A 56020-nucleotide genomic window follows, 5' to 3' on the forward strand; every position below is an offset into this window, starting at 1 on the left:
CAGCCACCCATCCCCATCACTGGGCTACAGCCCCACAGGGAAGAGCCATATTGACCACCCCCTCCTCCATCTGGACATCAATGGTAAAGCCGAGTCGTTTGGCGAGGGTCACCATGCCGCGATTGCTCGGCATGGTCATGCTGGATTATTCTGCGTAGAGGAAACAAAGAGGCCTTCCCGTTGGGAAGGCCTCTTTTCTTTATCTATCAAGTGATTGTGACCACTTTGTCGACTAATCAGGGTTTCTCTTTCTTGCCGATGCTTAGACCCAGTTTGATGGATAGTACCGCCAGCAGCAGCAGCATCATGATCAGAGAGAAGAAGTTGCTGCCGAGTTCCGGGTATTGCACCTTGAGCAGGGCCGAGTGGCCGAAGGCGCCGATAAAGAAGCAGAGCAGGGTACAGATGGGGGTATTGCCCACCATGGGTTCATGGCGATAGTGCTGGAACAGCTGATAGGCAGCCAGCCAGAGAGCGATCAGCGGGAAGAAGGAGAAGGGTACGACCGCGTTGGTCAGCACCGCCAGAGACGCATCGCCACAGATGCCGATCAGCATTGCCATGGCGAGCGGTTTTTTGGGGATCACAAGCTGTTCAGTCATATCGTTCTCCGTCCTGTGGTCATGGATGGGGCTCACGGCGCTTCTGGTTCTGTACCTCGGCGCCCATGGCAATCATCCGCAGTTGGCGAATAGTGCGATCGGAGAGTGCCCGGCACTCTTCACTGGTCATGTCGAGCGCATCGGCACCGGCGCTGAATACGATGGTAACCATGGCCTCGGCCTGGATATAGGCATCTTCCCGTGGTGCCTGGGTGGTGGCCTCCAGATAATCGGTCAGCTCGGCAATAAAGTGCTGGATCTCGCGAGCGACAGCCTGACGAAATGCGGCCGAGGTGCCGGAGCGCTCTCGCAGCAACAGCCGGAAGACATTGGGGTTGTTCTCGACGAACTCCATGAAGGTCTGCACCGAGGTGCTGATGACGCTGCCGCCACCGGCAATGCGCTGGCGTGCCTGGCGCATCAGCTGACGCAGAGTCAGACCGCCCTCATCGACCAGGGTCAGGCCCAACTCTTCCATATCGCGAAAATGGCGATAGAAGGAGGTGGGGGCGATACCCGCTTCACGAGCCACTTCCCGCAGGCTGAGATTGGAGAAACTCCGGTTGGCGCACAGTTGGCTGAATGCAGCATCGATCAATGTACGCCGGGTTTTTTCTTTTTGTTGAGCGCGAATACCCACGAAATCAGTCACCTTCAGCTTAACGAGGACAAATGATAACCCGAAGGCGCCTCAGGATCAGGTTTGTATCCTACTTTTTTACCATTGACCCTGGTGAAGTCGCCATGGAAAATGGCTAACAGCTGTTCGCTGAAAGGATGCAAGAAGATGGCTAGACCCCCGATTATTCTCACCAATACCCTGTTGTTCTCTCTCTCCGGACTGGTGGCGCTGGTTGCCGTGCCCTGGTATGGGATGAGCCACGGTTACGATCTCTGGCAGTGGGCCACGTTCCTGCTGCTGTTCTGTTTGAGCGGGCTCTCGATCACGGCGGGCTATCACCGCCTCTGGTCACACAAGGCTTACAAGGCTCATCCGGCGTTGCAGTGGCTGTTTGCCATCGGTGGTGCGCTGGCGTTGCAGAACTCGGCGCTGCATTGGTCGGCGGATCATCGCCGCCATCATCGTCATGTGGATGACAACGACAAGGATCCCTATAGCGCGGGGCGTGGCTTCTGGTACTCCCATATCGGCTGGATGCTGCGGGAGTATCAGGGGGAACAATATGGTGATTACAGCAATGTGCGGGATTTGCAGAACAACCCTGTGGTCAGGTTTCAGCATCGCCACTATCTGGCGCTGGTGCTGGCGACCAATCTGGGCCTGCCGCTGCTGTTTGGTCTGATCCACGGAGATCTGCTCGGCATGTTGTTGCTGGCGGGCGTCTTGCGGATGGTGATGACGCACCACACCACTTTCTTTATCAACTCGCTGGCCCATATCTGGGGCAGCCAGCCCTATACGGATCGCAATACTGCCCGCGACAACAGCATCCTGGCCTTTTTCACCTTTGGCGAGGGGTATCACAATTTCCACCATCTGTTCGAGAACGATTACCGCAACGGTATCCAGTGGTGGCAGTTTGATCCGACCAAGTGGCTGATCAGGTTTGCCTCATGGTGCGGGCTGGCGAGAGATCTGCGCTCATCGCCGGAGGAGCGCATCGAGCAGGCCAGGCTGGAGATGCAGCTCAAACGGGCGCAGGCAAGGCTCGTCAAACAGGATGATCGCGAGCTGTGGCAAGCACTGCTGCAGGAGGAGTACGCCAAGCTGAGTCAGCAGTTGCAGCACTACTATGCCAGTCGCAAGCGGCTGCTTGAGCTGCGCAAGCGCAAGGCGCTGGCGCGCTATGACCGCCTCAAGGTGCAGCTGGAATATCGCGCCTTGCGGGATGGTTTCATCGCCAGCAAACGCAACTGGAGTCGCCTGCTGGCAGGTATTGCCAGAGCCCCTGTCTGAACAAGCAGAAAAGAGAAGACCGCCACTTGGCGGTCTTCTCTTTGGTTGAGCCTGCGCGCCGGTTTGGCGCCAGCATCTCTACTTATTCGGGGTGATCCTGCTCTTGCAGCTGGCTCAGGGTCTGTTGTTCCAGCGGGCTGAGCCCCAGTTGCTCACACGCCTGCTCAAAGCTGATCCCCGGATGGCACATCGTGATATCCAATAACGGGAGGGCTAGTTGGCTTGGCTCTGTTGTTGCTGCAACTGATCCAGAGCCTGCTGCTCCTGCTGGCTGAGCCCCAGTTGCTCACACGCCTGCTCAAAGCTGATCCCCGGATGGCACATCATGATATCCAATAACGGGAGGGCTAGTTGGCTTGGCTCTGCTGTTGCTGCAACTGATCCAGAGCCTGCTGCTCCTGCTGGCTGAGCCCCAGTTGCTCACACGCCTGCTCAAAGCTGATCCCCAGATGGCACATCATAATATCGATGGCGGGCAGATAGTTTTTCATAGCTTCTTCCATGGTGATCCTCCAGACCCGTCTCTTATGCCCTGAATGGTATGGCGCGGCAATTAGACTTTAGGCTTAGTCTCACCCTTTGATCCGCCCCCTGCCACTCGGTGGGGGAATTTGTTACCCTGCACCCAGATATAAAAACGGTTGCCGTATGACAGCGAGCAACGGGTGAGGAGCAGGGCATGTTATTGAGTTTCTTGATCATCGCTTCCGGTTGGTGGCACATCCGCGCCGCCTATGGTTCAGACAGCCGCCAGTTCTATATCAGCAAGCCGCTGACCATGCTGCTCATCATCGCGCTGGCGTTTGGCTATCAGGGCTATGACCACGATGGTTCCCACGCCTGGATCCTGCTCGGTCTCTGCCTCTCGCTGGCGGGCGATGTGCTGTTGATGCTGCCAAGCGACCGCTTTATTCAGGGCTTGGCGGCATTTCTTGTCGCGCACCTCTGCTACATAGTCGGCTTTGCCCAGGGGCCGCTGGTGCTCAATCTGGTGGATGGCTTGCTGCTCCTGCTCATCGCCGCGCTGGTGTTTGGCCTGTTGTGGGGCAAGCTGGGGGAGATGCGGATCCCGGTCTTCTGCTACATGTTGGTGATTATTGGCATGGCTTGGGTGGCTGCCGGTGCCTGGCACGCTTCGCTCACCGCGGGCAGTGCGGCGGCGTTGGCTGGTGCCCTGATGTTCCTCTTCTCCGACAGCATGTTGGCGCTCGATCGTTTCCGCCGCCCCTTCCCACATGCCAGAGCTTGGGTGATGAGCAGCTACTTTGCCGCCCAGTTCCTGATTGCGGGGTCGCTGGCGGGATGACGCCATGCAGTTGAATGCAGGCAACAGATAAAGAAAAACGGGCGTTGGCCCGTTTTTCTTTTTATTTCCCGGCTGCTTTTCACGCCTCTATCGGCTCGGCATCAGCTTCCCGCGGGGCGGGGGATTTGAGCAGCAGCATCAGACCGCTGGCAACCAGCAGGAAGATCCCCATGATGTAGAAGACCTGGTTGTAGGCCATGATGGCTGCTTCCCGGTTGATGGTGTTGGCGAGTATGGCGTGCGCCTGCTGCTCGGCCAGCTCGGGGCCAGACCCCTGTGCCATCATGCTCTGGGCCAGCTGCAGCAGATAGGTTTGTCCCTCGATACTGCTGGCGGGCAGGGTACTGCCGATCTGGAGCATATGGGTACGGGTGTCGTTGTCGAGCATGGTCGCGATGATGGCGATACCAAAGGCACCACCCAGGTTGCGCAGCACGTTGAGCAGGGTGGAGGAGGAGGGAACCTCGTCATGGCTCAGGCTGGCGGTGGCGACCAAAGAGAGCGGCACCATGATGAAGGGCTGCCCCAGCGCCCGCACGATGAGCGCCTGAATGAGCTGCGGCCCGGCATAGTCGGCACTCATGTTGACGTTCATAAAGCAGCTGACGGCGAAGATGAGAAAGCCGAAGCTCACCAGATAGCGCGGATCGACCTTGTGGGTCAGTTTGGGCACCAGCGGCAGCACCAGCAGCTGGGGCAGCCCCATCCACATCAGCACTTCGCCAATCTCCAGCGCGTTGTAGTTGTGGATCTGGGTCATGTAGAGCGGCAGTACATAGATAGAGCCCATCAAGGCCATCCCGAGGATCAGGTAGGCAAAACAGGCGAGGGCAAAGCGCGGGTTGTGCAGCAGCCGCAGGTTGACCAGCGGGTGGCGGCGCAGCAGTTGGCTGATGACGAAGAAGACCAGCGAGACGACCGAGATGATGGTCAGGCGCACGATGAAGGTCGAGCCGAACCAGTCCTCCCGGTTACCCTCCTCCAGCACCACCTCCAGCACGCCCAGACCAAGCGCCATGGTGACGATGCCGATAAGGTCGACCCGCTTGATCACCTCCCAGTCCACCGCCTTCTTGTCCAGCCCGTGCGCCAGCATGGCCATCACCAGCAGTCCCGGCGGGACGTTGAGATAGAAGATGTAGTGCCACGACATCTGCTCGGTGAGCCAGCCGCCGAGGGTTGGGCCGATGGCCGGGGCGAAGGTGGCACAGAGACCGAACAGCGCCATGCCGGTAGCCCGCTTCTGCAGCGGCAGCAGGGTGACGATGAGGGAGAAGGCCATCGGGATAAGTGCCCCGCCGGTGAAGCCCTGCATTGCCCGGAAGACGATCATGCTGGTGAGGTTCCAGCTGAAGGAGCAGAGCACGGAGGAGACGATAAAGGCGCCCGTGGTCCACAGCAGGTAGCGGCGCACGCTCAGCCCCCGGCTCAGCCAGCCACTAAGGGGGATGGCGATCATCTCCGCCACCAGATAGGAGGTGGAGATCCAGGAGCTTTCGCTCAGGGTGGCAGAGAGCGCCCCCTGAATGTCCTTCAGGGAGGCGTTGGTTATCTGGATATCGAGGATGGCCATGAAGGCGCCGATAAGGCCGCCGATGACCGCGATCCAGTGGCGACGTGGAATGGGTTCCATCAGTTGGCGGCCGTCATGGCATCAGGAGTACGGGTATCTACCGTCACTTCGCTGGAGAGACCCGGCAGCAGCTTGCCGGCGAGCTGACCCGGCTCGGGGATACGGATTTTGACTGGTACCCGCTGCACAATCTTGGTGAAGTTGCCGGTGGCATTCTCCGGTGGCAGCAGGGCGAACTTGGCACCGGTGGCTGGCGCCAGACTGTCGATGACCCCCTCGACTGGCTGATCCGGATAGGCATCAAGCACCACTTCGACCTTCTGGCCGGGCTGCATATGGGCGAGCTGGGTCTCCTTGAAGTTCGCCTCGACCCACACCTGTTGCAGCGGCACCAGACTGGCGACCTGCATGCCGGACTGGACGTAGAGCCCCTCCCGCAGGCTGCGCTTGCCGATGATGCCATCGGCTGGTGCCCGCAGCTCGGTGTAGCCGAGCTCCAGCCTGGCCTGATCCAGCTGTGCTTCACTCAGGGCCAACTTGGCCTGATTCTGCTTGGCTTCGGCATCAAGTACCAGCAGCCGTTCGCGGGCGGCCTGCAGGGCGGCCTTGGCCTCTTGTGCCTGTGCCTGATTGACCTGCAGACCAGCCCGCACTTCATCCAGACTGTCTTGCGAGCTGTAGTGGCGCTGGTTGAGCTGGCTGATCCGGTTTACCTGCTGGCTGGCGCGCAGCTGCTCGGCCTTGGCGGAGGCAACCTTGGCTTCGGCCTGCTGGATCAGGCTCAGCTGCTGGATGCGGGTCGCGGCCAGATTCTCGGCGGTTGCCTGATTGAGGCGCAGATCGGCCTCGGCCTCCGCGACCTTGGTCTTGTATTCGCGATCATCGAGGCGGGCGATGAGCTGGCCTGCTTTGACCGGCTGGTTGTCGGTCACCAGCACTTCGCTGATATAGCCGGGCAGCTTGGAGCTGATCCCGGTTACCTCGCTCTGGAGATAGGCGTTATCGGTGCTCTCGAAATAGCGGCCATGGAGATACCAGTAGGCGGAGAAGAGGAGAGCGAGCAGGGCCAGGATCATGGCGGCCAGGAGAGGGATTTTCTTGTGTTGACTCATTTTGGAGATTCCTGAACGTAAGGGGCGCAGGCTAACACTGCTCGACTGTTTCGATTAGTATTGGTTCACGAGATATACAGTTTCACAGGTGCAACAATGGACCTAAATGCTGCGTTAATTCTGGTACGAATTGTCGACAAGGGCTCGTTTACTGCCGCAGCCCAGGAGCTGGGCATGACCAAGGCGATGGTCAGCCGGCGGATTGCCGAGCTGGAACAGCGGCTCGGGGTGCGGCTGCTCTATCGCTCCACCCGTCAGCTCACCCTGACCGAGGAGGGGGAGAAGTACTATCGGCACTGCAGCAAGGCGGTGGAGGCATTGACGGAAGCGGAGCTGATGTTGAGCGCCAGCCAGCAAGAGGTGACCGGCACTCTCAAGATGGCCGTGCCCATAGAGACGGGTCAGTTGGTGGTCGGGCGCCTGGTCGCCAAGTTTTTACAGGCCTATCCCGGCCTGCAGGTGGAGCTGGAGCTGACCAACCGGGTGGTTGACCCCATCAGCGAAGGGCTGGATGCGGTGGTGCGGATCGGCGATATGAGCGATTCCAATCTGGCCGCACGCCGCCTATGGAGCACCGGGAAGCTGCTCTGTGCCAGTCCGGCCTATCTGGCGCGCAGCCCGGCGATCAAGCGGCCGGAGGATCTGGCCAACCATGAGCGGGTGACGGTGAGCAACGGCTTTCTCGCTTCCCACTGGTGCTTCGAGCTGGATGGCAAAGAGGTGCTGGTTGACCCTCCCTCCCGTTTTCGGGTCAATAATATTACCTGTGCCCGCGAGGCGGCCAAGGCGGGTCTCGGACTGGCCTCGATCCCGGCCATGCTCTGTCAGGAGGAGCTGGCCAGCGGCGAGCTGGTCGCGGTGCTGCCAGAGTGGCAGCAACCCAAGGTGTCGATCTACCTGCTGTTTCCGGAGCGACAACTTATGCCGCGTAAATTGCGGGCGTTCATCGATTTCATGGTGGAGAACGGGGCCGAGTTCGGCATCGACAAGCTGCTGTAAGGGGGAGCTATGGATAACTGGATCAATCTCTATCGCGCCTCTCACACTCTGGAGGCTCATGCTCTCAAAGGGGCGCTGGAGGCGGAAGGGGTGCCGGTACGCCTCAATGGCGACGGTCTGTCAGGGGCTTTTGGCGAGCTGGCGGCGGATCTGCTGCAGGTGACCCTGATGGTACGCGCCGAGGATCGCAGCAAGGCAGGGCGGGTGATCGAACGCTATCAGCAGCGCCAGGGTAACGGCTGGCTGTGCGGTCAGTGCGGGGAGGAGAACGGCGCCAACTTCGAAGTGTGCTGGCGCTGCCATCACGATCCCCACGACAACTGATCCTCCCTAGCGCAGGGGGACGTCGATATCTTCCCCGGCGTGTTCATCGTGATAGGTCGCCAGATCCAGCTCATTTTCGCTGCGGGCGATCAGTACGGAAACCAGAATATCCCCCGAGACGTTGACCGCGGTGCGCGCCATGTCGAGCACCCGGTCAATCCCCGCAATCAGTGCAACCCCTTCCAGCGGCAGTCCGACCGCAGTCAGCGTAAGCGTCAGCAGCATCAACCCGGTGCCAGGAGTGCCTGCGGTGCCGATACTGGCCAGGGTGGCGATGCTGATGATGGTCAGGTAGTCCACCAGATGCAGATCCACGCCGAATGCCTGTGCCACAAACAGGGCCGTGACCCCCTGATAGAGCGCCGTGCCATCCATGTTGATGGTGGCGCCGATGGGCAGCACCTTGGCGGTGATGGCGGGTGAGACCCCGAGCCGCTTCTCGGCGCAGGCGAGGCTGATGGGCAGGGTGCTGCTGCTGGAGCTGCTGGTGAAGGCCACCGCCTGGGCATCGACGATGCTCTTGAAGTAGTGGATCGGGTTGAGCCGTGCCAACAGGAGCAGCAGGGTGCTGTAGACCCCGAGTACATGGAGCAGACAACCGAGATAGACGGCGCCGATTACCTTGAGCAGGGGCAGCAGCAGGTCGATGCCATATTTGCTGGTCATCCAGGCCATCAGGGCACAGACCCCGTACGGGGCCAGCGCCATCACCATCTGGGTCAGCTTGAACATCCCCTCCGCCAGCGAGGTGAAGAAGAGGATCGCGGGGCGACCGCGGCGGCCACAGGCATTGAGTGCCACCGCCAGCGCCACGGCAAAGACGATCACCTGCAGGATCTTGCTGTCCACCATCGCCTCGACCGGATTGCTCGGTACCAGATGGCTCAGCACGCTGGCCAGAGTCGGTGGTGTGGTCATGCCGGGTCGTTGGTAAGGGCCCATGTCGGCACCCATGCCGGGTTCCAGCAGCCAGCCCATCATCAGGCCGATGCAGATGGCGATGGCGGTGGAGCAGAGGTAGAGGCAGCTCGCCTTGATACCTATACGATCGAGCGCCTTGCCCTTGAGCAGTGAGGTGAGACCGGCGATAACCGAGCAGAAGATCAGGGGCACCATCAGCATCTGGATGGTGTTGACGAAGAGCACGCCGATGGGTTTGAGCAGCTGAGCCTGCTCCTCGAAGCCGACGCCAAGGGCAACCCCGGTCAGCATGCCGATCAGGGTCTTGAGCCAGAGCGGGCGACGGGTCCAGATCTGCCAGGGTTTGCTTGCCTCTCCATGGAACAGCATGGCGCCAATATCCTTATCAAATGTCTGCGGTGACCAAAAATGGGGCGCTAGTGTAGCGAGCCCTGCAGTGGGTTGCCACATTATCGACAAAGCGGCGTCGCTGGCCACTCTCGCAGCAGGGTAATCCGTTATTTATTGGCCTATATCAAGATCCCTCCGGGCGGGAGAGGATTTAATTGACATTAAATATGTTCATTATTGAGGTGCAAGATGTCGCAATCGGTACATGGTCACGAAGTGATGGAGATGATGCTGGAACAGGATGGTCAATTTACCCGTGCCAGCCTCAAGCAGGCGATGGCGCAGCGGTTTGGTGCCGATGCCCGTTTTCATACCTGCAGCGCCCGCGAGATGGATGCCGAAGAGCTGATCGACTTCCTGGCCGCTCGCGGCAAGTTCATCGAAGCAGGTGAGGGTTTCCAGACCCGAGCCGACAAGATCTGCAATCACGGCTAACCCCCTGGCGAGCGCGTGATGGCGCTCGCTCAACTTCTCGCCCTTTGCTATATTTCGCCCCCTCCCATTTCCCAATTCAAGGCGTAGCCCGGGCGTTGTATGGATACTTTTTCTGCCGCAGTCATGCTGTTTCTGATCATGGACCCGCTGGGCAACCTGCCGGTCTTCCTCTCCATCCTGCGCCATATCGATCCCAAGCGGCGGCGCAAGGTGATGATCCGCGAGCTGCTCTTCTCGCTGGCCATCATGATGCTCTTCCTCTTTGTCGGTCAGCAGATCCTCGGCTTCCTCAACCTGCGACAGGAAGCGGTCAGCATTGCCGGCGGTATCATCCTGTTCCTGATCGCCATCAAGATGATCTTCCCGAGTGAAGGGGGGGTGACCGGACTGGCGGCGGGCGAGGAGCCTTTCCTGGTGCCGATGGCGATCCCGATGATCGCCGGCCCCTCGATCCTCGCCTCGTTGATGCTGCTGGCCAATCAGGAGCCCACCCGCATGGTGGACTGGTCGCTGGCGCTCTTCATGGCATGGGCCGCCAGCGCAGTGATCCTGATGTTCTACGAGGTATTCAACAAGCTGCTGGGTGAGCGTGGACTCACTGCGGTGGAGCGGCTGATGGGGATGCTGCTGGTGATGATCTCCGTGCAGATGCTGCTGGACGGGGTTCACCACTACTTGCAGGTAACGGGCACCCCTTGATCGGCGCGTGACTCCAGCTGACTCAGGATCAGGGTCAGCAGGGTTTCCCGCAGCCAGCGATGGCCGGGATCTTCCTCATGACGCTGATGCCAAATGAGCAGGTGCGAGATGCTGTCCAGCTCGATGGGTAGCGGCAGTTGCAACAGTGGGTAGACCTGGGTCGCGTGACGGGCATAGAGCTTGGATAGGGTGACGATCATATCGGAGTGCATGCCCATCCGCAGCGCTGCTTCGAATGAGGGAACACTCGCCTCGATACGCCGGTAGAGATCGTGCTCTGCCAGCTTGTGATCCAGCATCCAGCGATCCCGCCCTTCGCAGTAGGTCTGGACATGGGGATAGCTGAGGTAGTGGTCGAGATCCCAGCGTGGCTCCTGCAGGGCGGGGTGGTGCTGCTGCACCAGACAGGTGAGGCCATCGATGGCGAGCAGTCGCTGGCAGATGCTGCCGGGCAGGGTATCGAGGCGGTAGTCGGAGTCGATACAGTTCTCCCGTACCGTGAAGGCGATATCCACCTGCCCCTGGCTCATCTCGGTCAGGCTGTTCTCGGTCCACTCCTCATAGCGCAGCCGCAATCTCGGGGCCTGTCGCTTCAGTTCGCTCAGGTAGAGCGGGGCAAACAGGGTGAAGGCGCTGTCCATGCTGGCGATGACGAACTCCCGATCCGAGTTGGCCGGGTCGAACTCCGGCGGCTGGATCAGGTTGTCCAGCGACAGCAGGATGGGTTGCAGCTGCTGTTGCAGCACCAGTGCACGGGGGGTCGGTTCCAGCCCGTAGGCGGAGCGGATAAAGAGGGGATCGTCGAAGGTTTCCCGCAGCCGGCCGAGCGCCTTGCTAACGGCGGATTGACTCAAGTGCAGTCGTCTGGCGGCCTTGCTGCCGTTGCGCTCCTCCAGCAGAACCTGCAGGATAATCAGCAAATTGAGGTCGATGCGACCCAGTTGTTCCAGCAGCATGATATGAATCCCCTTCAATTCTAAGATGAATTTATACCATTTGTTTTCATATCTTGGCGATCTTATCCTCGAATGGTCTCAGGTTCGCATGAACCACTGGTACAGGATGTAGCGGTTGAGGGGACACGTAGCACAATCAATATGGCGACCTTCGGGTCGCCCTATTTTTTGTAGTGATTTATTTGCTCACTTGCACCCGCCTTGATTTTGCCCAACAATTCTTGCGCTCTGTTTTGATACAACTGATAGATATCTCTCTTTGAGGAGCATCCCTATGGGACTCGGTGGAATTCATATCTGGCACATGTTGATCCTCTTGTTGGTGGTTGTGCTGGTGTTTGGTAGCAAGCGTCTGGCCAGTGCGGGTGAGGATCTGGGAACCGCCATCAGGGATTTTCGTAAAGCCATGCGTGACGATGAGAGTCATCCGAAATAAGCAGTAGGAGTAAAAGTATGTCTGTTGACGAGAAAGTTGAACTGAACGAAACCTGCGACAGCTGTGGCTGTTTTGCCGAGATCGGCACCATCATCGGTGAAGGCGATGATGTGATGGAACTGGTGATCGAAGCCGCTGCCGAGGCTGATGCCCGTGCCAAGCTGGCTGCCTATGAAGCGCTGGCCAAGCAGGTGACTGCCGAAGCCAAGAGCAGCAGTGAACTGACCCAGGGCGCCAACGGCGTGATCCTGAAAGCCCGCCTGCAATTTACCTGCACCGCCGAAAAACTGATCTTCGAAATGCGGGCCCGCTCTATCTGAGCCCTCTGATGACGCGGCAGGCTGGTCCTGCCGTGTTGACCCTTCTGCTGTGGGTCTGCGTTCTATAGTTACTCTATCCCACAGACGGTTTTGCCCGGCGCGAGTCGGCCAACAGAAGGCGACAACATCATGATGCGGCACTGGATCTGGGGCCTGCTGGCTCTCTGGTCTCTCCCCTTGCTGGCGGCCGATCTCAAGCCTCAGCGTCTTCCCCAACCCGGGGATCTCGAATCCATTTTGCAAAAGCGCGAGCTCAGGGCTCTGGTGGTCTATGAGCGCGGTTTCTATTTCCTCGACAAGGGTGCCCAGTACGGCATTCTGGTCAATCAGCTGCAAGGGTTCGAGCGCTGGCTGAACAAGACCTATCTTGCCAGGGAGAAGGTGCCGCTCAAGGTGGTCTATATCCCGGTTCGGCAGGACAAGCTGCTCGATTATCTGGCGGAGGGGCGCGGCGATCTGGTGGCTGCAAACATGACTGTGACTCCCACCCGGCGCGAACAGGTGACCTTCTCCCGGCCGCTGATCTCCTCCATCGAGGAGTGGGTGGTCAGCCAGAACACGCTGCCCGCCTTCAACCGCATTACCCAGCTCTCCGGCCGGCGGGTTTGGGTGCGCGCTAGCTCCAGCTATTGCGAGAGTCTGCGCCAGCTCAACTGGTTGTTTCGCGAGTTGGGGCTGCCTCCTGTCTATATCGAGACGGTGCCCGAGTATCTGCAGGATGGCGATCTGCTGGAGATGGTGGCGGCCGGCATCATTCCGCTGACGGTGACCGACAGCTACAAGGGGCGGATCTGGCTGGGGGGGATGATCTCCGGCCTCAAGGCGCACAAGCTGATCCCCCTGCGCAGCAAGGGCACCAGTGCCTGGGCGCTGCGCAAGAACAGCCCGGACCTGCTCAAAGCGGTCAACCGCTATCTGGCGGGGGCCAGTCGCAACAGTCTCTATAGCGACATGACCCTGCGCCGCCTGCTGGCGCGCAGCGACCAGATGAGCAACATACTGGCACCTGACCCCATGGGACGGCTGGCAACCATTCGCAAGGTACTGGAGAAGTATGCCAAGCAGTATGAGCTGGACTGGCTGATGCTGGCTGCGCTGGCATACAAGGAGTCCGGTCTCAACCCCGCTATCCGCTCCGAGAAGGGGGCTGTCGGTATCATGCAGCTGCTGCCCAGCACCGGTCGCGAGGTCAATATCACGGGGGCCAGACTGACGACGCTGGATGGCAACGTCGAGGCGGCCTGCCGTTATCTGCGCCTGATCCTCGATACCTACTTCAACGATCCAAATCTGGATCTGCTCAACCGTCACCTCTTTGCGCTCGCGGCCTACAATGCCGGGCCGAACCGGGTTCAGGCCTTGCGGGACAAGGCGGGCAAGCTGGGGCTGGATCCCAATGTCTGGTTCGGCAACGTGGATCAGCTGGTGGCCAACGAGGTGGGGCAGGGGCCGATCAACTATGTCGGTACCATCTACAAGTACTATGTTGGCTATCGCTTCAGCCTGCCCCAGATCGAGGGCAAGGCTGCGGCTATCGAAGCGGCTCAGCCATGAGCCGATTGACCGGTTGAGCCTCCGGCGTGGTCGGTAGCGGCCAGCCACCATCCCTGTGCAGCAAGAACCAGTGGGCCGACTCGGTGCCGGGTGTTTGATCCGGCTGGTGGAGCTGGCCCAGATAGCGCAGCATAGGGGTATCGTGCAGTTCCATAGCAACTCCCTGTTTCGAGATACGAAAAGTGTCGATATACGAAGAGGCTTGCTGCGTTATGACACCTGGCCATGACAGCAGGATGACAAGATGATCCCCGGATCCTTTGCCCTGATCGACGACCCGGCCCTGGCGCTCAAGGTGCGCAGCCAGTGGATCCGCTCCGCCCGCGAGCAGATCCAGGCGCAGTATTACAGCTGGGAGGAGGACAGCAGCGGCAAGCTGCTGCTGGGCGAGCTGCTCCATGCCGCCCGGCGCGGAGTCAGGGTGCAGCTGCTGGTAGATGACCTCTATGCCGGGGACAACCGCTTTCTGGAGATGGTGGCTCACTATCCCGGTATCGAGGTGCGGCTGTTCAACCCCTTCTGGTTAAGGGGCTGGCGGCCGCTGGCCCTGCTGCTGGAGGGGCTCTTCACCTTTCGCCGCATCAATCACCGGATGCACAACAAGCTGCTGCTGGTGGATGGCAAGCTGGCGCTTATCGGTGGCCGCAATATTGGTGATCGATATTTCGGGCTGGACCCGGAAGCTCCTTTCGTGGATCTCGATCTTGCCTGTCAGGGGGCCATTTGCGAGCAGATGGCGGCGGGGTTTGCCCAGTTCTGGCAGAGCCGCTGGAGCCACCCTATCCGCCATCTCTTGCGCCGCAGATTGCAGCCCGCCGAAATTCGTGTGGTCAACGATTTCCTCCTCACCATGGCGGATCCCGCGGTCGCTGCCGTTTATGATCTGCCTGTCTCCCTGTTTGACGGCAACGAGCCTGCGCTTGTGTGGCATAACGGTCGGGCCGAGGTCTGGTTTGACCGGCCCGGCAAAGGGTTGGTTTCCCGCCCGGTGACCGCTCGCCAGCTCTGGCGGCAGTTGGCGGATGCTCCCTCCACGCTCCGCATGGTGACTCCCTATCTGATCCTAACGGGCGGTTTTCGGCGCCGTTTGCAGCGGTTGCGTCGGCAGGGTGTGGTGATTGAGATCCTCACCAACTCGCTGGCCAGCACGGATGTGCCGCTGGTGCACGGGGCCTACCAGCGTCACAGGGGCTGGTTGCTGCGTCAGGGGATCCGGTTGTACGAGTTTGATCAGGGGCAAAGCAGCCTGCACGCCAAACTGATCCTGTTGGGAGAGGATCGCGCCCTGTTTGGCAGCCTCAACCTCGATCCCCGCTCGCTCTTTCTCAATACCGAACTGATGCTGCAGCTGGAGTGTGCGCCCATCTGCAAGCAGTTGCAGGCGTGGTTGTTGCAGTGGCAAGGACAGGGTGAACCACGCAAAGCGGAAGGGTGGTCACGGCGTCTGGTTGCCAGGCTCAGCGACTGGTTGCCACTACATCGCTGGTTGTGAACTGGCCATTTTTTGTGCGAGATCTCGCAAAGGTGTGTAGGTCTTTGCCGATGCACATCGCGGGTGAATAGCCATAAGAGAGTCTATCTAACTGTTTTATAACCAGTTCATGGTGGTGATAAGGCTGTTTTTTGTACCGGCATGTGAATGGATTGGGCATAAAATCGTTTTTTATTTTGTTTTTCTGCGTAATATTTCAGTTGCAAGGACAAACACGGTGGCTTGCTGCCGTGTGGAAGAGGGTTGTAACGGGTTGCTGGTCACTTGTATCACTGCAACTGGCGCTGACTTCTGATGGGTAGCGAACTTTCGGGAGGTTCGGAGAGGCGCCCGCGACGACCGGATTCCAATATGGAACATGCTTATTTGCGAGGGGGTGACATGGATATGTCACCCCACTTTTTTTCTGGCTGAAGGCGGGGGTTATCCCCTGGTATCAGCGCTTCAAAAAAGAGGGCCGCTGTCGCGGCCCTCTCTCATTTCTCATGCAGATGCGGGAATCCATCAGCTTGCGCTGACCGCCACGCGGCGGCGCTGCAACCAGACGATGGCGCCAAACAGCAGGAAGCCCGGGATCCACATCAGCTCTTTGCGCCAGCGGTCGGTTGGCGCCTTGACCGCCAGGATCTCCTGATCGAACTCCAACCCCATGGCGGCGGCCGGGCTGCCGAAGGCGACGCTGTCGATCAGCGTCTTGCCATCCTGCTCATAGAGGGTGAGCCCCAGATTGGCCAGCCGCTCTTCACCCGTGGCCCCTTCCGGTACGGGCACCAGCAGGGTGAACTGACGCGGCTTGCCGACCGCATCCTCTCCCATGAGCCGGACGCGCAGGGGGCTCTCCGCTTCCACCTCACCCATGGTCTGGGCCAGCTGGGCAGGCGGTGTCTGGCGATAGGGATCGTGGGCCAGATCCATCCAGAAGCCGGGGCGGAACAGGGTAAAGGCGACCAGCAGCAGCAGGATGCTCTCGTACCAGCGGCTCTTCACCAGAAAATAACCTTGAGTCGCCGCGGCGAAGATCAGCATGGCAATGGTGGCCACGATGAAGATCAGCACCCCGTGGGCGAAGTCCACGTTGATGAGCAGCAGGTCGGTATTGAAGATGAAGAGGAATGGCAGCGCTGCGGTGCGCAGGCTGTAATAAAAGGCGGTGAGACCGGTACGGATGGGATCCCCTTTTGACACGGCCGCTGCCGCAAAGGAGGCCAGACCCACCGGTGGCGTCACATCGGCCATGATGCCGAAGTAGAAGACGAACAGATGCACCGCGATCAGCGGCACGATCAGCCCGTTCTGCTGCCCGAGGGTCACCACTACCGGTGCCAGCAGGCTGGAGACCACTATGTAGTTGGCGGTGGTCGGCAGCCCCATACCGAGGATCAGGCTGAGCAGGGCGGTCAGCAGCAGCATCAGCAGCAGATTGCCCATGGAGAGCATCTCCACCAGATCTGCCAGTACCAACCCGACGCCGGTCTGGGAGACGGCACCGACTATGATCCCCGCCGTAGCGGTCGCAATACCGATGCCGATCATGTTGCGGGCACCGGCAACCAGTCCCTCGCGCAGATCGACCATGCCGTCGTTGAAGGTGCCATAGTCGTGCTTGCCGTCGCGGCGCAGCCAGTTAAGCAGCGGTCGCTGGGTCAGCAGGATAATCACCAGCATCACCGTGCCCCAGAAGGCGGAGAGGCCGGGCGAGAGGCGTTCCACCATCAGGCACCACACCAGCACCACCACCGGCAGCAGGAAGTGAAGGCCGGAGAGCAGCACGGTACGGGTGTTGGGCAACTCTTCAAGGGGCTTGTCCGGATCTTCCGCCGGCAGGGGGTCATTGCTGGCTGCGATCTTCAGCAGACCCAGATAGGCGATGGCCAGCAGCAGGCCGATACCGGGCAGGGCATAGTCGCCCAGCGCCGGTTTGAGCCAGCCCAAGCCATAGTAGACCGCCATCGACAGTCCGCTGATGAGGGCCGCGCCAAAGGCAAAGCCGGTCAGACGGTGCAGCCAGGGTTTCGGCTGATGGTTGCCGATGGGCTGCATGCCGAGCTTGAGCGCCTCCAGATGGACGATGTAGAGCAGCGCTATGTAGGAGATGGCCGCAGGCAGAAAGGCGTGCTTGATGATCTCCACATAGGGGATGCCCACGTATTCAACCATCAGGAAAGCCGCGGCCCCCATCACTGGCGGCATGATCTGGCCGTTGACCGATGAGGCCACTTCAACCGCGCCCGCCTTCTCTTTCGAGAACCCCACCCGTTTCATCATGGGAATGGTGAAGGTGCCGGTAGTGACTACGTTGGCGATGGAGGAGCCGGAGATGAGGCCGGTGAGGCCGGAGGCAACTACCGCCGCCTTGGCCGGGCCGCCGCGCAGGTGACCCAGCAGGCTGAAGGCGAGCTGGATGAAGTAGTGGCCGGCACCAGCCCGCTCCAGCAAGGCGCCGAACAGCACGAACAGGAAGACGAAGCTGGTGGAGACGCCGAGGGCGATGCCAAAAACCCCCTCGGTGGTGATCCACTGGTGGTTGGCCAGCGCAGTGAAGCTCACTCCGCGGTGGGCCAGCAGCCCCGGCATCCAGGAGCCCGCCAGACTGTAGGTGAGAAAGACGATGGCGATGACCGCCAGCGCCGGCCCCAGCGCACGACGCGCCGCTTCGAGCAGCAAAGGTATGCCGATACAGGCCGTCACCAGATCGGCGGTGGTGAGGTTGCCCGGTCGCTGGGCCAGTGCCTGATACATCACGAAGAGGTAGGAGGCCGCGCCGGCCGCGATCAGGGCGAGGGCGATATCGCTAAAGGGGACCCGATCTCGCGGTGAGGTGCGAAACGCCGGAAACACCAGAAATGCCAGCAGCAGGGCAAAGGTGAGGTGAATGGAGCGGGTTTCGGTGTCATTGAGCACGCCAAAGCCGAGCATGAAGGGGAGCGGCGAGGCGATCCAGAGCTGGAACAGTGACCAGGCCAGCGCCAGCAGGGTGATGATGCCACCCATGGCACCAGCAGGGAGCCGTGCGCCCACATCCTGGGCGATCAGCTCCTCGGTAGAGAGTTGTTTGTCTTGCATAGGGTTAATTTGTGCCCACCAGTACAACAAGAGCGACACCCGCCCCCGCAATCAGGGGTGCGGCAGACGGGGGTCGGTGAGAGTGACAGCGGCCCGGGGTCCGCGCTTAGATCCAGCCGCGCTCTTTGTAGTAGCGGGCAGCCCCTTCATGGAGCGGTGCTGAGAGCCCCACCTTGATCATGTCGGCCTCTTGGAGGTCGGCGAAGGCCGGGTGCAGGCGCTTGAAGCGATCCAGATTGTCGAACACCGACTTCACCAGCTGGTAAACCACTTCGGGGTCGGTCTTGGCGCTGGTGGAGAGTACCGCCTTGCCACCAATGGAGGGGGTCGGCTGGTCACTGCCCTTGTAGATGCCACCCGGAATTTCAGCCTTGGTGTAGTAGCTCTTCTCGGCCAGCAGCTTGTCGATCTCGGCGCCGGTGACCGGCACCAGCACTGCGTCAGTGGTGGTGGTGGCTTCCTGAATGGCGCCATTGGGGTGGCCGACGAAGTAGCTCATGGCGTCGATGTTGTTGTCACCGAGGGCGGAGGCCTGTTCGGCCGGCTTGAGTTCGGAAACCAGACCGAAGTCGCCCTTCTGCCAGCCCTTGACCGCCATGATCTCTTCCATGGTGTCGCGCTGGCCTGAGCCCGGGTTGCCGATATTGACCCGCTTGCCCTTGAGATCATCGAAGCCGGCGACCTTGGCATCCTTGCGAGCCAGGATGGTGAACACCTCGCTCTGCAGGGAGAAGACGGCGCGCATGTCATCCATGGCTCCTTCCGCCTGGAAGGGGGGCAGCCCTTTCATCGCCTTGAACTGGTGATCGGATTGCATGATGCCGAAGTTGAATTCGCCGCTGCGAATGCCGTTGACGTTGGCCACACCGCCGCCGCTGGCCGGGGCATTGCACTTGATCTGGTGATCGGACGCGCCGCGATTGAGGAAGCGGCAGATCGACTGGCCCGCGACATAGTAGACGCCGGTCTGGCCGCCGGTGCCTATGGTCACGAAGCGCTCCTGCGCCTGTACCGGGCCACCAAACGATACGCCGACCAGAGCAGCCGACAGGGCGCATGCCAGGGATAATCCTTTCATGTTTTCCATCCTTTTCATTGAGTTATCTCACCCGTTCCACGAGTGAATTTATGGCGAGCCTGCGGCGGGAGCCGGGCTGACCGATAGGGCCTCGTACGAGGAAAAGGTCGGGCTGTTACCCCCTCCCAAAAAAGCCACCATCATCCTGCGGTGAGATAACCGGCGTCCTGCCGGCAGAAGATAATTTGGCCCCTGAGGGGCCAAAGAAAAAGTTGTAACGGCTTCGATTAAGCACATCTCGCCAACAACAATCAAACAAAAGGGCAAAAAAGCAGCGTTTAATATCGAAAAGTTTGATGCCGATCATTAATTTGTTGATCGGGGATTAATTGTGCGGGAGTCGGGTGGGGAGTTGCGGAAGGTTTCTTTTGTAGCCCTTGCGTGGCAAGGGCTAGCGTCATATGAGATCAGTTTGCCGGGGCAGCCAGATCCAGGATAAAGGCGTACTCCAGCGCGATATCTTCGTAGGCTTTGAAGCGGCCCGACTTGCCACCGTGGCCGGCATCCATGTCGGTATTCAGTAACAACTTGTTATCATCCGTCTTCAGCTCGCGCAGCTTGGCGACCCACTTGGCGGGCTCCCAATATTGCACCTGGGAGTCGTGCAGCCCGGTGGTGACCAGCAGGTTGGGGTAGGCTTGCGCCTTGACCTGATCGTAGGGGCTGTAGCTCTTCATGTAGTCGTAGTAGCGCTTCTGGTTCGGGTTGCCCCACTCGTCATACTCCCCGGTGGTGAGGGGGATCGACTCGTCCAGCATGGTGGTGACCACATCGACGAAGGGCACCTGCGCCACCACGCCGCGATAGAGTTCGGGCGCCTGATTGATGACGGCACCCATCAACAGACCGCCGGCGCTGCCGCCCATGGCGTAGACCTGATCCCTGGCACCGTAGCCTTGCTCGACCAGTGCCTTGGTAACATCGATGAAGTCATTGAAGGTGTTCTGTTTTTTCAGCAGTTTGCCATCTTCGTACCAGGGGCGACCCAGCTCCTCGCCACCGCGGATATGGGCGATGGCGTAGACGAAGCCGCGATCCAACAGGCTCAGGCGTGAACTGCTGAAGTCGGGATCCATGCTGGCGCCGTAGGAGCCGTAGCCATAGACCAGCAGCGGATTCTTGGCCGAATCGGCGAGACCTTTCTTGAACTTGTCCTTGCGATAGACCAGCGATACCGGCACCGATACGCCGTCGCGGGCGGTGACCCAGAGCCGTTCGCTGGCATATTGATCAGCCTTGAAGCCTGCCACCGGCTGTTGCTTGAGCAGGGTGCGCTGGCCGGTTGCCATGTCCAGCTCATAGGTAGAGGAGGGGGTGGTCATGGAGGAGTAGCCATAACGCAGGGCGCTGGTATCCGGCTCCGGGTTGTAGGCGAGCCAGGTGACGTAGGCAGGGTCGTCGAAGGCGATCTCCTTCTGCTCACCGCTCTGCCAGTTGACCTGACGCAAGCGGGTCAGCCCCTTGCTGCGCTCTTCCAGCACCAGCCAATCCTTGAACAGGGCATAGCTCTCCAGCAGCACCTCGGGGCTCGGGGCAATCACCGGCTTCCAGCGATCGACCGGGCTCTCCTTGGTTTCGTAGAGGCCGAAGTTCTTGCCATCCTTGTTGGAGCGCACATAGAAGCGGCCGCGGTAGTGATCCAGGCTGTATTCGTGATCTACCTTGCGCGGCAGGAACAGGCGCGGTGCGTGTTCCGGCAGGTTGGCATCGATCAGCCGCGCTTCGCCGGTGGTAGTGCTGGAGAGGGCGATGACGATGAAATCTTCCGAGGTGGTGGCGTAGAGGCTGACGTAGAAGGAGTCATCCTTCTCCTCGTAGACCAGCTTGTCCGTGGCCGGATCCGTACCGAGCGTGTGGCGGTAGACCTGATAGGGGAGCAGGGTCTGCGGGTGCTTGCGCACATAGAAGACGGTCTTGTTGTCGTTGGCCCACACCAGATTGCCGGAGGTGTTCTCCAGCGTGTCGGCGGCCCACTTGCCGCTCTCCAGATCGAGGAACTGGATCTTGTATTGGCGGCGGGAGAGATAATCCTCCGCCACCGCCAGCCAGCGGTTGTTGCGACTCACCTCAAGGGCGCCGAGGGCATAGAACTCGTGCCCCTCGGCCCGCAGGTTGCTGTCGAGCAGCAGGTGTGCCTGCTCCTCTCCCAGCCTGGTGCGGGAGTAGATGGCGTACTCCTTGCCCGGTTCATAACGGGTCTGGTAGCGGTAGCCGTTCTTCACATAGGGAACCGACTCATCCTGCTGGGGTATGCGGGCCACCATCTCCTTGTAGAGTTGCTCGCGCAGCGGCTTGGTCGGCTTGAGCATGGCTTCGGTGTAGGCGTTTTCGGCCTCGAGGTATTGCAGCACTTCCGGCGCCTGACGCTGGTCGTCACGCAGCCAGTAGTAGTTGTCGATCCGGGTGTCCCCGTGCTTTTTCAGCGTGCGGGGATGTTTGGCGGCCACGGGCGGCTGGATTGAGGTGTCAGGTGTCGTCATGGCAGGCTCTTCATTGGCATAAGTAGGGGGGAGAACTGTCAGAAAGGCTAGCAGCAGAACTCCTCGGGAAAAGGTAAACATGTCGCATCCTTGGCGCTGGAAAGGGTTGGCAGACCTGAGCATCGGCTCCATGAATTGGGGTTAAATCTGCCCCTTGTTGCCGATTGTTGCAAGCAATCCCTTGTTATTGAAGGAAAAGCAAACAAAAAAGGCCGCCATCTCGCGATAGCGGCCCCTTCTCTGGCCATGAGCGACAAGAGTCCGCTCAGGTGTGCCTCACATGATAGTGGAGTGCCGGTTCATGGCCAGTTGTCGTCAGCCCGGGTAGCGCGACCAGCTGCTGGTCGTGCCCTCGTTGCTGATGCTCAATACCTCGTAGGGCTGGCCGGGAATATCCATGCCCGGCGCACTCTGGGGCATGCCCGGAATGGTCAGACCGCGGATGGCAGGCCGCTCCTTGAGGAGTTTCTTCACGTCGGCGGCCGGTACATGCCCCTCGATCACATAGCCATTTACGATGCCGGTATGACAAGAGGCCAGTTCCGGCGCGATACCGTATTGCTGTTTCACTGCACCGAGCTGCTCGGTCTCGATGACTTCCAGTTCGAAGCCATTCTGCTCCATGTGCTCGTTCCAGCTTTGGCAGCAGCCACAATATTTGGATTTGTAGACGGTCATCTTCTCGGCCGCGAGGGCGGAAAAGCTGACGGTACCGGCCAGCATGGCCAGTAACAGGGGTTTGTACATAACTCACCTCAGATGAAAGAAAAGATGCCCGATACGGGATGACTTTCAGGCCTGAGTGCGAGGGGGGCGTTCGAGCCGCTCCAGCGGCGCTTCCGGCATATAGAGAGAGGGGGAGGAGAAGTCGGGACTATCCGGTTCCAGCACCGCCACCGTCAGGCTGTCACTGGCCAGCAGCGTCATCGAGAGCGCCGTGGTGAAGCTGCCGCAGGGCATCGCTTTTTCCAGCGAGCGTTCGCTCTGGCTGCAGTGGGTGGTCAGGGTACAGAGGTCGGTTGCGGCCCAGCTGCCAAACGACATCAACACCAGCACCAGACTCCACAGGGGGAGCCAGCGACGGGCGTGAGCGAGTTGGCGACGGGTGAGAACCATGGAGTGACTCGGAAATAACAAGGGGCACATGGTAACCCTGTGCCCCCGGGGAGGGTCAAGCCCTCCCCATAGTACCAGTCAGCGCAGATTAAGGTTGCTGACGGGTGGCCGCCAGCACGATCTCGCGCACGCAGACATTTGCCGGCTGGTTCCAGGCATAGAGCACCGCCTCGGCGATCACTTCCGGCGTGATGACGCCGCCCATCTGATCTTTCCAGTCGTGGTAACCGGCCTTGATGCTCTCGTCAGTGGTGTGGCTGAGCAGCTCGGTCTCGACTGCGCCCGGAGCTATGGTCACCATCCGCACGCCGACATCGGCCACCTCTTCGCGGATGTTCTCGGTCAGGGCGTGGACGGCGAACTTGGTCGCGCAGTAGGCGGCATGGTTCGGGAAGGTCTTGCGACCGGCGATGGAGCTGATGTTGATGATGGTGCCGCTGCGGCGCTCCTTCATCCCGGCCAGTACCGCATGGACGCCGTTCAGCACACCCATGACGTTGATGTTGAGCATCTGCTGCCACTCGGCCGGATCCTGCACGTCAGCCTGACCCAGCAGCATGACGCCGGCGTTGTTGACCATGCAGCCGACCGGGCCAAATTTGGCTTCCGCCTGCTGGACGGCGGCCTTCATGGCGGCGGTGTCGGTCACATCGACCCCGATGCAGAGGGTATTGGGCAGACCGAGTGCCTGCATCGGCTCGACCCGACGGGCCAGCAGCAGCAGCGGATGACCGGCAGCAGAGAAGGCTCGGGCGATGGCGGCACCGATCCCGGCAGAGGCACCGGTGATAACGACGAGAGCTTTGGACATGATTTTTTCCTTCAGATTCGATAGTCGGTTTGAGCCAACAAGCTGCTGGCCAGCGCGGAACAGGGTCACTATAGTCACTGCATCTATAAGTGATAAATATTGTTTTCCGCTGGTTATCATCTGAAAAAACTATGGTTGGACTTATGCTGGATTTGCGACTGCTGCGTTTCTTCATCGCTATCTATGAAGAGAAGAACATCACGGCGGCGGCCGAACGCTGCCACGTCAGCCAGCCTTCTCTCTCGGCTGGGCTGCGTCAGTTGGAAGAGGCGCTCGGTGACAGCCTCTTCATCCGTGGCAAGAAGGGGGTGGAGGCGCGCGATCCTGCCCACTATCTCTATCCCCATGCGGTCAAGCTGGTGGAGGAGGCGCGTCGTCTGCCGGAGCTGTTTCGCCAGAAAGCGACGCGTGCGAGGCTCAATATCGCCATCATGCCCGACCTGAGCCGGCGTCGGGTGGCGGGGTTGCTGCAACGGGTACAGACGGTACTGCCCGAGCTGGATCTCACTCTCTCCGATTACGGCACGCCAGCCGACTGTCGGCTGACGCTGGACGCCCTGCGCCGGGAGGACGAGATCTTTCTGCCGCTCTGGGAAGAGGATTACGTGCTCTGCGTGCCGGTCGACCATCCCTTGGCCAGTCGCGAGAGGATCGAGCTGGCCGAGCTGCAACATTATGATTTTATTGAGTGCCCGCCCTGTGAAGCCCATCAACAGACCATAGGTCTGCTGGCCTGTGACCGACTTACCCTCAATCTGGTGGCCAAGGCCGAGAGCAAGGGGTTGGTGATGGCGCTGGTGCTGGCCGGGGTCGGCATCAGCTTTCTGCCGGACGGGCTGGTGGAGGATGAGGCGGGGCTCTGTACCTTGCCGGTGAGCGGGCCGCGGATGTTTCGCCGGATCGGGCTTTGTTACCCCGCTCATCAGACCCTCAATCCGGCGCTGCGGGAGCTGATCCCCGAGTTGGCAGGCCACGGTGCTTCCTGATAAGGTCGCTTTCCTGTGCATCTTTACGATGCGTCTGTCACACCCCTTTTCTCTTTTATCGCGCCAGCTCTGGCGCTTGTTCGGGTGATGTTGTCATGAAACGCATTCTGGTTATTTTTTCCCATCCCGCCTTGCAGGGCTCGCGGGCCAACAAGCAGCTGTTGCAGGCGATTGAGGGATTGGAGGGGGTCACGGTTCACGATCTCTACCACCACTATCCCGACATGTTCATCGATGTTAAGCGGGAGCAAGCGCTGCTGTCGGAGCACGACATCATCGTCTTTCAGCACCCGTTTTACTGGTACTCCTGCCCGGCCATCATGAAGGAGTGGATGGATCTGGTGCTGGAGTATGGCTACGCCTACGGCCCCGAGGCTCATGCCCTCAAGGGCAAGCAGTGGCTGAGCGCCATTACCACCGGCGGAGCGCCGGAGTCTTACTGCAGCGAGGGGTACAACAGCCGGCCGCTGCTCGATTTTCTGCTGCCCTTTCAGCAGGCGGCCAGATTGTGCGGCATGAACTGGTTGCCGCCCTTTGTGCTCCACTCGTTCCACAAGATCAAGGATCCCGCCGCCCTGCGCCGCTGCGGTCAGGATTATCGCCAGCTGCTGACGGCGTTGCGTGACGAGCAACTCACGCCGGAGCTGCTGGCCAGCCGCCCCTATCTGCGCGATCTGCTGGAGGTGCTCTGATGAAATACGGGCTGCATTTTGGCCGAGCTTATGAGCCGGCTCAGACGTTGAAACGGAGGGCTGACTGATGGGCCACGGGATCCTGTTTGATGCCTTTATCTATCTCTCGGCAGCGGTTATTGCGGTGCCGCTGGCCAAGCGCTGGGGGCTGGGTTCGGTGCTCGGCTATCTGCTGGCGGGGATCATCATAGGCCCCTTTCTGCTGGGGCTGGTGGGGGAGCAGAAGGATGTGATGCACTTCGCCGAGTTTGGCGTGGTGCTGATGCTGTTTCTGGTCGGTCTTGAGTTGCGTCCGGCCCTCTTGTGGCAACTGAAGGGGCCTATCCTCGGCACCGGTGGCCTGCAGGTGCTGCTTACCACGGCAGCGCTGACCGGCGTGGCGCACCTGATCGGTCTGCCGCTGCAACAGGGGCTGGCCATCGGCCTCATTCTGGCGCTCTCCTCCACCGCCATCGTGTTGCAGAGCCTGCAGGAGCGCAAGTTGATGCAGAGCGAGAGCGGTCGCTCCGCCTTTGCCGTGCTGCTGTTTCAGGATATCGCCGTCATTCCGATCCTGGCGATCCTGCCACTGCTGGCCATGGCGCCGGTGAGCAACAATGGCAGCTCCGAGCTGGCGGGCTGGCAGCACGGCCTGCTGGTGGTAGCTGCCATCTCCGGCATCGTGCTGGGTGGCCATTACCTGATGCGGCCGGTGTTCCGGGCCATTGCCCAGTCCCACATGCGGGAGATCTTCGTCGCCGCCGCCCTGCTGCTGGTGATCGCCATCGCCGTGCTGATGGAGTCGGTCGGCCTCTCGCCCGCTCTAGGCTCTTTCCTCGCTGGCGTGGTATTGGCCGACAGCGAATACCGTCACGAGCTGGAAGCGGACATAGAGCCGTTCAAGGGGCTGCTGCTCGGCCTCTTCTTCATGTCGGTGGGGGCGGGCATCAACTTCGGCCTGTTTGCCGAACACCCTTTTCTCATCCCGACGCTGGTGGTGGGGCTGATGATGCTCAAATGGCTGGTGTTGATGGCGCTTGGCTTTGTCTTGCGCATCTCGCCGAGTCAACGCTGGACCTTCGGGCTGGCGCTCGCCCAGGGCGGTGAGTTTGCTTTCGTGCTCTTTTCGTTTGCCGCGCAAAACCGGGTGCTGCCCGGCGAGACCATCTCCCTGTTGACGCTGGTGGTGGCGCTCTCCATGGCGCTGACGCCGCTGCTGCTGATCCTCAACGATCGGGTGATCCAGCCCTGGTTCGATTACCGTAACCAGAGCGAGGTGCCGCAGCATGAGCAGCCCGAATTGGTGGAGCATCCGGTGATCATCGCGGGCTTCGGCCGTTTCGGTCAGATCGTGGGACGTCTGCTGCACGGGCACGGCATCGGCACCACCATCCTTGAGCAGGATGCCAGCCAGATAGAGACGCTGCGCAAATATGGCTATCAGGTCTTCTATGGCGATGCCAGTCGTCTTGATCTGCTGCATGCTGCCGGCGCTCACAAGGCCAAGTTGCTGGTGCTCTCCATCAACGACAGCGCTACTTCGCTGGCGGTGATCGAGATGGTGCAGAAGCACTTCCCCCATCTGAAGATCCTGGCACGGGCGCAGGATCGTCCCCATGCCCACGAGATCCTGCGCCACGGTGTCGACAGCGTATATCGGGAGACGCTGGGATCAGCCGTGGATCTGGGGGTGGAGGCCCTGACCCAACTCGGTTTTCGCGCCAACCAGGCCTGGCGGGCGGGCCAGACCTTCAAACAGCACGACAACTGGTTGCTGCGCGAGCAGGTCAACTATCTCGACGACGAACACACCTATATCAACAAGAGCCTGCAATACCGGGAGATCCTCTCCGATCTGCTGCAAGACGACGAGGAGGGGCAGGAGCGTATTCATGCCCACAACTGGAACAGCGGGCTACCCGACGACGACAAGGAAGCAAAATGATTGCCTATTATCCCATGCTCAAACACCTGCACATGACGCTGGCGCTGGTCAGCCTGCTGCTGTTTGCCTACCGCTGGAGTCTGGCACTGTCCGGCAGCGCGCGGTTGCAACAGAAGTGGCTGAAGATCCTGCCCCATATCAACGACACCTTCCTGCTGCTGCTCGGTGTTCTGCTGGCGGTGGCCTTGCAGCTGAGCCCGGGTCAGCAACCCTGGCTGTTGGCCAAGCTGATTGCTCTGGTGCTTTATATCGGTCTGGGTGTCATGGCGCTCAAACGTCCGGCTCGTGGCCAGAAGCTGTTGGCCGGCTTGGCTGCACTGGCAGTGTTTGGCTATATGGTTGGCGCCGCAGTAACCAAGTCGCCCTGGTCATGGCTGATGTAAATCCGGTGAGGAGGAGAGCTTTCCCCTCCTCTTTTTATACGATTGGCTGTTAATCATTGATTGAATGGTTTTTTATGCTGCCTTATTCATTTGGCACAGAGCTTTAATTTGATGTTTTTTCTGCAAATCTTTTCAGTTTTTAGCCTTCCTTACTGATTGTTTTTATTTATAAATCAATCGCATAGTGCATTTTGTATGAAAATGGCGACAGTTGTCGCGGCAAAACTTGCGACATAGACTGTCGCAAGATGCCCTTAGCATACAGTCAACGCTAAACCAGTGAAGGCATGCACCATGAGTAAGAAGCTGTTACGACAACTGACCTTGGCGCGTTGCATCCCGCACCGCCCTTACAAGCTGACCGCCAGCCAACTTCAGGTAAAACTGGAAGAGGAAGGTATCCACGTCAGTCTGCGTACCGTGCAACGGGACCTGGAAGAGATGTCCGGCATGGGACTGTTCGACCTCACCTCGGACGAGCGCAGCAAACCCCATGGCTGGTGCTTCGAGCGCCACGGCCTCAATGACTTTGCCAACATCATGCCGCTCTCGCTGGCCGTTGCGCTGAAAACCTGGAGCGACCAGGCCAGCCAGCTGTTGCCCGCGAGTGTGCTGACCGAATTGAACCCGCTGGTCGACAAGGCCAGTCAGGTGATCCGCGACAGCCAGAGTGAACTGGCCGAACGCTGGCTGGAGAGCGTACACCAGTCGCCGCGCCCGTTTGCCGGCAACCCGGAGATCCGCCGCAGCACCCTGATCCGCGATGCCTTGTGGCGTGGCCGCAAGTTCAGCGCCGAGATCCAGCGGGTGATCAAAGAGCGCACAGTGTGGCTCTGCTACGACCGTATCAATCCGCTCGGCATTCTCAATCAGCCGGATGGTCCGATCCTGCTCTGTACCCTGTCCGAGCTGGATCCCAAGGTCTACGGCATCCCGTTCGACCATATCAAGAATGTGGAGCTGACCAACTTCAGCGCCACCCAGCCGAAGGATTTCAATATCCAGAAGCTGATCCGCGATCAGGGCTATCAGGATGTGAGCGGCCCGATCCGCTTTGTCGGCCGGATCGATGCCAACAGCCAGTCGCTGGTGGATAACCAGATCCCGGGCAACAACCCGCGGATGACCCGCTACGACAAGCGCAGCGTGGTGGTGGAGACCGAAGTACAGGACACCCCGGAGTTTCGCAGTTGGTTGAACAATATCGGTGGCGAGCTGGAGGTGCTGGCACCCGAGTCGCTGCGCAGAGCCTATCTCAACCCGGGCAATCGGGTGAGCTGAACGGTACGTTTGGCACCATAGTGAAAATCGCAAATAGTCGGCCCCAGTGCCGGCTTTTTTTTGCGGTTTTTTTGAGCATATTTATTCAACTTATTTTTAAGCTTTTACGGCGAAATTGAACCGTTTTCCCTGGCCATTCCGGTGCAGGATTGCCGTGTAAGAGATCTGCCATAGTTGCTGTAGGAGGCTGGCGCTTTAACCCGTGCGCGAAGCTAGTCAGGGTGGAGTCCACTTTCCATTGAAACTAAATAAGTTGTTGATTTTAATGAATTATGTTTACAGTCCACTTTGTCTGATAAACGGTTGGCAGGATCTTTCTCCAGAAATCCCCCTTGTTCTGATCCGGCAACGCTTTACTATGGGTCTCACAGGGACGGAGCTGGTTCTGCAGGACGCAGAGCAGCGCATAAAGATGGAATAGTTCGCAGGATGCGAACAGGGACACCTCAGGATGAGTTCGATGGTCTGGATGACTGTCGTCACGGATGAACGAGGGAACACCGCGGGATGCGGCAGGGATACTCTCAGGACGAGAGCAGGACGAACAGGACATCGTTCTTCAGGATGAGCAGGAACTCGCTGGATGCGGGCAGGATTCTTCAGGATGAAGCGAGATAACCCGGATGGTTATCGGTCAGGAAGACGCAGGGAACCCCACAGGACGTGGTAATGGACACCTCCAGGACGGAGACAGTGAAGCAGTTCGGGATGAATTGCCAAGCCAGGAAGGCTGAGGACACGCCAACGGATTGGAAAGGGGATATTCCAAGGGATTAGGATAACGTCAGGGATTGCAGGGAGCATTGCAGTTCTACGGACAGGACGACACGACTATAGGGGACGGCGAAAGCCGTCCCCTTTTCTTTTATACCTGATCCTGATTTTTGGGTCGCTGGGCAGCACTGACAATCTCCTGCAGGCGATGGCGAATATCCACCATGCCGAATACGCCGAAGACCAGCACGCCGACAAACTCGGCCTTGGTCACTTCGAAGTAGCGTTTGCAGGCAGCCTTGATCATGCTGGCCTGTAGCCAGTGGAACAGGGCGACAATCACGCCGCAGACCGGCAAAAAGCCGTTCAGTTTGCCGGGCAGGGGGGCGATCAGGCTCATCAGCACGCCAAACCAGAAGAACAGCACCAGCCCCATCGCCAGCAGATTAAATACCCGCTTCATTGTTTACCTCCCTTACATAGAGTTGATAGCAGACCTGACCGGCCTGTTTGTCCTTGAGTCGTTGCCAGCTGGCGGGCAGCGCCAGATCGGCCATCTCCTTCTCCCGCTCCAGATAGATGAGTGCATCGGGGGCCAGCCAGCCGCGCTGTTCCAGCAGTTCACAAACTTGCGGCAGCAGATCCCGACGAAATGGCGGATCGAGGAACACCAGATCAAACGGTGTCGCCGGGCCTTGCAGCCAGCTCACTGCATCGGTCTGGAATACCTGACCCTGCGTGCTGCCGAGAGTGGCCAGATTCTTTTTGATCTGCTCTGCCGCCCCTCTGTCCATCTCGATCAGGGTGACCTGCTCGGCATAGCGCGACAGCGCCTCCAGACCCAGGCCGCCGCTGCCGGCAAACAGGTCGAGGCAGCGGGTGCCGCGGATGTGGGGAGCCAGCCAGTTGAAGATGGTCTCTTTGACGCGATCCGTGGTGGGTCTGAGCCCTTCCACATCCTTGACCGGCAATTTGCGGCCTCGCCACTGGCCGCTGATGATTCTTACAAAGCCTGATTTTCCTTGCGGGGCAGGGCTTTTGCTCGGGTTGCTACGGCTGGATTTCACTCTGGGCATCGCGTTTCATCGTCAGAAAATAAAGTGGTAGTATAAGGCGGTTCATTTTTATGCCGACCCGCCAAGGGACGGCTATCTTAGCAGTCAGCCAACGAAGTGAGTATTTTTTAGATGGCAAAAGGTTTGTTTTCCTGGCTGGGTTTCGGCCGCAAGAAAGAAGAGGCTGAGGCTGTCCAACCACAGACACCCCAAGCCACCCCGATTACCGCTGAGCCTGAGGTCACTGCTACCCCCGCTCCCGTTTCCGATGTGATTGTTTCCGATAGTACGCCGGCCGTTGTACCCGAAGTGCCCGCCAGCGCACAGAATCCCGTTTTGCACGACGATTGCTGCCCGCCAACCGAGCTGGATGATCATGGTCCGCTGGTGGTAGAGGAGTGCGCCTCCGATCTGGAGCCGGTGATCGTCAACGAATCCCTGATGGCAGAAGAGGAGCGTGCCGCCGCAGAGGCGCAAGCTGCCGAAGCTGCCCGTGTTGCCGCCGAGGTTAACGCCGCAGAAGAGGCTCGCATTGCCGCTGAAGCCCGCGCAGCAGAAGAGGCTCGCATTGCTGCTGAAGCTCACGCTGCGGAAAAGGCTCGTATTGCCGCTGAAGCCCGTGTGGCGGAAGAGGCGCGTATTGCTGCTGAAGCCCATGCGGCGGAAGAAGCTCGTATTGCCGCCGAAGCCCGCGCAGCGGAAGAGGCGCGTATTGCTGCCGAAGCCCATGCTGCAGAAGAGGCTCGCATTGCTGCCGAAGCCCGCGCAGCGGAAGACGCTCGTATTGCTGCTGAAGCTCGCGCTGCGGAAGAGGCGCGTATTGCTGCCGAAGCTCGCGCTGCGGAAGATGCTCGTATCGCCGCCGAGGCCCGAGCCGCAGAAGAGGCTCACATTGCTGCTGAAGCTCGAGCTGCGGAAGAGGCTCGTATTGCTGCTGAAGCCCGCGCTGCAGAAGAGGCTCGTATTGCCGCTGAAGCTCAGGCTGCGGAAGAAGCCCGTATCGCCAAAGAGGCCCAGCGAGCGGAAGATATGCGCCTGGTCGCTGCGATGGAGGCTGAGGCCGCCGCCTTGGCTGCTCTGCCGCTGGCCGCCAAGGTGGACGACGACACTCAGGACAAGCCGCAGCGGGAGGGCTTCTTTGCTCGCCTCAAGCGCAGTCTGGTGCGCACCAAGGAGAATATCGGCTCCGGTTTCTTCGGCCTGTTCCGTGGCAAGAAGATCGACGATGAGCTGTTCGAAGAGCTGGAGACCCAGCTGCTGACCGCCGATCTTGGCGTCGACACCACCACCCGCATCATCGAGGGGCTGGTGCAGCACGCGGATCGCAAGCAGCTCAAGGATGCCGAGGCACTCTACGGTCTGCTCAAGCAGGACATGGGCGAGATGCTGGCCAAGGTGGAGCAGCCGCTGGTGATCGACACCAGCAAAAAGCCTTACGTGATCCTGATGGTCGGTGTGAACGGCGTCGGCAAGACCACCACCATCGGCAAGCTAGCCAAGCAGTTCCAGGCCGAGGGCAAGAGCGTGATGCTGGCCGCGGGCGACACCTTCCGAGCCGCTGCTGTCGAGCAGCTGCAGGTATGGGGTCAGCGCAACAATATTCCGGTGATTGCCCAGCACACCGGCGCCGACTCCGCTTCCGTCATTTATGACGCCATCGAGGCTGCCCGCTCCCGCGGGGCCGACGTGCTGATCGCCGATACTGCCGGCCGCCTGCAGAACAAGAGCAACCTGATGGAGGAGCTCAAGAAGGTGGTGCGGGTGATGAAGAAGCTGGATGAAGAGGCGCCCCACGAGATCATGCTGACTCTGGATGCCGGCACCGGCCAGAACGCCCTGAGCCAGGCCAAGCTGTTCAGCGAGGCGGTCGGCCTGACCGGTATTACCCTCACCAAGCTGGATGGTACTGCCAAAGGCGGCGTCATCTTTGCGGTAGCCGACAAGTTCCAGATCCCGATCCGCTATATCGGGGTAGGCGAGGGGATCGACGATCTGCGTCCCTTTGTCGCCAACGACTTTATCGAGGCCCTGTTTAGTCGCGATGAGTAAACATCCCATGCCCCGACTTCGGTCGGGGTTTGTCAATGTCAGGGAACCGTTATGATTCGTTTTGACAAGGTCAGCAAGGTATACAGCGGTGGCCATCAGGCGCTGCAGAAGGTCAGCTTTCACCTGCGCAAGGGGGAGATGGCCTTCCTGACGGGACACTCGGGGGCGGGCAAGAGTACCCTCCTCAAACTGATCAGCGTGATGGAGCGACCGACCGATGGTCGCGTTTTCTTTCATGGCGACGATGTCAGCCATATCCAGCGCAGCCAGATCCCCTATGTGCGCCGCCAGATCGGAATGATCTTTCAGGATCACCGGTTGCTGATGGACCGCACCGTGTTCGACAACGTGGCGTTGCCGCTGGTGATCGATGGCTATAGCCATGCGGACATCAACAAGCGGGTCGCCGCGGCGCTCGACAAGGTGGGGCTGCTCGGCAAGGAGCGCTACCAGCCGCGCATGCTCTCCGGTGGTGAACAGCAGCGGGTCGGCATCGCCCGCGCCATCGTCAACAAGCCGCCGTTGCTGCTCGCTGACGAACCGACCGGTAACCTGGATCCCCAGCTCTCCATGGATATCATGCGGTTGTTCGAGGAGTTCAACCGCTTCGGCGTCTCCGTGCTGATCGCCACTCACGATCTGGGGCTCATCGCCCGCATGCGCTATCGCACCCTGACCCTCAAGGCGGGGCGGATGTATTCGGCAGGGGAGGAGCTCTGATGGCTATCGTTCGTCACAAGCAGCCGCCGCTGCGCCGTTTGATGATGTACGGGGTTGACCACGTGCGTCAGGCGTTTGCCAGTCTGGGTGAGCTGTGGCGCAACCCGCTCGCCTCCCTGATGACGCTGGCGGTGCTTGGCGTCAGTCTGGCGCTGCCCTCCTGCTTCCACGTGTTGCTGAAAAATGCCGAGGTGGTGGAGGGGAGCTGGCAGACCAGCTCCCAGATCTCCCTCTATCTGCGCAAGGATCTGCCGGAGCAGAGCATTCTCGACCTGCAGCACAGGATCCTGCTCTACCCCGAGGTGGATTCGGTGACCTATATGAGTCGCGACGATGCGCTGCGGGAGTTTCGCGAGATCTCCGGTTTCGGTGATGCGCTCGATTATCTGGACAGCAACCCGTTACCACCGGTGCTGAGCGTTATTCCGGATCCGCGCTGGCAGAATCCGGAAGGGGCCGCCGAGCTGCTCGGCAAGCTCAACAACGAAGATGGCGTGGAACAGGGCAAGCTGGATCTGCAGTGGTTGACCCGGTTGCAGGGGATCATGAACCTGCTGCGCCACACCATTACCGGTATCGCTGTGCTGCTGCTCTCCGCCGTGCTGCTGATAGTCGGCAATACCCTGCGCCTCAACATCCTCAACCAGCGCTCCGAGATCGAGGTGCTGAAACTGGTGGGGGCGACCGATGCCTTTATTCACCGTCCTTTCCTCTATACCGGCATCTGGTTCGGGGTCATTGGTGGCATGCTGGCCTGGTGGCTGACCGAGGTGATGGTGATCTGGAGCGAGGGGGTGGTGAAAGAGCTGGCGGGCTTGTATAACAGTAACTTCCAGCTGGTTGGCATGGGTCTGGTGGACGGGGTGAACCTGATCCTGCTGGGCGCTCTGCTGGGGCTGATCGCCTCCTGGTTCTCGGTTCACCGCCACATTCGCGACATCGAGCCTTCCTGATTAACTTATCAACATTGTGAATTGCTGGATTTTGCGAAGCGGATCAAGTAAAAGAGTGGCCGTTTCTGGCTTGGCCACTCTTCTCGGAGTATTCTGAATAACGGCGATCTTCAGGATCTTTGCTGGATCCTGTGAACCTTCTGCTTTATAAGCAGTCAAATAGCTGAACGAATTTATACGAGTGTGGCCCCTATGCCTTGCTCGTCAGACTTGGCAAGCATGTGAAGGTTGCGAGCTCCGCAACAATGGACTTAGCATGCTACTTTTCGGGGGTCCTTCATTGTGACCCCCTTTTTTTGACTGTTCATTCATGATTCATCCTGCGGGCATAAGATAAGCCAGTCTAAAGCTGGGCTTGTGATCTATGATGTAAGCCGCAGAATGAGACCCGGTCAGTAGACAGTCCCTCTTGGGGTGTTAGACTGGTTCGATTGAAAAGTAAGAGGTAACAGATGGGAACTTCATTGCAGCGCACTATGGCTTTGATTCCGCAAGGTAGTCTGGAAGGCTATATCCAGGCAGTAAACTCTATTCCGGTGCTGAGCGCAGAGGAAGAGCGTGAGCTGGCTGAGCGTTTGCAGCAGGATGGCGATCTCGAGGCTGCCCGTCAGCTGGTTATGTCGCACCTGCGCTTTGTCGTTCATGTCGCCAAGAGTTATGCCGGTTACGGTCTGCCGCAGGCCGATCTGGTACAGGAAGGCAACATCGGTCTGATGAAGGCGGTCAAGCGCTTCGACCCGAGCGTCGGCGTGCGCCTGGTCTCCTTCGCCGTGCACTGGATCAAGGCCGAAATTCACGAATATGTTCTGCGCAACTGGCGCATGGTCAAGGTGGCAACCACCAAGGCCCAGCGCAAGCTCTTCTTCAATCTGCGCAAATCCAAGAAGCGTCTGGGCTGGCTGAACCACGAAGAGGTGAAAGCCGTGGCTGCCGATCTCGGTGTTTCCGAGAGTGACGTGACCGAGATGGAAGCGCGCATGAGCAACTACGATCAGGCGTTCGATCTGGTTGGCGATGATGAAGATGAGGGCGGTTTCGCACCGGTTCACTATCTGGAGGACAAATCCTCCGATCTGGCCGCGACCATCGAGAATGACAACTGGGACGATCATGCGACCCGCCGTCTGAGCTCGGCTCTCTCTTCTCTCGACGAGCGCAGCCAGCACATCATCCGCGCTCGCTGGCTCGATGATGACAGCAAGACCACTCTGCAGGAGCTGGCCGATACCTACGGCGTCTCCGCCGAGCGAGTGCGTCAGCTTGAGAAGAATGCGCTCAAGAAGCTGAAAGATGCCATGGAGGCTTGATCCCTCCGCGTTGAAAACAGGGCCTGATGGCCCTGTTTTTGTTTCTGACGCCGGTAATCGGGGCTTGCCCAGATTACCCTCGGGTATGTTATGTTGCCGCCACAGCCACATGATGGAGAGCAGAAGTGAAACTGTTGAAGGACCTGTTTACCAATAACCGTGAGTGGGCCGAGCGGATCAAAGCGGAAGATCCCGCCTTCTTTGCCACCCTCTCTGCCCAGCAGGCTCCCGAATACCTCTGGATCGGCTGCTCTGATAGCCGGGTGCCCGCCAACCAGCTGATGGGGTTGCTGCCGGGGGATGTCTTCGTTCACCGCAATGTCGCCAATCTGGTGGTTCACACCGACTTCAACTGCCTCTCGGTGCTGCAATATGCGGTCGAGGTGCTCAAGGTGAAGCACATCATCGTCTGCGGCCACTATGGCTGCGGCGGGGTCAAGGCGGCGATGCAGAATCAGGAGCTGGGGCTCATCGACAACTGGCTGCGCAACATCAAGGATGTCTACTTCAAATATGGTGAAGAGCTGGAGGCCATCGAGGATGAGCACGAGCGCTTCGACTATCTGTGCGAGCTGAACGTGGCCGAGCAGGTGGCCAACGTCTGTCATACCACCATCATCCAGAACGCTTGGCGCAAGGGGCAGGAGTTGGCCGTTCACGGCTGGATCTACGGGATCAAGGATGGCTTGCTGCACGATCTCGATCTCTGCATCAGCGGGCCGGATCAGATCCCCGATGTCTATCGCGCCTGGCCGGACATGCGTCCGCCCCACCGCCGGCGCTAAGGAGCATCCCGTTGGCGCCCGCCCTCTACCTGCAGATCAAGCAGCACATCTTGGATCGGATCCGTGAACGCCACTATCAGGCGGGGGACAGGATCCCGACCGAAGCGGCCCTGTGCGAGCAGTTCACCGTGAGCCGGATGACGGTCAACCGGGCACTGCGCGAACTGGTGGCCGAGGGGTGGCTGGTGCGCACCGCCGGGTCCGGCAGCTTCGTGGCGGACAGGCGTACCGAATCGCCGCTGCTGGCCATTCGCAACATCGCCGACGAGATTGCCGAGCGGGGCAGCGAATACAGCGCCCGGGTGATCCGGCTGCAGCGGCTGGCCGCCGACGAGAAGGTGGCGGTGCAGCTTGGGCTGCGGGTTGGTGCCCCCATCTTCCACAGCCTCATCGTCCATCAGGCCGATGGCGAGCCGCTGCAGCTGGAGGAGCGCTTTGTCGATGCCGAGCGGCTGCCGGGTTATGGCGAGCAGGATTTCACGAAGCAGACCCCCAACCGCTATCTGATGGAGCTTTGCCCCCTGTCGGAGATGGAGCACGTGGTGGAAGCCGTGTTGCCCAGCGCCGGTGAGGCGGGATTGTTGCAAATTCGCGTGGATACACCCTGCCTATTGTTGCACAGGCGCACCTGGTCGGAAGGACATCTGGTCTCCTACGCCAGATTGCTCTCCCCCGGTTCTCGCTACAAGCTGAGCTCCAAGGCGCAGCTTTCTTGATTGTCTATACAAATTGATTCTTCTCAAGCCCACCTCTGGTGGGCTTTTTTGTGCTTAAACTCTAAGCGTGATGCTGTTATCAGGTTGTGAATCCTGCTCTTTCTTTCGCCGGATGGATCGATTATAAGGATATGTATATACATTTGAGGTCGCTATGAACAAGGAACTGTTGAACTGCGAGCGCGTCTGGCTCAACGTGACGCCCGCCACCCTGAATGCCGGACTAGCCGATTACGGTCTGCTGCCGCTCCATGCCATCGGCGTCAAGGATGGCAAGATCCACGCCCTGGTGCCGATGGCCGAGTTGAAGGGGCCGCATCCCGCCCATTGGCAGGATATGCAGGGCAAGCTGGTCACCCCCGGCCTTATCGATTGCCACACCCACCTGATCTTTGCCGGCAGCCGTGCCGAGGAGTTCGAGCTGCGCCAGCAGGGGGTGCCCTATGCCGAGATCGCCCGTCGGGGCGGTGGCATCATCAGCACGGTGCGTGCCACCCGCGCCGCCAGCGAAGAGCAACTGTTCGAGCTGGCACTGCCGAGGGTGAAATCCCTGATCCGCGAAGGGGTCACCACAGTGGAGATCAAGTCCGGCTATGGCCTGACGCTGGATGATGAACTCAAGATGTTGCGGGTGGCCCGCCGACTGGGAGAGGCGCTGCCGATCCGGGTCAAGACCACTTTGCTGGCGGCCCATGCGGTGCCGCCGGAGTATCGCGACGATCCCGACAGCTGGGTCGAGACCATCTGTCAGGAGATTATCCCGGCCGCCGCCGAGGCGGGCCTGGCCGATGCGGTGGATGTCTTCTGCGAGCATATCGGCTTCTCGCTGGCCCAGACCGAGCAGGTCTATCTGGCGGCGGATCAATACGGCCTGCCGGTGAAGGGGCATATGGATCAGCTCTCCAACCTCGGTGGCAGCACCCTCGCCGCCAACTTCGGCGCCCTCTCGGTGGATCATCTGGAGTATCTGGATCCGCAGGGGATCCTGGCACTGGCCCAGCGCGGCGTAGTCGCTACCCTGCTGCCCACCGCCTTCTATTTTCTCAAAGAGACCAAACTGCCACCGGTCGCCGCGCTGCGCAAGGCGGGGGTGGCGATGGCGGTCTCCTCCGACATCAACCCGGGCACGGCCCCCATCGTCTCGCTGCGGATGGCGATGAACATGGCCTGTACCCTGTTTGGTCTGACTCCGGTGGAGGCGATGGTCGGGGTGACCCGCCACGCCGCAAAAGCGCTTGGCGAGCAGGAGCACCTTGGCCAGCTCAGGGTGGGGATGGTGGCCGATTTCCTGATCTGGCACTGCACCCATCCGGCCGAGTTGAGCTACATGGTCGGCGTCGATCAGCTGGCAGGCCGCATCTTCAACGGCGAGGAGACCCTCCATGGATAAGTTCAACCCGATCGACGTGGCGCTCTGGCAGGGACGACAGGATCCGGAAGATGGTGAGTTGGCCCTGCGCTGGCATGACAAGGTGCAGCCCTGGGCTGCCGAGGCACAAGAGGCAGCTGGTGTAGTGCTGCTCGGTTTTGCCTGCGATGAAGGAGTGCGCCGCAACAAGGGGCGTGTCGGCGCCGCCGGAGCGCCGCTGGCGGTGCGCAAGCTGCTGGCCAATACCGCCTGGCACCTGAATCGACCCGTCTACGATGGCGGGGATGTGAGCTGTACCGATGGGGATCTCGACGCCGCCCACGGTCGTCTGGCTGAGCGGGTCTCCGCTGCGCTCAATCTGGGCCACTTCCCGCTGGTGCTGGGGGGCGGCCACGAGGTGGCCTTCGGCAGCTGGAGCGGCCTCAACCGTCATCTTGGTGGCGAGGGGCGGGTCGGGATCATCAATTTCGACGCTCACTTTGACCTGCGCATGAAGCAGGAGCTGGCAAGCTCCGGCACCCCCTTCTTCCAAATTGCCGAGCAGTGCGTCGCTCAGGGCACACCGTTTCACTACGCCTGCCTCGGGGTGGCCGAGACCGCCAATACCCAAGCCCTGTTTGCCCGCGCCAAGGCGCTGGGAGTGTGGCATGTGCTGGACGAGGCGATGACCCAGACCGGGTTGCCAGCCTTGCTAGGCGGGCTGGACGCCTTTATCGCCGATTGTGATCACCTCTATCTGACCATCGATCTCGATGTGCTACCCGGAGCCGTGATGCCGGGAGTGAGTGCCCCCGCCGCCCGCGGCGTGGAGCTGGCGGTCATCGAACCGCTGATCGCCCATATCCGGGCCAGTGGCAAGCTGAGGCTCGCTGACCTGGCCGAGTACAACCCGACGCTGGATCAGGACAATCGCAGTGCCCGCGTGGCTGCGCGACTGGTTCATCTGTTGACCCGTTAACCCTTTGGCCGCCCGTCGCCAAAGGCACCCTATTGATACAACAAGGAGTGTGTATGTCTGTGCAACAGCAGGATCCCCGTCATGATCCTAACCGCGTGATCCGTGCCCCGCGCGGTACCGAGCTGACCGCCAAGAGCTGGCTCACCGAAGCGCCGCTGCGGATGCTGATGAACAACCTGGATCCCGAGGTGGCCGAGCATCCCCAGTCGCTGGTGGTCTATGGCGGCATCGGTCGCGCCGCCCGCAACTGGGCCTGCTTTGACAAGATCGTCGAGGTGCTGACCCGGCTCGAGGAGGACCAGACCCTGCTGGTGCAATCCGGCAAGCCGGTCGGGGTGTTCCAGACCCACAAGGATGCGCCGCGGGTGCTGATTGCCAACTCCAATCTGGTGCCGCACTGGGCCAACTGGGAGCACTTCAACGAGCTCGATAAGAAGGGCCTGATGATGTACGGCCAGATGACCGCGGGTTCGTGGATCTACATCGGCACCCAGGGGATCGTGCAGGGCACCTACGAGACCTTCTTTGCGGTGGCCAATCAGCACTTCAACGGCGAACCCAAGGGGCGCTGGATCCTCACCGGCGGGCTCGGTGGCATGGGCGGTGCCCAGCCGCTGGCCGCCACCATGGCCGGCTTCTCGATGATCGCCGTGGAGTGCGACGAGACCCGCATCGATTTTCGTCTGCGCACCCGTTATGTGGACAAGAAGGCCCACAGCCTGGATGAGGCGCTAGCCATGATCGAAGAGGCCAAACAGAGCGGCAGCGCCGTCTCCGTCGGTCTGCTTGGCAACGCCGCCGACGTCTTCGCCGAGCTGGTGGCCCGTGGCATCACCCCTGACGTGGTGACCGACCAGACCTCTGCCCACGACCCGGTGCACGGCTACCTGCCGCAGGGTTGGAGCGTTGCCAAGTGGCGCGAGCTGCAGCAGAGTGCCCCGCAGGAGGTGAATCTGGCCGCTCGTCGCTCCATGGCCCGTCAGGTGGAGGCGATGCTGACCCTGCAAGAGCGCGGCGCGGCGACTCTGGATTACGGCAACAACATCCGTCAGATGGCGCTTGAGGAGGGGGTTGCGAACGCCTTCGACTTCCCCGGCTTCGTCCCCGCCTATATCCGCCCGCTGTTTTGCGAGGGGATTGGCCCGTTCCGCTGGGTGGCCCTCTCCGGCGATCCGGAAGATATCTACAAGACCGATCAGAAGGTGAAAGAGCTGATCCCCGATGATCCTCACCTGCACAACTGGCTCGACATGGCCCGCGAACGTATCGCGTTTCAGGGGCTGCCGGCGCGGATCTGCTGGGTCGGGGTCAAGGATCGGGTACGCCTCGGTCTGGCCTTCAACGAGATGGTGAAAAACGGCGAGCTGAAAGCCCCCATCGTCATTGGCCGCGACCATCTGGATTCCGGCTCGGTGGCGAGCCCGAACCGCGAGACCGAGTCGATGATGGATGGCTCCGATGCCGTCTCCGACTGGCCGCTGCTCAACGCCCTGCTCAATACCGCTGGCGGCGCGACCTGGGTCTCCCTCCACCACGGCGGCGGGGTCGGCATGGGCTTCTCCCAGCACTCCGGTGTGGTGATCGTCTGTGATGGTAGCGACGATGCGGCCCGTCGCGTCGGTCGGGTGCTGCGCAACGACCCGGCCACCGGGGTGATGCGCCATGCCGATGCGGGCTACGAGATTGCCATCAACTGTGCCCGCGAGGCGAAACTGGATCTGCCGATGATTGACGGCGCCAACGGTGTCAAAGGAAAGGTGTAACACCATGTTTGAATTGACTATTACCCCGGGCGAGCTGGATCTTGCCACCCTGCGCCGCGTTAGCCGCGAGCCGGTACATATTGCACTGGATCCGGCGGCGTTGCCGGCGATCCACGCCTCTGCCGCCACTGTCTCCCGGGTGATCGAGCAGGGACGCGTGGTATACGGCATCAATACCGGCTTTGGCCTGTTGGCCAATACCCGGATCCCGGTGGATCAGCTCGACGAGCTGCAGCGATCCATCGTGCTCTCCCACGCTGCGGGCATCGGCACCTATATGGATGACGCCACCGTGCGGTTGATGATGGTGCTCAAGCTCAACTCGCTGGCGCGGGGTTTCTCCGGCATCCGGCTGGCGGTGCTGGAGGCGCTGATGAAGCTGGTCAACGCCGAGGTCTATCCGCTGGTGCCGAAGAAGGGCTCCGTCGGCGCTTCCGGCGATCTGGCGCCGCTGGCCCATATGAGCTGCCTGCTGATCGGTGAAGGCAAGGCTCGTCACGACGGGCGCGAGATCGATGCCTGCGAAGCGCTGCGGATCGCCGGGCTTGAGCCCATCGCGCTGGCACCGAAAGAGGGGCTGGCGCTGCTCAACGGCACCCAGGCAAGCACCGCCTTTGCGCTGGAAGGGCTGTTCCACGCCGAGGATCTGTTCGCGGGTGCCATCACCATCGGTGCCATGAGCGTGGAGGCGGCCCTTGGCAGCCGCCGTCCGTTCGATGCCCGCATTCACGCGGTACGCGGTCAGCGTGGCCAGATTGATGCCGCTGCCTGCTATCGCCATCTGCTGGGGGATCTCAGCGAGATCGGCATGTCCCACCACAACTGCGAGAAGGTGCAGGATCCCTACTCATTGCGCTGCCAGCCGCAGGTGATGGGGGCCTGTCTGACCCAGATCCGTCAGGCGGCCGAGGTGCTGGTGTGCGAAGCCAACTCGGTCTCCGACAACCCGCTGGTGTTTGCCGATGACGAGGAGATCATCTCAGGCGGCAACTTCCACGCCGAGCCGGTGGCCTTTGCGGCCGATAATCTGGCGCTGGCCATCGCCGAAATAGGCTCGCTCTCCGAGCGGCGCATGGCGCTGCTGATCGACTCGCGGATGTCCGGTCTGCCGGCGTTTCTGGTCAACAATGGCGGGGTCAACTCCGGCTTCATGATCGCTCAGGTCACCTCGGCGGCGCTCGCCTCCGAGAACAAGACCCTGGCCCATCCGGCCTCGGTAGACAGCCTGCCCACCTCCGCCAATCAGGAGGATCATGTCTCCATGGCGACCTTCGCCGGCCGTCGGCTGGCAGACATGGCGGAAAATACCCGCGGCATTCTGGCAGTCGAACTGCTGGCGGCGGCGCAGGGGCTCGATTTCCGTGCTCCGCTGCGGGCCAGTGCCGGGGTGGAAGTGGCCAAGGGGCGGCTGCGGGAAGAGGTTAGCTTCTACGACAAGGACAGGTACTTCGCGCCGGACATCGAGGCGGCCGCCGCGCTGCTGGGCCGTGCCAGCTACAACGATCTGGTTCCGGCCGGGGTGCTGCCCAGCCTGTAAGCCTTGATCCCCCTTCTCCCCTGGCGGGAGAGGGGTAGGGGATGAGGGGGACGCCGCTTCACTGGTATCCGTGAGATCCCGGCGCTGATAACAAAAGACCGCCCAATCGGGCGGTCTTTTCGTCTCTGCGATAGTCGGTCACTGGTGCTCGAACATCAGGAACAGATAGACCACGAACAACACCAGATGGGTGGCGCCGTGCAGCACATTGGTACGGCCGCTGCTGAAAGTCACCTTGCACACCATGAGCGTAGTGATGAGCAGCACCATGTCGGCAGCGGAGAGGCCGAGGCGCACCTCCTGACCCAGCATGGAGCCGATAAACAGCACGGCCGGGACGGTGAGGGCTATGGTGGCCAGCACCGAGCCGAAGTAGAGGTTCATGGCCCGCTGCAGCTGATTGTTGATGGCGGCCTTGATGGCGCCAACCGCCTCGGGAGCCAGCACGATACAGGCTACGATAAAGCCGCCGAGCGCCTGCGGTGCTGACAGCACCTTGACCCCGTAGTTGATGGGGATGGCGAGGGTCTTGGCCAACAGGATCACCACTACCAGATAGGCGAGCAGCAGCAGGGTGTGATAGACGTTGCTCTGCAGCGGGCCGTGGTGCTCCTCGTAATCCTCATGGTCGCTGTCGACAAAGAAGTGGCTGTGGCTGCGGGTCTGGATCAGCAGGAAGACTACGTAGAGCAGGATCGAGATGGTGATGAGCATCCATGACATGGCGCGCGACATGCTGCCAACCGTGCCCCCTTCGGTGAAGTTGGGAAGCACCAGACAGAGCAGGGCGAGCGGGATGATAGCCACCAGATAGGATTTGACCCCGTCCAGATTGAAGCTCTGGGTGTGGTAGCGCCAGCCGCCAAACAGCAGGGTGAAGCCGACCAGACCGTTGGTGACCAGCATCACCACGGCGAACATGGTGTCGCGGGCCATCACCGGATTGGGCTCGCCGGTCAGCATGACCGAGGAGATCATCACTACCTCCAGCGAGATGACCGAGAGGGTGAGGATCAGGGTGCCAAAGGGTTCACCCAGCTTGATGGCGAGGGCATCGGAGTGGCGCACCACCGAGAAGATGGCCCAGGTGACGATGGCAAGCAGCCCCGCCGACACAGGAAGATAGATCCCGAGCGGAGTTGTCTCTGTCAGCAGGTCGCTGCCGAGCGTCTTGAAAAAGAGCAGGGTGAGCAGGCCGACGGGCAGGGCAATCTCTTGCCGGATAACTGTCTTCATAGGCAATGGTTCTCTTCTGGGGCGACCGGTGGGCCGGGAGATGAATGGAATGTGCAACGGGCGGTTGCACCCTAACCAGCCCCTTATGATAAAAGCTCTTGGCCTCGAGGGGCAGCCCATTTTGTTAACAGATGTAAATTGTGGGCTTGGATCGGAGCAGATCTTGGATTGTGGCGGTGCCGATGGCAGGCTTGCCCCGTTGGCAAGGCTCTGTTGAAATGGCTCCCTCTCTGATCAGGAGTCCATTTGATGCTGTTGCCACCCATCTCTCACGACTATGAACCGGCCAGCGCAGCCGAACAGGCGGCGCTCTCGGCCAGTGATCCGCTGGTGATCGTGGCCGCCAGCGCCAGGATCCGCATCGATCCCGTCTATTACCGGCTCGGTCTGGCGGGCAGTGAGCCGCAGATCCGGGTGCGGGAGCCGGTTGCCAAAGCGCTGGCGCGGGTAGCCGCAGCGCTGCCTGCGGGATTGGGGCTCACCTTGCTCGACGGATTTCGCAGTCGCGCCACGTCTCTGGCCATCTTCGAGCGGATCAAGGGCGAGATCGCCGCAGCCAATCCTGACTGGGATGGCGCCCGGCTTGAGCAGGAGACTCGCCGTTTCTGTGCCCATCCCTCTGACCCCGGTCACTATCCGGTGCCGCCCCATCTGTCGGGCGGAGCCATCGATCTGCTGCTGCACGATCTGGCGAGTGGCGAGCCGCTCGACTTTGGTACCGGCTTTGACGATATCAGCGAGCGGGCCGAGAGTGACTATTTCGAACGCCCCTGTGCGGGAATGAGCGAGGCGCGGCGGCTGCAGATCCGTGACAACCGCCGTCTGCTGTTCTGGCTGATGCGGCGGGAAGGGTTCAGCAACTATCCCGGCGAGTGGTGGCATTTTGATCTGGGCGACTGCCTCTGGGCCCGTTTTCGCGGCGGTGAGTACCGCTATCCTGCCGCGGAGTGAGTGATCCCGGAGCAAACCCCGGGAAAGAGAGTTCTCTTCTTTGTCGTCAGGCCGTTTCCGCCATGGGTTGGCGGAAGGCCTGTTGCCAGAGCAGAAGCTCCTGCAGCGGCATGGGCTTGCCAAAGACATAGCCCTGTATCAAATAGACCCCCTGTCGATACAGGTAGTCGACCTGCTCCCGGGTCTCGACCCCCTCGGCAATCATCTCCATCCCCGACTCTCGGCCAAATGCGATGATGGCATCCAGCACGCTGCGTTTGAGGTCGTCGGTGCCTATGGTGTCGACGAACATCTTGTCGATCTTGATCTGGCGGATCCCGAGGCTCTGCAGATAGGCGAAGCCGCCATAGCCGGTACCAAAGTCATCCAGTTTGATATGATAGCCCCGCTTTTGCAGGGCATTGATCTCGCTGGTAGCACTCTTGATATCGGTCAGCGGTTTGCGCTCGGTCAGCTCAAAGGTGAGCTGGGTGGGGGAGGGCCACTGATGCTGTTGCAGCAGGTTGCGCAGCAGAGGCTGCTCGACATGGGCCGCCACCAGATTGACGCTGACCCACTGAGTTGCCGCCATAGAGAAGAGGTCTGTGAGTACCCGCTCCAGCAATTGGGCGGTTATCGGCAGGATCAGCCCCTGTTCTTCGATATAGTCGATAAAGGCGCCGGGAGGAACCAGTTCACCGCCGCGCCGCCAACGCAGCAGCGCCTCGAAGCCAACGACTTCTCTGGTTCGGCTATCCACTACCGGTTGGTAGAAGGGTTCAAACTCCTGATTTTTCAAACCTATCTGCAGCAGTCCTTGCAGCGAGCGCTGATAGTGGCGATGCAACCAGTAGGCACCAGCCAGCAGGATACCCAGGGCTACACCAATCCATAAAGCCAGGGTTTCAGCCTGCGCTCTGGCATAACGTGTCAGCGCCTGGCCTGCCCACAACGTCTGTTTGGTCAATGTGTTAGGTTCATAAGAGTCGATACTGTTCGGACCTGGCTCCTGTTTGATTCGTTTGTCGCCACGCGGCAGCATGGGGACGTACGAATCTTTGTTGATCAGGTTGCACTCCAGATAGAAGCAGTCGGCACAGGGAGTCTGAAGGATTTCGTGGATCCAGCTGTTGTCCAGCACCCAATAGGCAATGTTGCCGTTGGTGGCTCTGTAATAGACCACCAGTTCTTGTTCCGTATTGAAGCTGGGTGGTGTGGCGGTCAGGCCGAACGGGCCTATGGCGATGTCATCAGGTTGTGGGCTGATGGCAATCGAGATTCCTTGCCCCAGGCTGGAGCAGGCCTGCCCCGAGCCAAGCTCCAGTCCTTGCAGGCGAATATGGGTGTTGTAAAAACGGGGGCTGCGCAGTAGTGACATATCTTTTGCGCCGCAGTTGAATTCGAACTGCTTCAACTGGGTTGCAAGAATCTCATGAAGAAGGTTGAAGCGTTCTGTGTTGGCCCGCTTTATCTCGGCCATCTTCTGCTCCTGCATTCTTTCTGCAAGAGGTTCAGCCAGCCAGTACGCAATTGGTTGACCGAAAAGAACAGGAAAAACCAACAATAACAAATAGATAAGTATTGATGGGGTGCGCATGGGGCGACCTGCTGTATGGTTGGGCCCATATGGGCAACATTGAGTTTATTGCATTAGTACAATCAATTTGAAGCGGGATTATTAGTTGCCTTGATTAAATTATTAACATAATGATTTTAAATGTTTTTACTCCTTGAACATGAAGAGATTCAATCGTTAACCTGTCATAAATGACAATTGCCCGACTTATCCGAACTGCATTAGAGTAGCCCTGCGGTTTGACTCACCGTGTGTTCAATACTCCTGTATCTGTTTTTTGTCAGTAGCACAGAGTGTTAGTTTTGATATGAGTGTTCCTTTTGGTCCCTTTTCAGGGACCATTTTTCTTTCTGCCGTTTTCCGCTCTGCTCTCTTCGTTTGCTCCGCGCTTGGTAATCTCCCCCCGCTTTCGGTATCCTCGCCCCTTTGAAATTGCAGAAGCGGGATCTCCATCCATAGCAGGGCGCTGATCGCCGCTGCTACCATGAGGTCACATGGATGATGCTGGGCATACGGAAAAGCGCATGAAACTGACTACACAGCTTGTCTCGTTTATCACCCTGTGCGTGATTGCCGCCATGGCGACCGTGCTGATTGGCGGCGTGTTCAGCTTTCGCGAGCTGGGGATGGAGCTGCAGCAGAAGAAGGTTGATGCGCTGGTCGAGGTGATCGACAAGCAGCTCGATGTCTCCCATGACATGAACGAGATGAGTCACTGGTTGCCCACCCTGCTGCGTGCTTCCCACGTCGTCGAGCTGGAGGTGCGCCAGAACGATCAGCGAGTCTACTGGTTTCGTGATGTGCAGCGTTCGGTCGATGATCAGCTGTTGCTGCCATACAGCAAGGCGCTGACCCATCAGGTCGGCATGCGGGCCAATCTGAAGCTGGAGCGCCCCTTCAAGGAGGCGGAGTACTCCATCAAGGCGATGTCCGGTATCTCCTTCGGCGTCTTTATTGTGGTGTTCGGCCTCTGGTACTCCATTCGCTGGCTGCGCCAGCAACTGCGCGGTGCCGAGTTGCTGGCCGAGCGTGCCCAGCTGATCCTCGATGACAAACTCTCCAAACTGAATCACGACCCCGCTGAAGAGTGGCCGGTTGCTGCCAGTCAGGCGCTCGACCATCTGCTGGCCGAGCTGGCGGATGCCCGCAAGGAGCGCAGCCGCTTCGACAACTTCATCCGCAGCAATGCCTTCGTCGACAAGATGACCGGCATTGGCAACCGTCTCTTTTTCGACAACCGGCTCGAGAGCGCCATCATGGAGGCGAGCGTGATGAGCGGCGGCGTGCTGCTGATCGATCTCGCCTGTCTCGAGGATCTGGAGGCCGAGCAGTTCGATCTGCTGGGTCATGATCTGATGCTGGAGGCAAGCGCGACTATCGGAGCCTTCGTGCGCAAGCACAGTGGCGCCCTGCAGGCCCGCTATGCCGGGCAAGTGTTTGCCGTGCTGCAGCCCAATATGTCCGAAAGCGAGATGGTGGACAGTGCCAGTCAACTGCTCAAGAGCCTGCAGCGCCTCCACTGGCCGCAGGAGGTCAATCCGGAGACCGCAGTTTATCTCGGTGCCGTCTGCTATCAGTCGCAGGACTCCCTGCTCAAGGTACAGGAGGAGGCGGAGCTGGCTCTCAAGAGCGCCCGTCTGCAAGGGCACAACGGCTGGTTCCTCTACGAAAAGCAGCTGGATGAGGAGCAGAGCAGCAAGGGCACTGTGCGTTGGCGTACTCTGCTCAGCCGTCGCCTCGAAGAGCAGGCCATCGAATTCTATATCCAGCCGATCCAGCAGGATCGGGGGCAGGTGGTGCTGCAGCAGGAGCTGCTCACCTATCTTGAGGATGAGCAGGGGCGGCCACTGCCGGCCGGGATCTTCATGCCGATGGCCGAGAAGGTGGGGCTGTTGCTCCAGCTGGATCGGCTGGTGGCGGAACAGACCCTGGCGTTGCTCCGTCAGCGCTCCGACCAGAGCTGTCCGGTCAGCCTGGCTCTCAGCGCCCAGAGTCTGCTCCATCGCGACTTCCAGCGCTGGCTCTTCTTCGCTCTGTTCCAGCTGCCACGCAGTACCAACGAGCGGCTGATCCTGCAACTTTCCGAGGCGCAGGTGACCCGCCATTTCGAAGCCCTCAAGCGACCGCTGCGCTCCCTGCGGATGCTCGGATGCATGCTGGCCATCGATCATGCCGGCCAGGATGTGGTGAGCACCCAGTACATCAAGGAGTTCGAGATCAATTTCCTCAAGCTCCATCCCAGCCTGGTGCGGGAGATCCATGCTCGCCAGGTGAACCAGATGGCAGTGCGCAGTCTGGTGGGCGGCTGCGCCAATACCCCGACCCGGGTATTGGCTGTTGGGGTCGAGAGTGGTGACGAGTGGAAGATGCTGCGCCACCTCGGGGTGCATGCGGGACAGGGCCCCTGGTTTGCGCTGCCCGAGCGACTGGTGATGGAACCGGCCGAAGCCTGATGTCTCAGAGGCGGCCCTGCTCCCTGAGCCCGGCCAGCCCCTGCATGCCACCGGTGTGGATAAATACGATCCTGCTGCCCGGAGCTATGCGACCCGCAGCCAGCTCGCGAAACAGCCCGTACATTGCCTTGCCGCTGTAGATGGGTTCCAGCGGCAGACCGGTTTCGGCGCTGAAGGCCTGTACCCACTGCCAGAGCACCGGGCTGAATCTGGCGTAACCGCCATCGTGATGATCCAGTGCGATCTGCCAGCCGGGGGTTGTTGCGGCGGCGGGGTAGAGGCGGCGCACTTCGTCGGCGATAAAGTTGCCTCCCTTGAGCACGGCGATTGCGAGGATCTGCTCCCTTTCCCGTTTGCCGGCAATCAGGCCGGCCAGGGTGCCGCCGCTGGCGCAGGGGAGCACCCAGAGATCCGGCGAGAAGGGGAGCTCGGTGACCAGTTCGGCCACGCCGGGGATGGCGAGAGGGCTGCTCCCGCCTTCGGGAACGATGAGGGCGTCTGCGGCTTCAAATTGAGCCAGCCATTCCGGCTCCTGCCGCCGCCGGTAGCTCTGCCGATCGACAAAAACGAGATCCATGCCCCAGCGTCTGGCATCGCTCAGGGTAGAGTTGCTGACTGAGTCACTTTCGCCCCGTATGATACCTGTGGTGCGAAGGCCAAATTGATAGCCAGCAGCGGCCAGGGCGTGGATATGATTGGAGTAAGCGCCACCAAAGGAGAGCAGGTGGCATTTGCCGTGTTCGCGGGCATGGTGCAGATGGTACTTGAGCTTGCGCCACTTGTTGCCGGAGATGAGCGGGTGGATCAGATCGTCCCGTTTGCACCAGAGCTCGACGCCATAGCGGGCCAGCAGTGGATGGTGAATCGCTTGCAGTGGTGACGGGCCAATGGCACTGATTTCAAACGCCGACGGTGAAGGGTTGGCTTGCAATGGTGAGTCCCTCTTTTGTCTGGAGGCTAATCTGCTGTTTATGTTAATGTTTCACTCATTTAATCACTAATGACGGGCGGGCTTACATGAAACAACTGTTCAGACGGTCGACGCCAAGCCGCCAGGTGGGGCTCTTGCTGGCCAATGACAGGATCATGCTGGCTGCTGTGGGCAATCCCCCAGTGTTTGCTACGCGCGCCATCAACAGCCCGCAAGATTGGCCGCTCGCCGTCAACGAACTATTCACTCGCCACGGCCTTGCCAAATCCCGGGTACGCGTTGCTCTGGCCGCCCCGCTCTATCAGCAGATCCAGATCGACAAGCCCGCCGTCCCCGATGCCGAAATGGCGGGGGCGCTCCCCTGGGCCATCAAGGATTATGTCAACGAGCCGGTGCTGCAGCTCGCCATGGATTATGTGGATCTGCCCACTCCACCCGCCGGTCGACCGCGGATCAATGTCATCTGCTTGCCCAAAAGCAGGGTGCAGCAACTGGCGGAGGCGATCAACGGCATTGCCACCCTGCAATCCATCATCAGTGACGAGCTGGCGCTGACTTCCCTCTATGAGGCGGATGAGGCGGTGCGCATGCTGCTCTGGCAGCCGAAGGGGCAGGATCTGCAACTGCTGGTTTTCCATCAGGGGGGGCTCTGCTTCTCCCGCCAGCTGCGCGGCTTTGCTTCCCTGACCGGCGAACAGGAGCCTGGCAGCATGTTGCTCGACTCGCTGGCGCTGGAGATCCAGCGCTCGTTCGATTATCTGGTCGGCCAGCTCAAACTACCGGAGATTGGCCAGATGCAGCTGGCCGTCGCCTCGCCCTTGATCGGCACCCTGGTTCGTCACATGGAGCATACCTTCGGCCTCGCTGTCTCCGCCATGGCCAACAAGGCAGTACTGGCCGGTGTCGAGTATCTGTCGGCCTATGCCGCCGCCATCGGGGAGGATGCCTGATGAAACGTCAGATAAACCTCTATGGCGCCGAGTTTCACCCCAAGCGGCAGTGGGCCAGCCTCAACCAGATGGTGCTGGCATGGGGCATTACCCTGCTTGTCATCTTGCTGGTCGGTGCCGGTTACGGCTGGCAGCAGCACAGTGTCAGCAGGGCGTTGGCACAGGTCAACGCCGAGCTGGCGCTCAAGCGCAGCGAGGCGCAGCGGCTCGATGCCGATCTGGCGCGCCATCTGGCCGATCCGGCTCTGCAGCAGCAGTTGCTCAACAAGCAGGATGATCTGGGGGCCAGACAGGAGCTGCTGCGCCAGCTGGGCTCCTTATCCCTGCAAAAATCGCAGGGGTATGCCGGAGTGATGGCCGATCTCTCCCGCATTCGCAGCAGCAATCTATCCCTGCAACGGATCGAGATCCTCGAAGGGCGGATCAATCTCTCCGGCTTTGCCGGTCGCAGTCAGGATGTGCCGGCCTGGGTCAACCGATTCAAGCAGGCACCGACCCTGATGGGCAAGGAGTTTGGCGAGTTGACCCTGAGTCGTGACAAGGAGGGGCGTCTTGCGTTCCAGTTGAGCGGCATTGCGCGGGAGAAGCCCTGATGAACCTGAAAGCACAATGGCAGGAGTGGTCCCGGCGAATTAACGCCCTGAGCCAGCGGGAGCGGGTGCTGATCCTGCTGACCGGGCTGGTGCTGCTGGTGGCCGCCTGCGTCTATGGCTGGCTGGATGGCGTCGATACACGGTTGCGGCAGGATCGCATTACCCTGAGTGCGGCCGAACGCGATCTCGAGATCCTCGGGCTGGAGAATCTGGGCAAGCAGGCTCGTCTGCAGCGGGATCCCAATCAGGGGGTTCGTGAGCAGCTAGCCCGGGTGGATAGTGATCTTGCTGCTGTCGATGAGGCGCTCAAGGCCCAGACCGTCGACCTGATCCCGGCGCATGAGATGCCGCAGGTGCTGGAGGCGCTGCTCTCCCGCTCTGCCAATCTCCATATGCTGGCACTCAGTTCACTGGAGCCGACGCCGCTGATGGCCGGAGAGCAGGGGCAGAAGGTCAATCTTTACAAACACGGTATTCGTCTCCAGCTGGAAGGCGGTTATTTCGATGTGTATCAATATCTCAAGGCGCTGGAGGCGTTGCCTCGCCACTTTTACTGGAAACAGTTCGATTATCAGGTAAAAGCCTATCCGGGGGCTGTGGTGGAGATGGAGATCTACACCCTGAGTACCAGCAAGGAGTTTATTCGTGGCTAGATGGTTTGCATTGGGGGCTTGCCTCTTTGCGTTGCTGGCGCAAGCCGAGCAGGTTGAGGTGTTGCAGGATCCCACCGCGCCCTTGGCCGACATGGCGGTTGGCGCGAGTGCAACCGGCCAGAATAGCGCCGGCTTGCCGAAGCTGCAGAGCATCATGCTGGGTAATGGCCCGGCACTGGCGGTGCTCAATGGCAAGAGTTATCGGGTCGGGCAGCAGGTGGATGGCTACAAGCTGGTGGCCATCAATGCCGATGCGGTAGTGCTGGAAAAGGCGGGAAAACGCCATTCGGTAGCACTGTTTGCCAGCAAGATCAGGGTTTGAGCCGCACTAGCCATTGGCAGGTAAGCCGGGTTTATCGAGTTTCATTGCAGGGTGCACTAATTACATGAAAATACACCGTTTCTGTCTGATCACCTTGGCCATGATGGCCGCAGGCTGCACTACCTACAAGCACCCAGAGCCAACTCAGGCCAAGGACGCGCTCAAGCAGGCGATGAATGAGCAGCAGAAGCAGCAAAATGCCCCCCTGACCACGCTGCCCAAGTTGGTGCAGAGCGAGTTGCTGCAACTGAACCGGCCGCAGATGCCGGTTGCCATGCCGGAGAAGCGGTTGCGTATTGCTGCCCATGACGTGGAAGCGGTGGAGTTTTTCGGTTCCCTGTTCAAGGGATCCCGCTATAGCGTGGCGGTCCATCCCGGGGTCTCCGGGCTGGTCTCGGTCGAACTGAAAGATGTCACCCTGCCCGAAGTGCTGGCGGTAGTTGGCGATATGTATGGCTTCGACGTGCAGCGCAAGGGGAGTGTTTTCCATATCTACCCTGCCGGCCTGCGTACCGAGACCATCCCGGTCAACTATCTGATGCTCTCCCGCCGCGGCCTATCCCGCACCTCGGTCAGTACTGGCGGGGTGACTGCCAATGACAATAACAACGGCAGCAACAGCAATTTCGACAGCTCATCCAGCAACAGCACGACCAATAGCACGACGAATAACTCGAGCAACTCGAACAGCAGTGGCAATGGCACCCGGATCGAGACAGATAACACCAACGACTATTGGACCGATTTGCGCGATGCACTGCAGACCCTTGTAGGCAACGGTGACGGACGTGCTGTCATTACCAGCCCGCAAGCGGGTCTGGTGACGGTGCGTGCCTATCCAAAAGAGCTCAAGGCGGTGCGCGAGTTCCTCAGTCAGTCGGAAGAGCATCTCAAACGTCAGGTGGTGCTGGAGGCTCGTATCCTTGAAGTGACTCTTGGTGAGGGTTATGAGCAGGGGGTCGACTGGAGCGGTCTCTCCGCAAGCTGGGATGGTGACAAAGGAATAACTGGGGGAGGCTCTCTGGCCAACACCCAGCTCCCTACGACCGGCAATGAAATATTTACCGCACTGGGTGGCGGGGCCGGGTTTAAGGTCTCTGACGGCAACTTCAATGTGGCGGTCAAGTTGCTGAAAACACAGGGTGATGTGAATACCCTCTCCAGCCCGCGCGTGACGGCCACCAATAACCAGAAGGCGGTGATCAAGGTGGGTACCGATGAGTATTACGTAACCAACGCCTCCACCACGATTACCTCGACCTCGACCGGGACGGACAAGACGCCAAACGTCGAGCTGACCCCCTTCTTCTCGGGGATCGCGCTCGATGTGACGCCGCAAATAGATGAGAATGGCAAGGTGCTGCTTCATATTCACCCCTCCGTCATCGACACCTCGGAGCAGAATAAGACAGTCGATTTGGGAACCGGCGGCAAGATTACTCTGCCACTGGCCAAAAGCGATATTCGCGAGTCAGATACCGTGGTGCAGGCTAACAACGGCGACATCATCGTGATCGGTGGCCTAATGAAGACCGACAAGTCGGAAAGCGTCAGCAAGGTGCCGTTGCTGGGCGATATCCCCTGGGTGGGCGAAGCCTTTACCAACCGCAGTAAAAGCAACAGGAAGGTAGAGCTGGTGATTATGCTCAAGCCGACCGTCGTCGATAAGGATACCTGGCAGAACGAGCTGCAGCGTTCCGCCGACCTGCTCGACAAGTGGTATCCCTCCAAGGGCTAACTCATGACTCAGCGAGCGGTCAGTCTTATTTCGGGTGGCCTGCTGCGATTTGTTCGCAGAGGCCTCCTGCCCGCGGTTGCAGGTAACGCCTGATGTACCTGACCCATTTCGGCCTGCAGGAGGCGCCGTTCAGCCTTACCCCCAACACCGGTTTCTACTACGGCCTGCCGCCTCATGAAGAGGCGCTGCAGGTGCTCAACTGGGCGCTGGCTCAGGGGGAAGGGTTTATCAAGGTGACCGGCGAAGTGGGTACCGGTAAGACCCTGCTCTGCCGCAAACTGCTGAGCGAGCTGGGCTCGGAAGAGTGCCCGGTACGCCTGGCATGGCTGCCCAATCCCCACCTCAGTCCGGCCGAGCTGCGCACCGCGCTGGCACTGGAGCTGGGGTTGTCAGTGCGGGATCAGAGCGAGCTGGATCTCACCGATCGCATCCATCGCCATCTGATCAGCCTGCATCAGCAGGGGAGTCGGGTGGTGGTCCTTATCGATGAGGCACAGGCTCTGCCGGATGAGACGCTGGAGGCCATTCGGCTGTTTGGCAATCTGGAAACCGAGTCGAGCAAGCTGTTGCAGATAGTGCTGTTTGGTCAGCCCGAACTGGATGTGCGGCTGGCCAAAACCAATCTGCGTCAGCTGCGCCAGCGCATTGGCTTCTCCTATCGCCTGCGACCACTCAGTTTTGACGAGACTCGTGCCTATCTGGAGCACAGATTGCAGGTCTCCGGTTATCGCGGCGCGCCGCTGTTCGCCGGCCGCGCCTTGCGCCTGCTGTGGCGCGCCTCGCGCGGGGTGCCAAGGCTTATCAACATTCTGGCGCACAAGTGCCTGATGCTGGCCTATGGTCAGGGGGCTCGTCAGGTTGATGGCCGGCTGGTTGGGCTCGCCATTCGCGATACCGACGACGCCAGCCGCTTTGCGCCGCGGCGCTGGTGGCCGCTGTTGCTATTGCTGGGATGTGCCCTGGCTTATGGAGTCTGGTCATGAGCGTGATCAACCAGATGCTGAAAGATCTGGAGCAGCGCCAGCAAGGCGCCGAAGGGGCGGCTGTCTACGTCGCTCCGGCGCGCCAGCAGGGTTGGTGGATGTTGCTGCTCACCCTGCTCTGCGGGCTGGCGCTCGGGATTCTGGGGTGGCGAACCTGGATCTACTGGCAGCAAACCCGTGCGGTTGCGCCGCAGGCCAATGTAGTCAGTGAGCAGGCCGCTCCCGATGCGGTTGCCCGGGTTGCCGAGCCGGTCGCTTCAGCCGCATCGGCCGAAGTGGCCGCTAGCCTGCCTTTGCCCCGTCAGGCGGAACCTGCAGAGGAAGAAGCAGAAGACGAGGCATCGCTGGCTCAGGGGGAAGGTGCTCCCTTTGACGCCTCCAGCGAGATTGACGAGCGGACGCCGACCGATGAGGAGCTGCAGCCCGAGCTGTATGCCGAGCTGGCCGCAGAACAGCAGGCTGCCGCCGCACCGCGCAAGCCGAGCGTGCTCAAGATTGAAACGGTCGAGCTGTCACCCAAAGAGCTGGCAGCGCTCTCGGAGCGCAAGGCGACTACCGCCATGGCCAAGGGCAATATGCGCGATGCGCAGGACAACTATTACGACGTGCTGGCCCACGATCCCTATAACCAGGGCGCCCGTGAACAGCTGGCCGGCTTGCTCTACGGCGAAGGGCGGCTGACCGAGGCACGCCAGCTGCTGGAGGAGGGGATCCGACTCGATCCGCAACAGGCCGATTTTCGTCTGCTACTGGCCCGTCTTGCCATTAGCGAGGGGTTGCAGCAGCAGGCGCTGGGCTGGTTGGCTGGTTATCAGCCCGATCTCGCCAGCAATCTGGACTATTACGCCACCTGGGCCGGACTGGCGCAGGAGCTGGGA

54 protein-coding genes (1 of these 54 cut by a window edge) are annotated in these 56020 nt (G+C 60.2%); 34 read left to right on the forward strand and 20 right to left on the reverse strand.

All coding sequences use genetic code 11. The features are described from left to right. Window positions 1–16: 16 nt before the first annotated feature. The 3 genes from AAHA41_RS16655 to fabR form a co-directional block, all read right to left on the reverse strand. The gene (locus tag AAHA41_RS16655) at window positions 17–139 is read right to left on the reverse strand and encodes a hypothetical protein (protein WP_323069376.1); all 123 of its coding nucleotides are present in this window, start codon (window positions 137–139) and stop codon (window positions 17–19) included. Between the two features lie 97 nt (window positions 140–236). After that, entirely contained in the window at window positions 237–602 is a 366-nt protein-coding gene (locus AAHA41_RS16660) for a YijD family membrane protein (protein ID WP_042032290.1), read from the reverse strand. Between the two features lie 19 nt (window positions 603–621). Then, complete coding sequence (fabR, locus tag AAHA41_RS16665) at window positions 622–1242, reverse strand: HTH-type transcriptional repressor FabR (RefSeq protein ID WP_033112608.1); 621 nt, start codon at window positions 1240–1242, stop codon at window positions 622–624. Between the two features lie 147 nt (window positions 1243–1389). Here fabR and AAHA41_RS16670 point away from each other — a divergent pair, with 147 nt between their 5' ends. Continuing rightward, complete coding sequence (locus AAHA41_RS16670; protein WP_323069377.1) at window positions 1390–2520, forward strand: fatty acid desaturase; 1131 nt, start codon at window positions 1390–1392, stop codon at window positions 2518–2520. Window positions 2521–2867: 347 nt separating this feature from the next. Here the strand turns inward: AAHA41_RS16670 and AAHA41_RS16675 are convergent, their stop codons facing one another. Continuing rightward, on the reverse strand, window positions 2868–3011 hold the full coding sequence (locus AAHA41_RS16675) for a hypothetical protein (protein WP_162182404.1): 144 nt from the start codon (window positions 3009–3011) through the stop codon (window positions 2868–2870). Window positions 3012–3199: 188 nt separating this feature from the next. Between AAHA41_RS16675 and AAHA41_RS16680 the strand changes: the two genes are divergently transcribed. Then, a complete protein-coding gene (locus tag AAHA41_RS16680; protein ID WP_041209586.1) occupies window positions 3200–3826 on the forward strand; it encodes a lysoplasmalogenase in 627 nt (208 codons plus the stop codon). A gap of 79 nt (window positions 3827–3905) precedes the next feature. On the opposite strand, the gene AAHA41_RS16685 is transcribed toward AAHA41_RS16680, so the two are convergent. Together AAHA41_RS16685 and AAHA41_RS16690 are read right to left on the reverse strand one after the other, a co-directional pair. Continuing rightward, window positions 3906–5459 (reverse strand): DHA2 family efflux MFS transporter permease subunit, encoded by a 1554-nt coding sequence (locus AAHA41_RS16685; protein ID WP_323069378.1) that lies wholly within the window; start codon window positions 5457–5459, stop codon window positions 3906–3908. Then, complete coding sequence (locus AAHA41_RS16690; protein WP_323069379.1) at window positions 5459–6511, reverse strand: HlyD family secretion protein; 1053 nt, start codon at window positions 6509–6511, stop codon at window positions 5459–5461. The genes AAHA41_RS16685 and AAHA41_RS16690 overlap by 1 nt, the downstream gene beginning before the upstream one ends. Window positions 6512–6607: 96 nt before the next feature. On the opposite strand from AAHA41_RS16690, the gene AAHA41_RS16695 reads away from it, so the two are divergent. After that, window positions 6608–7510, forward strand: a complete 903-nt coding sequence (locus AAHA41_RS16695) for a LysR family transcriptional regulator (protein ID WP_041209589.1) — start codon at window positions 6608–6610, stop codon at window positions 7508–7510. A 9-nt stretch (window positions 7511–7519) separates the two neighbouring features. Continuing rightward, window positions 7520–7834: a DUF2007 domain-containing protein gene (locus AAHA41_RS16700; RefSeq protein WP_042032285.1), complete on the forward strand. Its 315-nt coding sequence runs from the start codon at window positions 7520–7522 to the stop codon at window positions 7832–7834. 6 nt (window positions 7835–7840) lie between these two features. On the opposite strand, the gene AAHA41_RS16705 is transcribed toward AAHA41_RS16700, so the two are convergent. After that, the gene (locus tag AAHA41_RS16705) at window positions 7841–9124 is read right to left on the reverse strand and encodes a dicarboxylate/amino acid:cation symporter (protein ID WP_041209590.1); all 1284 of its coding nucleotides are present in this window, start codon (window positions 9122–9124) and stop codon (window positions 7841–7843) included. Between the two features lie 210 nt (window positions 9125–9334). Here AAHA41_RS16705 and AAHA41_RS16710 point away from each other — a divergent pair, with 210 nt between their 5' ends. Beyond that, window positions 9335–9580 (forward strand): YecH family metal-binding protein, encoded by a 246-nt coding sequence (locus AAHA41_RS16710; protein WP_323069382.1) that lies wholly within the window; start codon window positions 9335–9337, stop codon window positions 9578–9580. Between the two features lie 99 nt (window positions 9581–9679). Next, the gene (locus AAHA41_RS16715; protein WP_041209591.1) at window positions 9680–10279 is read left to right on the forward strand and encodes a YhgN family NAAT transporter; all 600 of its coding nucleotides are present in this window, start codon (window positions 9680–9682) and stop codon (window positions 10277–10279) included. Here the strand turns inward: AAHA41_RS16715 and AAHA41_RS16720 are convergent. Next, window positions 10252–11235, reverse strand: coding sequence for a LysR substrate-binding domain-containing protein (locus AAHA41_RS16720; RefSeq protein WP_071914057.1), 984 nt, complete (start codon window positions 11233–11235; stop codon window positions 10252–10254). The two genes, AAHA41_RS16715 and AAHA41_RS16720, sit on opposite strands and share 28 nt — an antisense overlap. 274 nt (window positions 11236–11509) lie before the next feature. Here AAHA41_RS16720 and tatA point away from each other — a divergent pair, with 274 nt between their 5' ends. The 3 genes from tatA to AAHA41_RS16735 all read left to right on the forward strand — a co-directional run bounded on the left by tatA (window position 11510) and on the right by AAHA41_RS16735 (window position 13545). Continuing rightward, on the forward strand, window positions 11510–11671 hold the full coding sequence (gene tatA / locus AAHA41_RS16725; RefSeq protein WP_104016448.1) for a twin-arginine translocase TatA/TatE family subunit: 162 nt from the start codon (window positions 11510–11512) through the stop codon (window positions 11669–11671). A gap of 17 nt (window positions 11672–11688) precedes the next feature. After that, the gene (locus tag AAHA41_RS16730) at window positions 11689–11991 is read left to right on the forward strand and encodes a YfcZ/YiiS family protein (RefSeq protein ID WP_033112596.1); all 303 of its coding nucleotides are present in this window, start codon (window positions 11689–11691) and stop codon (window positions 11989–11991) included. Between the two features lie 129 nt (window positions 11992–12120). Then, entirely contained in the window at window positions 12121–13545 is a 1425-nt protein-coding gene (locus AAHA41_RS16735; protein ID WP_041209593.1) for a lytic transglycosylase F, read from the forward strand. On the opposite strand, the gene AAHA41_RS16740 is transcribed toward AAHA41_RS16735, so the two are convergent. Next, window positions 13523–13699 (reverse strand): hypothetical protein, encoded by a 177-nt coding sequence (locus AAHA41_RS16740; RefSeq protein WP_167335508.1) that lies wholly within the window; start codon window positions 13697–13699, stop codon window positions 13523–13525. The genes AAHA41_RS16735 and AAHA41_RS16740 overlap by 23 nt on opposite strands. Window positions 13700–13789: 90 nt before the next feature. On the opposite strand from AAHA41_RS16740, the gene AAHA41_RS16745 reads away from it, so the two are divergent. Next, window positions 13790–15037, forward strand: a complete 1248-nt coding sequence (locus AAHA41_RS16745) for a phospholipase D family protein (RefSeq protein ID WP_323069386.1) — start codon at window positions 13790–13792, stop codon at window positions 15035–15037. A gap of 504 nt (window positions 15038–15541) precedes the next feature. Here the strand turns inward: AAHA41_RS16745 and AAHA41_RS16750 are convergent. The 6 genes from AAHA41_RS16750 to AAHA41_RS16775 form a co-directional block, all read right to left on the reverse strand. Beyond that, on the reverse strand, window positions 15542–18100 hold the full coding sequence (locus AAHA41_RS16750; protein ID WP_323069388.1) for a TRAP transporter permease: 2559 nt from the start codon (window positions 18098–18100) through the stop codon (window positions 15542–15544). 106 nt (window positions 18101–18206) lie between these two features. Further along, window positions 18207–19178, reverse strand: a complete 972-nt coding sequence (locus tag AAHA41_RS16755; protein WP_323069390.1) for a TAXI family TRAP transporter solute-binding subunit — start codon at window positions 19176–19178, stop codon at window positions 18207–18209. Window positions 19179–19585: 407 nt separating this feature from the next. After that, on the reverse strand, window positions 19586–21739 hold the full coding sequence (locus AAHA41_RS16760; protein WP_323069392.1) for a S9 family peptidase: 2154 nt from the start codon (window positions 21737–21739) through the stop codon (window positions 19586–19588). 234 nt (window positions 21740–21973) lie between these two features. After that, window positions 21974–22405 (reverse strand): DUF411 domain-containing protein, encoded by a 432-nt coding sequence (locus AAHA41_RS16765; RefSeq protein WP_042032277.1) that lies wholly within the window; start codon window positions 22403–22405, stop codon window positions 21974–21976. Window positions 22406–22450: 45 nt separating this feature from the next. Beyond that, entirely contained in the window at window positions 22451–22774 is a 324-nt protein-coding gene (locus tag AAHA41_RS16770) for a hypothetical protein (RefSeq protein ID WP_323069396.1), read from the reverse strand. A gap of 88 nt (window positions 22775–22862) precedes the next feature. Next, on the reverse strand, window positions 22863–23585 hold the full coding sequence (locus tag AAHA41_RS16775; RefSeq protein WP_323069398.1) for an SDR family oxidoreductase: 723 nt from the start codon (window positions 23583–23585) through the stop codon (window positions 22863–22865). A gap of 143 nt (window positions 23586–23728) precedes the next feature. Between AAHA41_RS16775 and AAHA41_RS16780 the strand changes: the two genes are divergently transcribed. The 5 genes from AAHA41_RS16780 (at window position 23729) to AAHA41_RS16800 (ending at window position 28851) form a co-directional block, all read left to right on the forward strand. Continuing rightward, complete coding sequence (locus tag AAHA41_RS16780) at window positions 23729–24571, forward strand: LysR family transcriptional regulator (RefSeq protein ID WP_201914269.1); 843 nt, start codon at window positions 23729–23731, stop codon at window positions 24569–24571. A 95-nt stretch (window positions 24572–24666) separates the two neighbouring features. Beyond that, a complete protein-coding gene (locus tag AAHA41_RS16785) occupies window positions 24667–25263 on the forward strand; it encodes an NAD(P)H-dependent oxidoreductase (RefSeq protein WP_201914279.1) in 597 nt (198 codons plus the stop codon). Between the two features lie 67 nt (window positions 25264–25330). After that, window positions 25331–27187, forward strand: a complete 1857-nt coding sequence (locus tag AAHA41_RS16790) for a monovalent cation:proton antiporter-2 (CPA2) family protein (RefSeq protein ID WP_323069401.1) — start codon at window positions 25331–25333, stop codon at window positions 27185–27187. Further along, on the forward strand, window positions 27184–27570 hold the full coding sequence (locus AAHA41_RS16795) for a SirB2 family protein (protein WP_042032271.1): 387 nt from the start codon (window positions 27184–27186) through the stop codon (window positions 27568–27570). The genes AAHA41_RS16790 and AAHA41_RS16795 overlap by 4 nt, the downstream gene beginning before the upstream one ends. A 294-nt stretch (window positions 27571–27864) precedes the next feature. Next, window positions 27865–28851, forward strand: coding sequence for a WYL domain-containing protein (locus AAHA41_RS16800; protein ID WP_033112583.1), 987 nt, complete (start codon window positions 27865–27867; stop codon window positions 28849–28851). 865 nt (window positions 28852–29716) lie between these two features. Here AAHA41_RS16800 and AAHA41_RS16805 read toward each other — a convergent pair. Both AAHA41_RS16805 and rsmD read right to left on the reverse strand, forming a co-directional pair. Continuing rightward, window positions 29717–30028 (reverse strand): DUF1145 domain-containing protein, encoded by a 312-nt coding sequence (locus tag AAHA41_RS16805; RefSeq protein ID WP_201931021.1) that lies wholly within the window; start codon window positions 30026–30028, stop codon window positions 29717–29719. Continuing rightward, a complete protein-coding gene (gene rsmD / locus AAHA41_RS16810; RefSeq protein ID WP_323069405.1) occupies window positions 30012–30641 on the reverse strand; it encodes a 16S rRNA (guanine(966)-N(2))-methyltransferase RsmD in 630 nt (209 codons plus the stop codon). The genes AAHA41_RS16805 and rsmD overlap by 17 nt, the downstream gene beginning before the upstream one ends. Window positions 30642–30752: 111 nt before the next feature. On the opposite strand from rsmD, the gene ftsY reads away from it, so the two are divergent. The 10 genes from ftsY to hutH all read left to right on the forward strand — a co-directional run bounded on the left by ftsY (window position 30753) and on the right by hutH (window position 42777). Continuing rightward, window positions 30753–32669, forward strand: a complete 1917-nt coding sequence (ftsY, locus tag AAHA41_RS16815; RefSeq protein WP_323069407.1) for a signal recognition particle-docking protein FtsY — start codon at window positions 30753–30755, stop codon at window positions 32667–32669. 51 nt (window positions 32670–32720) lie between these two features. After that, complete coding sequence (gene ftsE / locus AAHA41_RS16820) at window positions 32721–33389, forward strand: cell division ATP-binding protein FtsE (protein ID WP_033112579.1); 669 nt, start codon at window positions 32721–32723, stop codon at window positions 33387–33389. Continuing rightward, the gene (ftsX, locus tag AAHA41_RS16825) at window positions 33389–34342 is read left to right on the forward strand and encodes a permease-like cell division protein FtsX (protein WP_041209605.1); all 954 of its coding nucleotides are present in this window, start codon (window positions 33389–33391) and stop codon (window positions 34340–34342) included. The genes ftsE and ftsX overlap by 1 nt, the downstream gene beginning before the upstream one ends. 452 nt (window positions 34343–34794) lie before the next feature. After that, window positions 34795–35649, forward strand: a complete 855-nt coding sequence (gene rpoH, locus AAHA41_RS16830) for an RNA polymerase sigma factor RpoH (RefSeq protein WP_041209606.1) — start codon at window positions 34795–34797, stop codon at window positions 35647–35649. A gap of 125 nt (window positions 35650–35774) precedes the next feature. After that, window positions 35775–36434, forward strand: coding sequence for a carbonate dehydratase (can, locus tag AAHA41_RS16835; RefSeq protein ID WP_033112576.1), 660 nt, complete (start codon window positions 35775–35777; stop codon window positions 36432–36434). Between the two features lie 11 nt (window positions 36435–36445). Continuing rightward, on the forward strand, window positions 36446–37150 hold the full coding sequence (hutC, locus tag AAHA41_RS16840; RefSeq protein WP_042032267.1) for a histidine utilization repressor: 705 nt from the start codon (window positions 36446–36448) through the stop codon (window positions 37148–37150). A gap of 154 nt (window positions 37151–37304) precedes the next feature. Next, a complete protein-coding gene (gene hutI / locus AAHA41_RS16845) occupies window positions 37305–38540 on the forward strand; it encodes an imidazolonepropionase (RefSeq protein ID WP_323069411.1) in 1236 nt (411 codons plus the stop codon). Further along, a complete protein-coding gene (gene hutG / locus AAHA41_RS16850) occupies window positions 38533–39477 on the forward strand; it encodes a formimidoylglutamase (protein WP_323069413.1) in 945 nt (314 codons plus the stop codon). Before hutI ends, hutG begins: the two co-directional genes overlap by 8 nt. Before the next feature lie 53 nt (window positions 39478–39530). Then, on the forward strand, window positions 39531–41240 hold the full coding sequence (gene hutU, locus AAHA41_RS16855) for a urocanate hydratase (RefSeq protein ID WP_323069415.1): 1710 nt from the start codon (window positions 39531–39533) through the stop codon (window positions 41238–41240). 4 nt (window positions 41241–41244) lie between these two features. Continuing rightward, window positions 41245–42777, forward strand: coding sequence for a histidine ammonia-lyase (hutH, locus tag AAHA41_RS16860; RefSeq protein ID WP_323069417.1), 1533 nt, complete (start codon window positions 41245–41247; stop codon window positions 42775–42777). Between the two features lie 138 nt (window positions 42778–42915). Here hutH and AAHA41_RS16865 read toward each other — a convergent pair whose 3' ends face one another. Further along, window positions 42916–44013: a calcium:proton antiporter gene (locus AAHA41_RS16865; protein WP_042032262.1), complete on the reverse strand. Its 1098-nt coding sequence runs from the start codon at window positions 44011–44013 to the stop codon at window positions 42916–42918. A 249-nt stretch (window positions 44014–44262) separates the two neighbouring features. Here AAHA41_RS16865 and AAHA41_RS16870 point away from each other — a divergent pair, with 249 nt between their 5' ends. Then, window positions 44263–44964 (forward strand): M15 family metallopeptidase, encoded by a 702-nt coding sequence (locus AAHA41_RS16870; protein WP_104016465.1) that lies wholly within the window; start codon window positions 44263–44265, stop codon window positions 44962–44964. 46 nt (window positions 44965–45010) lie between these two features. Here AAHA41_RS16870 and AAHA41_RS16875 read toward each other — a convergent pair whose 3' ends face one another. Further along, window positions 45011–46540 (reverse strand): EAL domain-containing protein, encoded by a 1530-nt coding sequence (locus AAHA41_RS16875; RefSeq protein WP_323069420.1) that lies wholly within the window; start codon window positions 46538–46540, stop codon window positions 45011–45013. Between the two features lie 503 nt (window positions 46541–47043). Between AAHA41_RS16875 and AAHA41_RS16880 the strand changes: the two genes are divergently transcribed. Next, the gene (locus AAHA41_RS16880) at window positions 47044–48972 is read left to right on the forward strand and encodes an EAL domain-containing protein (RefSeq protein WP_323069422.1); all 1929 of its coding nucleotides are present in this window, start codon (window positions 47044–47046) and stop codon (window positions 48970–48972) included. A gap of 4 nt (window positions 48973–48976) precedes the next feature. Here the strand turns inward: AAHA41_RS16880 and AAHA41_RS16885 are convergent, their stop codons facing one another. Continuing rightward, a complete protein-coding gene (locus AAHA41_RS16885; protein WP_323069424.1) occupies window positions 48977–49903 on the reverse strand; it encodes a pyridoxal-phosphate dependent enzyme in 927 nt (308 codons plus the stop codon). An 86-nt stretch (window positions 49904–49989) separates the two neighbouring features. Here AAHA41_RS16885 and AAHA41_RS16890 point away from each other — a divergent pair, with 86 nt between their 5' ends. From AAHA41_RS16890 to AAHA41_RS16920, 7 genes are all read left to right on the forward strand, one after another. After that, entirely contained in the window at window positions 49990–50853 is an 864-nt protein-coding gene (locus tag AAHA41_RS16890; protein ID WP_323069426.1) for an MSHA biogenesis protein MshI, read from the forward strand. Further along, on the forward strand, window positions 50853–51446 hold the full coding sequence (locus tag AAHA41_RS16895; protein ID WP_215806700.1) for a PilN domain-containing protein: 594 nt from the start codon (window positions 50853–50855) through the stop codon (window positions 51444–51446). Before AAHA41_RS16890 ends, AAHA41_RS16895 begins: the two co-directional genes overlap by 1 nt. Further along, entirely contained in the window at window positions 51446–52099 is a 654-nt protein-coding gene (locus tag AAHA41_RS16900) for an MSHA biogenesis protein MshJ (protein WP_323069429.1), read from the forward strand. The genes AAHA41_RS16895 and AAHA41_RS16900 overlap by 1 nt, the downstream gene beginning before the upstream one ends. Next, entirely contained in the window at window positions 52092–52421 is a 330-nt protein-coding gene (locus AAHA41_RS16905; protein ID WP_268016141.1) for an MSHA biogenesis protein MshK, read from the forward strand. Before AAHA41_RS16900 ends, AAHA41_RS16905 begins: the two co-directional genes overlap by 8 nt. Window positions 52422–52485: 64 nt before the next feature. Beyond that, the gene (gene mshL, locus AAHA41_RS16910) at window positions 52486–54159 is read left to right on the forward strand and encodes a pilus (MSHA type) biogenesis protein MshL (protein WP_323069433.1); all 1674 of its coding nucleotides are present in this window, start codon (window positions 52486–52488) and stop codon (window positions 54157–54159) included. 92 nt (window positions 54160–54251) lie between these two features. After that, window positions 54252–55142 (forward strand): AAA family ATPase, encoded by an 891-nt coding sequence (locus tag AAHA41_RS16915; RefSeq protein ID WP_041209622.1) that lies wholly within the window; start codon window positions 54252–54254, stop codon window positions 55140–55142. Continuing rightward, window positions 55139–56020, forward strand: the 5' portion of a protein-coding gene (locus tag AAHA41_RS16920) for a tetratricopeptide repeat protein (RefSeq protein WP_323069435.1). The gene runs 210 nt beyond the window's last position; only the first 882 of its 1092 coding nucleotides appear in the window; its start codon is at window positions 55139–55141; its stop codon lies off the right edge, out of view. Before AAHA41_RS16915 ends, AAHA41_RS16920 begins: the two co-directional genes overlap by 4 nt.

The sequence above is a fragment of the Aeromonas sp. SER genome (assembly GCF_038739615.1).
In the GTDB taxonomy this organism is placed as follows: Bacteria; Pseudomonadota; Gammaproteobacteria; order Enterobacterales; family Aeromonadaceae; genus Aeromonas; species Aeromonas jandaei.

Excerpts from the sequence above, each read along its gene's own strand:
- AAHA41_RS16655 (WP_323069376.1), bottom strand. The coding sequence starts at position 139 with ATGACCATGCCGAGCAATCGCGGCATGGTGACCCTCGCCAAACGACTC.
- AAHA41_RS16660 (WP_042032290.1), bottom strand. The coding sequence starts at position 602 with ATGACTGAACAGCTTGTGATCCCCAAAAAACCGCTCGCCATGGCAATG.
- AAHA41_RS16670 (WP_323069377.1), top strand. The coding sequence starts at position 1,390 with ATGGCTAGACCCCCGATTATTCTCACCAATACCCTGTTGTTCTCTCTC.
- AAHA41_RS16675 (WP_162182404.1), bottom strand. The coding sequence starts at position 3,011 with ATGAAAAACTATCTGCCCGCCATCGATATTATGATGTGCCATCTGGGG.
- AAHA41_RS16680 (WP_041209586.1), top strand. The coding sequence starts at position 3,200 with ATGTTATTGAGTTTCTTGATCATCGCTTCCGGTTGGTGGCACATCCGC.
- AAHA41_RS16685 (WP_323069378.1), bottom strand. The coding sequence starts at position 5,459 with ATGGAACCCATTCCACGTCGCCACTGGATCGCGGTCATCGGCGGCCTT.
- AAHA41_RS16690 (WP_323069379.1), bottom strand. The coding sequence starts at position 6,511 with ATGAGTCAACACAAGAAAATCCCTCTCCTGGCCGCCATGATCCTGGCC.
- AAHA41_RS16695 (WP_041209589.1), top strand. The coding sequence starts at position 6,608 with ATGGACCTAAATGCTGCGTTAATTCTGGTACGAATTGTCGACAAGGGC.
- AAHA41_RS16700 (WP_042032285.1), top strand. The coding sequence starts at position 7,520 with ATGGATAACTGGATCAATCTCTATCGCGCCTCTCACACTCTGGAGGCT.
- AAHA41_RS16705 (WP_041209590.1), bottom strand. The coding sequence starts at position 9,124 with ATGCTGTTCCATGGAGAGGCAAGCAAACCCTGGCAGATCTGGACCCGT.
- AAHA41_RS16710 (WP_323069382.1), top strand. The coding sequence starts at position 9,335 with ATGTCGCAATCGGTACATGGTCACGAAGTGATGGAGATGATGCTGGAA.
- AAHA41_RS16715 (WP_041209591.1), top strand. The coding sequence starts at position 9,680 with ATGGATACTTTTTCTGCCGCAGTCATGCTGTTTCTGATCATGGACCCG.
- AAHA41_RS16720 (WP_071914057.1), bottom strand. The coding sequence starts at position 11,235 with ATGCTGCTGGAACAACTGGGTCGCATCGACCTCAATTTGCTGATTATC.
- tatA (WP_104016448.1), top strand. The coding sequence starts at position 11,510 with ATGGGACTCGGTGGAATTCATATCTGGCACATGTTGATCCTCTTGTTG.
- AAHA41_RS16730 (WP_033112596.1), top strand. The coding sequence starts at position 11,689 with ATGTCTGTTGACGAGAAAGTTGAACTGAACGAAACCTGCGACAGCTGT.
- AAHA41_RS16735 (WP_041209593.1), top strand. The coding sequence starts at position 12,121 with ATGATGCGGCACTGGATCTGGGGCCTGCTGGCTCTCTGGTCTCTCCCC.
- AAHA41_RS16740 (WP_167335508.1), bottom strand. The coding sequence starts at position 13,699 with ATGGAACTGCACGATACCCCTATGCTGCGCTATCTGGGCCAGCTCCAC.
- AAHA41_RS16745 (WP_323069386.1), top strand. The coding sequence starts at position 13,790 with ATGATCCCCGGATCCTTTGCCCTGATCGACGACCCGGCCCTGGCGCTC.
- AAHA41_RS16750 (WP_323069388.1), bottom strand. The coding sequence starts at position 18,100 with ATGCAAGACAAACAACTCTCTACCGAGGAGCTGATCGCCCAGGATGTG.
- AAHA41_RS16755 (WP_323069390.1), bottom strand. The coding sequence starts at position 19,178 with ATGAAAGGATTATCCCTGGCATGCGCCCTGTCGGCTGCTCTGGTCGGC.
- AAHA41_RS16760 (WP_323069392.1), bottom strand. The coding sequence starts at position 21,739 with ATGTTTACCTTTTCCCGAGGAGTTCTGCTGCTAGCCTTTCTGACAGTT.
- AAHA41_RS16765 (WP_042032277.1), bottom strand. The coding sequence starts at position 22,405 with ATGTACAAACCCCTGTTACTGGCCATGCTGGCCGGTACCGTCAGCTTT.
- AAHA41_RS16770 (WP_323069396.1), bottom strand. The coding sequence starts at position 22,774 with ATGGTTCTCACCCGTCGCCAACTCGCTCACGCCCGTCGCTGGCTCCCC.
- AAHA41_RS16775 (WP_323069398.1), bottom strand. The coding sequence starts at position 23,585 with ATGTCCAAAGCTCTCGTCGTTATCACCGGTGCCTCTGCCGGGATCGGT.
- AAHA41_RS16780 (WP_201914269.1), top strand. The coding sequence starts at position 23,729 with ATGCTGGATTTGCGACTGCTGCGTTTCTTCATCGCTATCTATGAAGAG.
- AAHA41_RS16785 (WP_201914279.1), top strand. The coding sequence starts at position 24,667 with ATGAAACGCATTCTGGTTATTTTTTCCCATCCCGCCTTGCAGGGCTCG.
- AAHA41_RS16790 (WP_323069401.1), top strand. The coding sequence starts at position 25,331 with ATGGGCCACGGGATCCTGTTTGATGCCTTTATCTATCTCTCGGCAGCG.
- AAHA41_RS16795 (WP_042032271.1), top strand. The coding sequence starts at position 27,184 with ATGATTGCCTATTATCCCATGCTCAAACACCTGCACATGACGCTGGCG.
- AAHA41_RS16800 (WP_033112583.1), top strand. The coding sequence starts at position 27,865 with ATGAGTAAGAAGCTGTTACGACAACTGACCTTGGCGCGTTGCATCCCG.
- AAHA41_RS16805 (WP_201931021.1), bottom strand. The coding sequence starts at position 30,028 with ATGAAGCGGGTATTTAATCTGCTGGCGATGGGGCTGGTGCTGTTCTTC.
- rsmD (WP_323069405.1), bottom strand. The coding sequence starts at position 30,641 with ATGCCCAGAGTGAAATCCAGCCGTAGCAACCCGAGCAAAAGCCCTGCC.
- ftsY (WP_323069407.1), top strand. The coding sequence starts at position 30,753 with ATGGCAAAAGGTTTGTTTTCCTGGCTGGGTTTCGGCCGCAAGAAAGAA.
- ftsE (WP_033112579.1), top strand. The coding sequence starts at position 32,721 with ATGATTCGTTTTGACAAGGTCAGCAAGGTATACAGCGGTGGCCATCAG.
- ftsX (WP_041209605.1), top strand. The coding sequence starts at position 33,389 with ATGGCTATCGTTCGTCACAAGCAGCCGCCGCTGCGCCGTTTGATGATG.
- rpoH (WP_041209606.1), top strand. The coding sequence starts at position 34,795 with ATGGGAACTTCATTGCAGCGCACTATGGCTTTGATTCCGCAAGGTAGT.
- hutI (WP_323069411.1), top strand. The coding sequence starts at position 37,305 with ATGAACAAGGAACTGTTGAACTGCGAGCGCGTCTGGCTCAACGTGACG.
- hutG (WP_323069413.1), top strand. The coding sequence starts at position 38,533 with ATGGATAAGTTCAACCCGATCGACGTGGCGCTCTGGCAGGGACGACAG.
- hutU (WP_323069415.1), top strand. The coding sequence starts at position 39,531 with ATGTCTGTGCAACAGCAGGATCCCCGTCATGATCCTAACCGCGTGATC.
- hutH (WP_323069417.1), top strand. The coding sequence starts at position 41,245 with ATGTTTGAATTGACTATTACCCCGGGCGAGCTGGATCTTGCCACCCTG.
- AAHA41_RS16865 (WP_042032262.1), bottom strand. The coding sequence starts at position 44,013 with ATGAAGACAGTTATCCGGCAAGAGATTGCCCTGCCCGTCGGCCTGCTC.
- AAHA41_RS16870 (WP_104016465.1), top strand. The coding sequence starts at position 44,263 with ATGCTGTTGCCACCCATCTCTCACGACTATGAACCGGCCAGCGCAGCC.
- AAHA41_RS16875 (WP_323069420.1), bottom strand. The coding sequence starts at position 46,540 with ATGCGCACCCCATCAATACTTATCTATTTGTTATTGTTGGTTTTTCCT.
- AAHA41_RS16880 (WP_323069422.1), top strand. The coding sequence starts at position 47,044 with ATGAAACTGACTACACAGCTTGTCTCGTTTATCACCCTGTGCGTGATT.
- AAHA41_RS16890 (WP_323069426.1), top strand. The coding sequence starts at position 49,990 with ATGAAACAACTGTTCAGACGGTCGACGCCAAGCCGCCAGGTGGGGCTC.
- AAHA41_RS16895 (WP_215806700.1), top strand. The coding sequence starts at position 50,853 with ATGAAACGTCAGATAAACCTCTATGGCGCCGAGTTTCACCCCAAGCGG.
- AAHA41_RS16900 (WP_323069429.1), top strand. The coding sequence starts at position 51,446 with ATGAACCTGAAAGCACAATGGCAGGAGTGGTCCCGGCGAATTAACGCC.
- mshL (WP_323069433.1), top strand. The coding sequence starts at position 52,486 with ATGAAAATACACCGTTTCTGTCTGATCACCTTGGCCATGATGGCCGCA.
- AAHA41_RS16915 (WP_041209622.1), top strand. The coding sequence starts at position 54,252 with ATGTACCTGACCCATTTCGGCCTGCAGGAGGCGCCGTTCAGCCTTACC.